Here is a 46,524-nt window from a genome sequence, read left to right on the forward strand (position 1 = left end):
AGTTGGCATCGTCGGCAGCGTCAGGTGTGTAGAAGAGACAGCGTCAGACCCGCGGCGACCCGCCGTCGCTGCGCTCGACGCGGTAGCCCGCGGAGCGCAGGTGCGCGACGAGCTCGTCGCAGTGCTCGGGCCCCTTGGTCTCGACCTGCATGCGCACCCACGCCTCGCCGATCGCGAGGCCCACGTCCGTGCGGTCGTGGTCGATGTGCATGATGTTGCCGCGCTTCGCCGCGATCGCCTCGAGCATGCGCGCGAGCGCGCCGGGACGGTCGTCGAGCAGCACCTGGAGCTGGATGTACCGGCCGGCGGCGGCGAGGCCGTGCCGCACGACCCGCAGCAGCACGAGCGGGTCGACGTTCCCCCCGGACAGCACGACGACGACCGGCCCCTCGACCGGGTCCGCCGCGCCCGCGTCGACCGCGGCCGTCCCCGACAGCAGGGCCGCGACGCCTGTCGCGGCGGCGGGCTCCACGAGCAGCTTGGCGCGCTCGGCGACCATGAGCAGCGACCGGGAGATCTCCTCCTCGGTCACCGTCCGCACCTCGACGCCGTGGTGCGCGACGATCCCGAACGGCACCGCACCGGGGGTGCCGACCGCGATGCCGTCGGCCATCGTCCCGGCGAGCCGGGCCGTCGTCGGCTCCCCCGCGGCGAGCGAGCCCGGGTACGCGGCGGCGCGCTCCGCCTGCACCCCGACGACGCGCACGTGCGGCGCGGCCTGCGCGAACGCCGCGGCGAGGCCGGCGACGAGCCCGCCGCCGCCGAGCGGGGCGACGACGGTCCGGACGTCGGGCACCTGCTCGAGGATCTCGAGCGCGATGGTCGCCTGGCCCGCGACGACGTCGGGGTGGTCGAACGGGTGGATGAACACGGCACCCGTGCGGTCGGCCTCGGCGCGCGCGGCGGCGAGCGTCTCGTCCACGTCGGCGCCGACGAGCCGGACCTCGGCGCCGTACTGGCGCGTCGCCGCGACCTTGGGGAGCGCGGCGTCGACCGGCATGTACACGACGGCCCGGATGCCGAGCAGTCCCGCGGCGAACGCGACGCCCTGCGCGTGGTTGCCCGCGCTCGCCGCGACGACGCCGCGCGCCTTCTCGTCGGCGCTCAGGCGCGCCATGCGCACGTAGGCGCCGCGCACCTTGAACGACCCCGCGCGCTGGAGGTTCTCGCACTTGAGGAGGACCTGGACGCCCGCCGCCTCGCTGATCGCCCGGGTCGTGTGGACCGGCGTGCGGTACGCGACGCCGTCGAGCAGGCGGGCGGCGTCGCGGACGTCGTCGAGCGGGACGGGCACGGGACCCGAGGTCACCGCGCCTCTCCCGGCGTGCCCTCGCCCGGTGCGTCGGCGACGCCCCCGTCCTGCGTCTCGACGACCGCCGAGCCGCCGGCGTCGTGCGCCCGGCGACCGGGCCGACGGCGCACGCCCGCGTCGTCAAGGTCCGACTCGGCGCGCGCGATGACGGGAGGCTGCGGGCTCCCGCGCACGACGACGCGGTCGTCGGTGCCGAGCTCGGGGAACTTGTCGTGGCCGTGCAGGTAGAGCACCACCGTGTTGAGCACCGCGGCGATCGGGACCGCGAACAGCGCGCCGACGATGCCCGCGGCGAAGCTGCCCGCCGCGACGACGAGCAGCACGGCGACGGGGTGCAGCGAGACCGCGTGGCCCATGAGGAACGGCTGGAGGATGTGGCCCTCGATCTGCTGCACGAGCAGCACGATGCCGAGCATGACGAGCGCCTGCACCCAGCCCTGCGCCACGAGCACGACGAGCACCGCGATGGACCCCGTGACGATGGCACCGACGATCGGGATGAACGACCCGACGAAGACGAGGATCCCGAGCGGCAGCGCGAGCGACGGGACGAAGAACGCGGCGCCGACGCCGATGCCGACCGCGTCGACCGCGGCCACGAGGATCTGGGTGCGCGTGTACGCGGCGAGCGTCACGATGCCGCGACGGCCGGCCTGGTGCACGCGGTCGCGGGCGCGCAGCGGGAGCAGCCCCACGACCCACGACCAGATCGAGCGGCCGTCGAGCAGGAAGAAGAACGTGCAGAACAGGGCGATGAGGGCTCCGGCGAGCACGTGGCCGATGGTCGTGGCCGCGCCCAGCGCGCCCGAGACGATCGAGTCCTGGTTCTCGGAGACCGCGGTCCCGGCCTGGTCGAGCCAGTGCGAGAGCGTGGTGGAGTCGAGACCGAGCGGGCCGTCGGCGAGCCAGTTCGTGAACTGCTCGAAGCCCTCGACCGCCTGGTCGCGCAGGTCCTGGAACCCGCTGACGATCTGCTGCCCCGCGATGGCGATGAGCCCCGCGACCACGACGATCAGCGCGATGAGCGCGGCGCCCGACGCGAGGCCCCGCGACATCCGCAGGTGCCGTCGGAAGAACCGCTGGACCGGCGTGAGGAGCACGGTGAGCAGCAGCGCCACCGCGATCGGCACGACGATCACCTTGAGCTGCGTCACGACCCACAGCCCGGCCGCGATCGCCGCGCCGATGAGCAGCAGGCGCCACGACCACGCGGCGGCCGAGCGCACGGCGTCGGGCACGGCCGCGGCGCCGGGACGCGCGGGAGGAAGCGGGTCGGGGGTGCTGTGCTGGTCCGTCTGCGCGCTCACAGCGCAACCCTAGGGGAGCGGCACCCGCCGCGCGCCCCTGCGCACGGCGAGCCCGCGCGGTGTGCGCAGGATCTCCCCGTCAGGCGAGGGCCTGCCCGAGGTCGGCGAGGAGGTCCTCGACGTCCTCGATGCCGACGGACAGGCGGACCAGGTCGTCGGGGACCTCGAGCGCCGTGCCCGCGACGGAGCCGTGCGTCATGCGGCCGGGGTGCTCGACGAGCGACTCGACCCCGCCCAGCGACTCCGCGAGCGTGAAGACCCGCGTGCGCGCGCACACGTCGAGCGCCTTCGCCTCGCTGCCCACGCGGAACGAGACCATGCCGCCGAACCCCGACATCTGACGCGCGGCGAGCTCGTGGCCCGGGTGCGACGCGAGGCCCGGGTAGATCACCTCGGTCACGGCGGGGTGCGCGTCGAGGAACTCCGCGACGGCGGCCGCGTTCGTCTGGTGGCGGTCCATGCGGACCGCGAGGGTCTTGAGCCCGCGCAGCGTGAGCCACGCGTCGAACGGCCCGGCGACGGCGCCCGACGCGTTCTGGTGGAAGCCCACAGCCCCCGCGACGTCCGTGCCGCCCGCGGGCGACGCGAGCCCGCCGGGCAGCTGCGCGCCCGTCGCCACGACGAGCGCTCCCCCGACGACGTCGCTGTGGCCGCCGACGTACTTCGTCGTCGAGTGCACGACGACGTCCGCCCCCAGCGCGAGCGGCTGCTGGAGGTAGGGGGTCGCGAACGTGTTGTCGACGACGAGCAGCGCCCCGGCGTCGCGCGCGACGCCCGCGAGCGCCGCGACGTCGCTCACGCCGAGCAGCGGGTTCGTCGGGGTCTCGACCCAGACGACGCGCGTCTCGGGGCGCACAGCCGCGCGCACGGCCTCGACGTCCGTGAGGTCGACGGGCGTGTGCTCGACGCCCCACGGCCCGAACACCCGGGCGATGAGGCGGTAGGTGCCGCCGTACGCGTCGTCGGGCACGATGACGTGGTCCCCGGGGCGCACGACGGCGCGCAGCAGCGTGTCCTCGGCGGCGAGGCCGGACGCGAAGGCGAACCCGCGCGCGGCGGGCGAGCCGTCCGCCGTCGGGCGCAGGCCGCCGGACTCCGCGGCCGCGAGCGCCTCCTCCAGGGCGGTGCGCGTCGGGTTCGCGGAGCGCGAGTACTCGTAGCCGCCGCGCAGCCCGCCGACGCCGTCCTGCTTGTACGTCGAGACCTGGTGGATCGGCGGCACGACGGCGCCGGTCGTCGCGTCCGGGTCCTGGCCCGCGTGGATCGCGCGCGTGGAGAAGCCGGTGGTGGTCCAGTCGGGGTGCTCGCTCGGGGTGGTCACCCGACCAGCCTAGGCGCACCCCCAGCGCCGAGCAGGTGGTCCTGGTCCGTCCCGCTCACCGGACGAGCCAGGACCGCCTGCTCGACGGCGGCCATGGCGGGGGGCGGCGGGGCGGTGGCGACTGCGGCCGCCGCGGGGCACGGTTGGAGGCGGGCGGCGTCCGTCGTCCGGCGAACCGGAGGGAGCCCTGGATGAGGATCGACCTGGACGGCAGGAGGGCGCTCGTCACCGGCTCGGCGCAGGGCATCGGGCTGGCGATCGCGCGCACGCTGGCGGCGTGCGGTGCGGCGGTCGTCGTCAACGGGCGCTCCGGGGAGACGGCGCAGCGTGCCGCCGCGGACGTGCGCGAGCACGTGCCCGGGTGCGACGTGCTGGGCGTGGCCGCGGACCTCGCGACCGACGAGGGGACGGCGGCCGTGCTCGACGCCGCGCCGCACGTCGACGTGCTCGTGAACAACCTCGGCATCTTCTCGAGCGCGGACCCGCTCGCGATCGACGACGCCACGTGGCGCCGCTACTTCGAGGTGAACGTCCTCGCGGGCGTGCGGCTCACGCGCGCCTACCTGCCGGGGATGACGGAGCGCGGCTGGGGCCGGGTGCAGTTCGTCGGGAGCGACTCGGCGGTCGTGATCCCCGCCGAGATGATCCACTACGGCGTGACGAAGACGGCGCTCCTCGGCGTCTCGCGCGGGTTCGCCAAGGCCGCGGCCGGCACGGGCGTCACGGTGAACAGCGTGCTCGCCGGGCCCACGCACACGGGCGGGGTGGAGGCGTTCGCGCGCGAGCTCGTCGGCGACGACCTGCCGTGGGACGAGGCGCAGCGCGTGTTCATGCGCGAGCACCGTCCGCAGTCGCTGCTCCAGCGCCTCATCGAGCCGGAGGAGATCGCGCACACGGTCGCCTACCTCGCGTCGCCGCTGGCGTCGGCGACGACCGGCGCCGCGGTGCGCGTCGACGGCGGGTACATCGACTCGATCGTCCCGTGAGAGGCTCGGGCCGGACGCGCTCCCGGCCCCCCGGGTCGCGGTGCGTCCGCGGAACACCGACCGCCCCCGCCGCGTTCTACCCCGTGCCAGGACGATGCGTCGTGGGCCAGCGCCCCGGTCGTCCGGGCACCTCAGGAGGTAAGCGATGAACTCGATCTTCGACGCGATCTTCGGCTCGTCCGGCAAGACGACGATGATCGCCCCCGAGGACGCGCTGCCCGGGCGCCAGTCGCCCGTGCTGCAGGCGCCGCGTCCCCACACCGTGCTCGGCACCTCGATCACCGGCCCGTGGCCCGAGGGCACGCGCGTGCTCTACCTGGCGATGGGCTGCTTCTGGGGCGCCGAGGAGATCTTCTGGCAGGTCCCCGGGGTGGTGAGCACCGCCGTCGGCTACATGGGCGGCACGACGCCGAACCCCACCTACGAGGAGGCGTGCACCGCGCGCACCGGCCACACCGAGACGGCGCTCGTCGCGTACGACCCGACGAAGGTCTCCGAGGAGGAGCTGCTCAAGATCTTCTGGGAGCGCCACGACCCGACGCAGGGCTACCGCCAGGGCAACGACGTCGGCACCCAGTACCGGTCCGCCGTGTACTGGACGACGCCCGAGCAGGAGCAGGCCGTCCGCGAGACGGCGGCGCGCTACTCCGCGGTGCTCGAGGCCAAGGGCTACGACCCCGTGACGACCGAGATGCGCCCCGCCGCGGAGGCCGGGCCGTTCTACTACGCCGAGGACTACCACCAGCAGTACCTCGACAAGAACCCGAACGGCTACCGCTGCCACGCGACCACAGGAGTCCCGTTCCCGAGCGCCGCGTAGCACCCGCCGAGAGGTGAGAAGTGGCCCCTGGTCCCGACGGATCAGGGGCCACTTCTCGCATCTCGCCCGCGCGAGACGGCCCGCGGGCCCTGTCGCCGAGGTGCGGGTCCGCCGGGGTCGCCCGCACGATGGGCCCATGACGATCCCCACCCTCACGGCGCAGGACGGCACGACGATCCCCGCGATCGGCTTCGGCACCTACCGGCTCCGCGGCGAGGAGGGCGCGGACACGGTCGCGCGCGCGATCGACGCGGGGTACCGGCTGATCGACTCCGCGTCCAGCTACGAGAACGAGGGCGCCGTGGGCGCGGCGGTGCGCCGCTCGGGCGTCGCGCGCGAGGACGTGCTCGTCACGTCGAAGCTGCCCGGGCGCCACCACGCGCACGACGACGCGGTCCGGACGGTGGAGGAGTCGGTGCTGCGCACGGGCCTGGACCACCTGGACCTCTACCTCGTGCACTGGCCCAACCCGCGCGTGGGCCGGTTCGTCGAGGCGTACGAGGCGCTCGTGGAGTGCCGCGACCGGGGCCTGGTCCGGCACGTCGGGGTCTCGAACTTCCTGCCGGAGCACCTGGACGCGGTGATCGCGGCGACGGGCGTGACGCCGGTCGTGAACCAGGTCGAGCTGCACCCGTACTTCCCGCAGCCGCTCCAGCGCGCGGCCGACGCGGAGCGCGGCGTCGTCACGGAGGCGTGGAGCCCGATCGGCCGCGCGAACGACCTGCTCCGGGACCCGGTCGTCGCGCAGGTCGCGGCCGCGCACGACGTCTCCCCCGTCCAGGCGATCCTGCGCTGGCACGTGCAGCTCGGCGTCGTGCCGCTGCCGAAGGCGTCGTCGCCGGAGCGTCAGCGCGAGAACCTCGACGTCTTCTCGTTCGAGCTGACGACGCACGAGATGAACGCGCTCACGGGGCTCGCCCGGGCGGACGGGCGCACGAACGACCAGGACCCGGCGGTCTACGAGGAGCTCTAGCGCCGCGGTCCGCACGGCACGGTCGCCCCCCGTCCCGGCGCGGCGGCGCGCGCCCCGGACCGCGGGTCGTGGCACCGTGTGCGCGTGACCTCCGCCGCGCTCAGCCCGCTGCCCGACGCCGCCCGCCCGCCCTGGGCGGTCGGCTCGCCCCTGCGGCTGCTCGCCGCCGTGCTCGTGTCCGGCTCCGCGGTGCTGCTCTTCGCGGTCCACGCGCGCCCGCTCGGCTACGTGCCGCTCGTCCTCGGGGTCGCGCTCGGGCTGCTCGTGGACCGACGCCTCGGCCGCGACCTCGCGCTGGTCGGCGTCGGGATGGGGATCATCTCGACGATCTCGCTGAAGGCCGACCTGTCCGACGCCGGCATGGTGCGCTTCGCCGTCGTGCTCTCGCTCGCGGTGCTCGTGCCGTGGGCGCTCTCGCGCTTCGTCTTCCGCGAGGACGCCGTCACGTTCCCCGTCGCGACGGGGCGCCGCTGGACGCGGGGGCAGGTCGTGTACCTCGTCGTGGTGGTCGTGGCGGGCTACCTCATCCTGCCGTTCTACTTCATCGGGTCGGGCGCCTACCTCAACTGGCCGCCGATCACGGGCGGCGCGGAGATCGCGCGCCTGTTCGTCGGCGTCAACGCGGTGGGCATCTGGGACGAGCTGTTCTTCGTGTGCGTCGTCTTCGCGCTGTACCGCGAGCACTTCGGGGTGTGGACGGCGAACCTGCTCCAGGCGACGGTCTTCGTGTCGTTCCTCTGGGAGCTCGGCTACCGCGAGTGGGGCCCGCTGCTCACCGTGCCGTTCGCGCTCGTCCAGGGCTGGATCTTCTCCTGGAGCAAGTCGCTCACCTACGTGGTGGCCGTCCACCTGCTGTTCGACGTCGTGGTGTTCGCCGTGCTCGTGCACGCGCACCACCCGGAGCTGTTCGACGTCTTCGTCACCGCACCGCGCTGACGGCGCCGTCCACGGGCGGGGTCAGGACGGGCGGGCGAGCAGCACGCGGCGCACCCCGTCGACGCGGCACGCGGCCTCGACGGCCGTCGTGGCGGGACCGGTGAGCACCGTCACCGCCGCCACGACCACGGCGACGCCCACGGCCGCGCCGGCCACGACGTCGTGCGGGAAGTGCACGCCCTGCGCGACGCGGGCCGCCGCGACCGCCACCGCCAGCAGGGCCGGCACGACGACCCACACCGCGACGTCGCGCGTGCGGGAGCGGGTCGCGTGCCGCGCCGGCACGGCCCCGGGGACGCGCACGGCCGGTGCGCCGGCGAGGACGACGGCCGTCGCGAGGGCGAACGCGATCGCGGTGTGGTTGCTCGGGAACGACCAGTCGCCCGCGGCGGGGCAGTGCGCGACCTCGACCAGCTCCCAGCAGCCCCGCGGCTGCCGGACGAGCGACTTCACGGCCTCGCTCGCGGCGTAGGCGGCGACGGCGCCCACGCCGGCGACGAGCGTCGTCGCGACCGCGGGCGGGCCGCCCCGCCGCGACCGCCAGGCCACGAGCGCGCACCACGCGACGAGCACGAGCACACCGCCCTCGGCGACGAGCTCCGTCCCGGGGAGCTCGGCCGTGCGCGCCGTGACGGCGAGGTAGAGGGACTCGCTCGGGCCGCGCAGCATCCGGGCGACGAGGACGACGAGCGCCGCCCCGACGAGCCACGACACCGCCACGAGCGCCTGCCCCGCGAGCCCGGACGACGGCTCGGGCGCCGCGGGTCGGACGAGCGCGCCCTCGCTCTCGTCACGCGTCGGGCCGGGGTCGGGCAAGGTCGTGGTGCGGGACGAATCGGGCGAAGTCATCGGACGAGGGTATGCCGGGTGAACCGCGGGTGAACATCCGCCCCACGGCGGACGTCCGCCGCGGGGCGTCCACCCGGGGCGGTACCTCGCGGCCCCCCGTGCGACCGGCGACCTGCCTCGACCGGCGGGCGCGGCGGGCACGGCGGGCAGGCCTACCGGCCGGGACCGTCGGCGGAGCCGTCGCCGGCGGGGACGTCGTCCGCGGGGACGTAGAACGCCGTCGTGGCGGCGACGCGGGCGGCGACGTCGTCCGCGTCGAGCCCGTCGGCCGCGGCGAGCGCCGCTCCCCACGCCTCGCTGCTCGCCACGTTGAACGCGCGCAGCTCGGGGCTCGCGAGCACGGCCTCGGGGTCGAGCGTCGCGCCGCCGTCGAGATGCAGCCCGAGGCCGAGCAGCGCCCCGTCCCACCCGACACCGACGGCCCCGGGCCCGAACTGGTCCCACATCTCCGGCGGCACGACGGCGGTGTGCTCGAGCGTGAGGGTCGTGCCGCCGCCCGGCGCGGGCGCGAGCCGGACCTCGACGACGGACGAGTCCTCCGGCGTCGGCGGGCCCATGACCCAGGTGAGCCGCAGGAGCCGCGGAGCCTCGCACGCGCGGATCTCACCGCCCGCGTTGCCCTCGACCTGGTAGGTGCCGCCGACCCGGAGGTCGCCCGTCACGGGCAGGAACCAGCGCGGGATGCGCTCGGGGTCGGTGACGGCGTCCCACACGTCCTCGACGTCGGCCGGGTAGGTGCGCTCGATCGTGACGACCCGGGCCGCACCGGCGGGGAGGTCTGCCGACCCGACGGTGCGCCGCGCGGCCTCGAGCTCGGCGATGAAGTCCTTCATGCTGTCCTCCTGGTGGTGTCGGTGGGGCGCTCGTCGTCCTCGTCGGTGCCGGGTGCCGTCGCCCGACGGCGCTCCCGGGCACCCCGGGCGAGCTCGGTCCCGAGCGCGTCCAGCCGCTGCTCCCAGAACCGGCGAAGGCCCGCGGTCCAGTCCTCGACCTCGTCGAGGGCCGTCGGGTCGAGCGCGTAGAGGCGCCGGGTCCCGTCCGGACGGACCGACGCGAACCCGCTCGTCCGCAGCACGCGCAGGTGCTGCGACACCGCGGGCTGGCTGATGCCGAACTCCTCCCCCACGCGCGCCGCGATCTCGCCGGCGGGCTGCTCGCCGTGCGCGAGGTGCTCGAGGATCCGGCGACGCACCGGGTCGCCGAGGACGTCGAACGCTTCCATGACCTCCATCTTTCAGACCTTGCTTATATAAGTCAATACCTATCTTACGAGCGTCCGTGCCATGACCCGCTGCGGCCCGGCGCTCCCCCCGTGGTACGCGCCGCGGTCGTCCAGACCCGCGCGGGCGTACGCGCGCCGCCCCGCCGCGTTGCGGTCGTTGACCGTGAGCACGAGCACCGCGTACGGCGCCGTCCGCCCGTGCAGCGCCGCGAGCGCCGCGACCGCGCCGGGAAGCTCGCGCACGACGCGCGATCCCACGCCACCGCCCTGCGCCGCGACGTCGACGAGGAAGCCCCGGAACAGCACGACGTCGGACGGGGCGACGCCGTCGAGCAGCGCCGCCACCTCGGCCGGGGCGCCTCCCGGGTGCAGCACGCCGAGCGCGACGGGGTCGCCGCCCGGCGGCCGGGCGACCAGCAGGTGCCGGCCCGGGTCGGCGTGGGCCGCGGCGACGACGTCGGCCGCGGGCGGCACGAACTCCTCCTGCCCCGGGCCCAGCCGGAGCCGGAGCGCGCCGGCGAGCAGCCGGCCGCGCTCGTCCGGGGGCGCCGCGTCGAGCAGCACGAGCTCGACCGGGTCGCCCGATCCGCCCGAGGCGGAGGGCGGGACCGTCACCGCCGCTTCCCGCCCCGACCGCGAGCGCCCCGGCCCTTCGGGGTGCCGCGGCCCTGCGCGCCGCCGCCGCCACCGCCGCGCCCGCCGCCCGCGCGACCGGCCCCCGTGGCACCGCGTCCCGCGCCCGCTCCCCCGCGGCCCGCACCACCGCGCGCGTCGCGGTCGCGGCGCTCGCGGGCGGGCGGGGCGTCCTCCGGGGGCGTGGCGGCGCGGCGCCCGCGGGAGCTGTTGGCCGTGCGGCCCCGCACGATCCCGACCATCTCCTCGACGAGGTCGTCGTCGCGGTCCGCGACCCACGCGAGCGCGACGGGGGCCGACGGCGCCCCCTCCAGGCGGCGGTAGGTGACGTCCTTGCGGTGGTGCAGGCGCGCGAGCGACTGCGGCACGACCGCCACCCCGACGTTCGCGGCGACCAGCACGACGGCGTCGCCCGTCGTGGCGGGCCGCTCCTCGGCCGGTCGCCCCGGTAGCGGAGGCGCATCGTCCTCGGCCCCGGCCTCGCCCGCCCACGGCACGACGTCGTCGAGCGGCCGCAGCAGCACGTCGTCGGCGAGGTCGTCGAGCGCGACCGGCTCCTCGGGCTCCAGCGCGGCGAGCAGGTGGTCGCGCGACACGAGCACGACCGCCGCCTCCTCGTAGAGGCGGATCGCGCTCAGCACGTCGCGGTCGACGGGCAGGCGCAGGATCGCGGCGTCCGCCTCGTCGTCGCGCAGCGCCCGCTCCGCGTCGGCGGGCTCGACGGCGACGAGGTCCAGCGGCACGTCGGGGAGCCGCTCGCGCCACGTGCGCACCCACCGGGCCGGGGTCGCGCCGGGGACGTACGCGAGCCGGAACCGGCGACCGGCCCCGTCGTCCCCGCCGCCGTCGGTCGTTGCCTCGGGAGCCGTGCCCGCGTCGTCGTCCACCCGGACAGCCTAGGCGCGCGGCCCGGCGCGCTCCCGCCCGGCCTGCGTCGTGCCCCGGCACCAGGTCCGCCGGACGCCCGACCCACGCCCGACCGCGGGCCGCCGGCACCCGACCGGCCGACTACCCTGGAGCCCATGACCCCCAAGCAGTCCGCGCAGACCATGAAGCCCGCCACCGCGGCGAAGAAGCTCGGGGTGTACCTGCCCGCCACGCCGCAGGAGTTCCAGGAGGGCACCATCACCCGGGCGCAGCTCGAGGAGATGGAGAAGAACCCGCCGGAGTGGCTCGCCGAGCTGCGCCGCAACGGCCCCCACCCGCGCCCCGTCGTCGCGGGCCGGCTCGGCGTCTCGATCTCCGGCCTCACGCGCGGCGGCCTCACCGAGCCGCTCACCACCGAGGAGATCGACGCGCTGCGCCAGGACCCGCCGGAGTGGCTGACGGCCGAGCGCGAGGTGCAGAAGAAGGTCCGCGCCGAGGAGGAGCGGCTCGCCGCCGCGCGCACCAAGAAGGGCTGAGCCGTCCCCGGCGGGCAGTCTCCGCCGGACGACCTCCCGCCGGACGACCTCCCGGCTGCGCCGCCCCGCGCGGGGCGGCAGCCCGACAAGCCTCAGTCCGTGCGCGGCGCGTCCGTCGCGGCGGCCGCGCGGTCGGTGTGGCCGAGCGACAGGTCGGGCGCGACGGCGTCGCGCACCCGGCGCTTGAGGTCCGGGATCTCGGGGAACCCGCCGTCGACGCGGCGGTCCCACAGCAGCACCGGCCCGTCCCCGGCGTCGAGCGTGACCCGGAAGGCGCCGTCCGTGCCGGGCACGAGGGCCACCTCGCCCAGGCGCGTGCGGAACGTCTGCAGGAGCTCCTGCGCGACCCACGCCGCGCGCAGGAGCCAGCGGCACTGCGTGCAGTACTCGACCGCCACGCGCGCGGTCCCGCGAGCCTCGGCGGTCGCGTGCGGGCCGGGCTGACCGGCGTCGTCCGTCATGGCGCCCAGCGTACGGGCGGCGGCCCGGCGCGCGGGTGGCCGTCCACCGCCGTCGGGCCGGCTCAGACGCCCCGCTCGGCCGGGAGGCGGCCGCTCGTCACGGCCGCCTCGAGCGCGGCGTGGTCGCCCTCGACGACGTCCGCGTACGCGCGCGACCATCGCGCGAGGGACTCGTCGAACACGTCGGAGCGGCCGAGGTAGCCGTGCGCCACGCGCGCGCCCGGGGACTGGCTGTGCGCGCGGGCGAGCACGCGCCCGCACAGCTCCCCGTACCGCACGAACTGCGAGGCGGAGAGCCGACCGAGCTCGACCGACCCCTTCATGTCGCGGAACTGGCGCCAGTAGAAGTCGACGCGCGGCCGGCCCGTGCGGTCGGGCGCCTCGACGGTCGTCCACCCCAGGAACGGGTCGGACTGCGCCTGGAGGATGCGCTGGGCGGCGACGACCCGGCGGCCCTGCGCGGGCAGGGCCCCGGCGGGCACGAGCCCGGACGGCAGCGCGTCGACCATCCCGCCGTACGTCGCGAGGACCGACGACGTCGCCTCCTTCACCTGCAGCACGAGCGGCTCCCCCGCGGGCCCCTCGAGCAGCACGATGTAGCAGCGCGTCCCGACGCTCCCGACGCCCACGACGCGCAGCACGAAGTCCACGACCGTGAACTGGCTCAGCAGGAGCCGCGCGTCGGCGCGCAGGGGCTCGCGGTACGCCTCGAACAGCGTCGTGATCTCGTCGACGCTCGCCGTGTCCACGTGCTGGGTGACCGGCGGCTGGTCCACGATCCGCGTGCGTCCGTCGGCGGTCCGGCTCGTGATCTTCCGCACGACCTGCTCCGACGTGCGCCGCCGCGCCTTGCGCACGGTCCGCTCGAGCTCCTCGCGCCCGCCGTCGAGCAGCAGGGGCTCGATGACCGCGGTGTCGACGAGGAACGCGTAGCGCTCGAGGGCGTCGCGCGCGAACGCCTCGGCGAGCGTCTCGCGGTAGCCGCGCACGGCGCTGCGCGCGGCGTCCGCGCACTCGTGCTCGGCCAGACCCTTGTCCCGCCCGCCCACGTACATGCTCGCCGCGAGGCGCTTGACGTCCCACTCCCACGGGGCGTCCGACGCCTCGTCGAAGTCGTTGAGGTCGAACAGGACCCGCCGCTCGGGCGAGGCGAACAGCCCGAAGTTCGAGACGTGCGCGTCCCCGCACGCGACGACGTGGACACCGGTCCGCGGACCGTCGCGCAGGTCGTGGGCCATCACCGCGGCGGTGCCGCGGTAGAAGGCGAAGGGCGACTCGAGCATCCGGCCGATGCGCAGCGGGACGAGGTCCTGCAGCCGGTCGCGGTTCTGCTCCTCGACGATCGCGACCGGGTCGCGCTCCGGCAGCGGCAGGGCGCCCTGCGTGCGGCGCGGCACCCGGTCGCGCAGCGCGCGCCCGACGGCACGGGACTCGGTCAGGGTTCGCGGGACGTCCACGGGTGCCTCCTCGCTCTCCGCAGTCGCACAGTAGCGCTCGCTCGGACGCGCGGCGCGGCGGCCGACGCGGCCCGTGGCGCTCCGGCGTCGGGGAGACTGGGGCGGTGACGACCTCCCCCGACCTCGACGCCCTCCTGGGGCGCCTGCGCACCGACGACGCCGGCCCGGCCCGGGAGGACGCACCGGTCGCCGTCGACCCGGCCGACCGCCTGCTGCTCGACGAGGCGGCGCCCCTGCTCGCCGGCGTCGCACCGGGGGCCGTGGCCGTCGTCGACGACCGGTACGGCGCCCTCACCCTGGGTGCGGCGCTGCTCACCGGGGCAGGACCTGCCGGGGAGCCCGGGAGCGCGCCGGCCGCCGGGGGGCGCGTGCGCGTCCACCAGGACGCGTGCACCGCGGAGGCGGCGCTCGACGCGAACGCGCGCGCGGTGGGGAGGGAGGCGGCGTACGACCGCCAGGGTCTGGGCCCAGGGCTGCTGGCCGGGGCGCGGGTCGTGCTGCTGCGGCTCCCCCGCGGCCTCGCGGCGCTGCGCGACGTCGCGGAGCACGTCGCGCGGGAGGCCGGGCCGGACGTCGTGCTCCTCGGGACCGCGCGCGTCAAGCACATGACGCGCGCGATGAACGACGTCCTCGCCGAGTCGTTCGGCGAGGTGCGCGCGAGCCTCGCCCGGGGCAAGTCCCGCGTGCTCGTCGCGTCGGCGCCGAGGCCCGCGCGCCCGCTGACCTACCCGGTCGTCACCGACCTGGCCGACGTCGGCCTGCGGGTCGCGGCGTTCGGCGCCGCCTTCGCGGGAGCGGGCCTGGACCTCGGCACGCGGTCCCTGCTGGACCGGCTCGGCGCCGACGACGGACCGACCCCCGGCGCGCAGGGGGCGCCGCCGCGCGACGTCGTCGACCTCGGGTGCGGGACGGGCCTGCTCGCCGCGTGGGCGGCCCGGCGCTGGCCCGAGGCGCGCGTGGTGGCCGCGGACCGCTCGGACGCCGCCGTCCGCTCGACGGCGCTCACCGCGCGCGAGAACGGCGTCGCCGACCGGGTGCGCACGGTGCGCGACGACGCAGGCGCGACCCTCGCGGACGCGAGCGCCGACGTCGTGCTGCTCAACCCGCCGTTCCACGACGGCGCCGCCGTGCGCACCGACGCGGCGCACCGCATGTTCGTGACCACGGGGCGGGTGCTGCGACCGGGCGGGGAGCTGTGGTGCGTGTGGAACTCGCACCTGCGGTACCGCCCGGCGCTCGAGCGCGCGGTCGGCCCGACGGCGCAGGTCGCACGCGACCCGCGCTTCACCGTGACGCGGTCCGTGCGGCGCTGAACGCCGGGTGCCCGTCGTCGGAGGACGCCGACGACGGGCACCCCGCGCTCACGACGTCACTGGACGTCGACGACGTCCACCACGAAGACGAGCGTGTCCGTGCCGCCGATGCCGGCCTGCGGCACGCCGCGCTGGCCGTAGCCGTGCTCCGGCGGGATCGAGAGCAGCACGCGGGACCCGACGTTCTGGCCGACGAGGCCCTTGTCCCAGCCGCCGATGACGGCGCCGACGCCGATGGGGAAGGCGATCGTGTCGCCGCGGTCGTAGGAGTTGTCGAAGACGTGCCCGCCCCAGGTCTGGCCGAGGTAGTGCACGACGATGTTGCGCCCCGACGTGACGGCCGGGCCGTCGCCCTCGGTGAGCACGACCACCTGCAGACCGCTGGGCGCGTCCGTCTCGGGGAAGGTGAGCGTCGGCTTCTCGCCGAAGGATCCCGAGGCGGTGGGGAGGGTGGGCTGGTCGGTCACGAGGGTGCCTCTCGTCGGGTGCAGGGAGACCCGCGCGGGCGCGGGTCTCCTTACCCTACGCGGCTCGCGCCGACCGGGCCGGGCGCACCGGCCCGGAACTCTTGCCACGGTTGGCTAATAGTATTAGCCTCGAGGCTATGAACACGAGCCAGCACCCGACCGTGCGCCACCTCGCCCGCGCCGAGGGGCGCCTCGCCTACACCGACCAGGGCTCCGGCCCGCTCGTCGTCGCCGCGCCCGGCATGGGCGACCTGCGCGCCACCTACGACGACGTCGTCCCCCACCTCCTCGCCGCGGGCCACCGCGTGGTCGTCATGGACCTGCGCGGCCACGGCGACAGCGACACCACCTTCGCGACGCACGGCGACGAGGCGACCGCGTCCGACTACGTCGCGCTCGTCGAGCACCTCGCCGCCGGCCCGGCCGTCCTGCTGGGCAGCTCCATGGCGGCGTCGGCCGCCGTGGTCGCCGCGGCCTTGCGCCCCGACCTCGTGCGCGGGCTCGTCCTGCTCGACGGGTTCCTGCGCGAGCCGTCGTCCCCCGCGCGGCTCCGGGCGATGCGCGTGCTCTACCGCGTCGCGCTCGCACGACCGTGGGGCGCGGCCCTCTGGGCCTCGTTCTACGGCTCGCTGAACAAGGGCCGCACCCCCGCGCGCCTCGCCGCGCACCAGGCCGCGATCCGCGCCAACCTCTCCGAGCCGGGGCGCCTGCGCTCCTTCCGGGACCTCACCCTCCAGCTCGACCACCGCGTCGTCGAGCCGCGCGTCGCCCAGGTCGAGGCGCCCGTGCTCGCGGTCTACGGCGCGCTCGACCCCGACTACGCCGACCCGGCCGCCGAGGCAGCCTGGGCCGCGCAGGCGCTCGGCGCGACCACGCTCCTGCTGCCCGACGTCGGCCACTACCCCCAGCTCCAGGCGCCCGAGGAGGTCGTGGCCGCGACCCTCGACTTCCTCTCCGGACTGCCCGACGGCGACGCGCGCCCGGGCGCCGAGCGGTCGGAGGACGCTCGTGGCTAGGGCCGGGCTCTCCCACGACGCCGTCGTCCGCATCGCGCTCGACCTCGTCGACGCCGGCGGCCCGACGGGCTTCGCCGACCTCACGCTCGCGAAGGTCGCCGCGCAGGCGGGCGTCGCCACGCCCAGCCTCTACAAGCACGTCGGCTCGCTCGCGGCGCTGCGCCGCGAGGTCGCCGTCGTCGCCGTCGAGGACTGCACACGCGCCCTCACCGACGCGACGATCGGCCTCGCCGGGCCCGACGCCGTCGCCGCCCTCGCGCACGCGACCCGGCGGTACGCCCGGGCGCACCCCGGCCGGTACGCGGCCGTGCAGGTCGCCCCCGACCCGGACGACCCCGCGGACGCCGCGCTGTCGGCGGCCGCGGGGCGCAGCGTCCAGGTCGTCGCCGCGGTGCTGCGCGGGTTCGACCTCCCCGAGGACCGCACGGTCGACGCCGTCCGGTCCGTGCGCGCGAGCCTGCACGGCTTCGTCGCGCTCGAGCTGGGCGGCGGCTACCGCCTGCCCGACGACCTCGACCGCAGCTTCGACCTGCACGTCGGCGCGCTCCTCGCCGGGCTGGCGTCGCTCGCCGGTCCGCCCGCCGGAACCTGAGACGAGCGCCGGCCCGCCGGGGATCAGCGCGCGGCGACGAACCCCAGGAGGTCGTGCCGCGTGAGGACGCCGACCGGGTCGCCGTCCTCGACGACGAGCAGCGCGTCGGCGTCGTGCAGCGCGGCGCGCACCGCCTCGACGCCCTCGCCCGCGCCGATGAGCGGGAAGCGGGGCTCCATGTGCTGGTCCACGCGGTCGGCGAGGGACGCGCGGCCGGAGAAGACGGCGTCGAGCAGCGCACGCTCGCTCACCGACCCGGCCACCTCCCCGCTCTTCACGGGCGGCTCGGCGCCGACGACGGGCATCTGCGACACCCCGTACTCGCGCAGGATCTCGATCGCGTCGCGGACCGTCTCGCTGGGGTGCGTGTGCACGAGGTCGGGCAGGCGGCCGTCCTTCGCGCGCAGCACGTCGCCCGCGGTCACGCCCTCCTCGTCGGGCAGGAACCCGTAGGACCGCATCCACGCGTCGTTGAAGATCTTCGAGAGGTAGCCTCGCCCGCTGTCCGGCAGCAGGACCACGATGACGGCCCGCGCCGCGGCCTCCGGGTCCTCCTCCTCGAGCCGGCGCGCCAGCCGCAGCGTCGCCTCGACCGCCATGCCGCACGACCCGCCGACGAGCAGCCCCTCCTCGCGCGCGAGGCGGCGCGTCATCGCGAACGAGTCCGCGTCGGTGACCGGGATGACCTCGTCCGGGACGGCCGGGTCGTACGCGGCGGGCCAGAAGTCCTCGCCCACGCCCTCGACGAGGTACGGGCGCCCGTCGCCGCCCGAGTAGACGGAGCCCGCCGGGTCGGCTCCGACGACGCGCACGCGCCCGCCGTCGGACTCCGCGCGGTCCGCCGAGACCTCCTTGAGGTACCGGCCGGTGCCCGTGATGGTGCCGCCCGTGCCGACCCCGGCGACGAAGTGCGTCACGCGACCGTCGGTGTCGGCCCAGACCTCGGGGCCCGTGGACTCGTAGTGCGACGCCGGGCCGTTCGGGTTCGCGTACTGGTTCGGCTTCCACGCGCCCGGGATCTCGCGGACCAGCCGGTCGGAGACCGAGTAGTAGGAGTCCGGGTGGTCGGGGGCCACGGCGGTCGGCGTCACGACGACACGCGCGCCGTACGCGCGCAGCACGTCGCGCTTGTCCTGGCTCACCTTGTCCGGGCAGACGAAGACGCAGTCGTACCCCTTGCGCTGCGCCACGAGCGCGAGGCCCACGCCCGTGTTGCCCGACGTGGGCTCCACGATCGTGCCGCCCGGCCGGAGCTCGCCCGACGCCTCCGCGGCCTCGACCATCTTCAGCGCGATGCGGTCCTTGACGGAGCCGCCGGGGTTCACGTACTCGACCTTGGCGAGGATCGTCGCGCTGAGGCCTGCGGTGACACGGGACAGCCGGACGAGCGGGGTACCGCCGACGAGCTCGGACACGTGCTCTGCGTATCTCATGCCCCGATCATCCCCGATCCGGGGCTGCGCGCGTGCCCGACCAGGCTCGGCCCGCACGGGCGCCCGGGCGCCGGTCGCTCGCGGCGGGAATTCCCGTACGGTGTAGAACGTTGAGGACCCCGACATCCCCGACCGAGAGGTGATCCGTGCCCGAGCCCACGACCGCCGCCACCCGCCCCGTGTCCACCGCGGCGGACACCGCGCCGCCCGCGCTCCCCCCGCTGCCCGACGTCGTCGCCCAGGCCGAGCGCCTCGTCGCGCTCGGCGTCCACGACGTCGCGGGTCTCCCGGCGGACGCGTTCCGCGCCGCCGCGGCCGACCTCGCGGCGACCGCGCCCGCGGGCGCGCTGCTCGTCGCCGACGCGGCGCTCGCCCCGCCGTCGGCCCTCGCTCCCCTGCTGCGGCTCCCGGCGAAGGACGGCGAGAAGGAGGGTTTCGTGGTCGTCGACATGACGGACGTCGACCGCTTCACGCCGATCGAGGGGATCGTCGTGCCGCCCGGGCCGCTCTCGCTCGTGACGGGCGTCGACCGCGGCGACGACCTGGCGAGCTGGTCCCCGGACGAGGCGCTGCCGGAGCTCACCGCGCGCGGCCGGACGCCGCTCCTGCTGCACGAGGGCATCCACTGGGCGCTCCAGGCGCCGGACGTCCTCGCGCGCAACCACTGCTACATGACGGTCGGCTCGCGCCTGCGCAAGCCCGACGGCCGCCTCGACGCCCGCACCCCCGCGCTCTGGATCTCGAACGGGACGGGGCGCGACGGCCGCGAGCGCCGCGGCGCCCCGAAGGTCGGCTGGTGCTGGGCCGGGAACCGCCACACGTGGCTCGGCTTCGCCTCGGCCGCGAGCCGCCTCCCCGCCTGACCTCCCCCCGCTGAGTGCGTGGAACAGTCGCGGCACAGACGTCCGGCCGCGACTGTTCCACGCACTCACGGGTGGGGCGGGTGGCCCGTCAGCCGACGAGGCCCAGGATCGCGACGAGCACCACGACGACACCGAGCACGACGACGAGCAGCGGCCGGTCCGAGGCCTCGGGCGCCGCGAGCCGGCCGAGACCCGCGCCGACCGCAGCCGTGACCCCGACGACGGCGGCCGCGCCCGCGACGAGCGCGCCCCCGCCGCCTGCGCCGGCGTCGGCGAGCTGCCGGGCGATCCCGCCGGCGAGCAACGACCCCCAGATCGCGCCGGCCACGAGACCGAGCGCCGCGAACACGAGCGCGGCGCGGCGCTCGGTGGCGCCGCGCGTGATCCGGGTGCCGAGCCAGGCGACGGCGGCGCCCGCCGTCGGGACGCTGAGCAGGATGAGGAGCGCCGCGAACGAGAGCCACGCGGGCGGCGCGCCCGAGACGACCATGTAGAGGACCTGGACGCCGAGCATCGCCGCTGCCGCGACGACCAGCCCGGCCAGAAACACCGGCACCCGCGGCGGGAGGTCCGCCGCGGGTGCCGGGTCACGGGTGCTGCGCGCCACCGTCAGTCGCTGCTCTGCAGGATCGCGAAGAGGCGCAGGAACTCGAGGTAGAGCCAGATCAGCGTGACCATGAGGCCGAACGCGGCCGACCACGCGAACTTGGCGGGGACGCCGGCCTCGACGCCACGCTTGATCGAGTCGAAGTCGACGATGAGCGACGCGGCGGCCAGGCCGACCGCGATGAGCCCGACGACGATGCCGATCGTGCCGCCGCGCATGCCCCAGCCGTCGAGGACGCCGAAGAGCACGAGGACGACGTTGACGAGCGAGAACGCGAGGTACCCGACCATCGCGATGAGCAGCCAGCGCGTGAACTTCGGGGTGACGCGCACCTTGCCCGAGCGGAACAGGAACAGCGCGGCCGCGAACGTCGCGACGGTCGCGAGGACCGCCTGGAAGACGATGTCCGTGAGGTTCCCGCCGTTGCCGACGGTCATGGTGCCGAACGCGAGGCTGATGCCACCGAGGAACAGGCCCTGGGCCACGGTGTAGGCGATGATCAGGGCCGGGCTGGGGTTGCGCTTGAACGCGTTGACCAGACCGAGCACCAGACCGGCGACGGCGCCGAGCAGGTAGAGGAACGGCATCTGCGGCGTGAGGTACCACGACGCCGCCCCGACGACGACGAGCAGCGCGAGCAGACCACCCGTCTTCATGATCACGTCGTCGTACGTGAGGCGCTTGGTGTCCGCCGTGGTCGCCGACGGTGCGCTGTACATCGCGTCGAGCTGCGCCGCGTCCGCGGTCTGGGCGCCGTGGGCACCCCACTGCGCGCCCTGCTGGGGCGTGCCGTACGCGGGGCCCTGGCCCTGCGCGGGCGGGCTCCCGTAGGCGGGTGCGGCCTGCGTGGCCGCCCCACCGCGCCGGTTCTTCGGCTCGCCGAAGACCGCGCTGTTGTTGAAGACGGGGTTGCTCATGAGCTCCTCCTGGTCGCGGCGTCCACTACCTCTCAGCGGGCCTCGTCATCGGCGTCTCGCCTCGAGTCGGGTGTCGCTGGCCTGTGTTCATCCTAGGGAACGTGCGAGTCCCGGCCACTGTTCCCGCGGGTTTTCCGCGCCTCGCGGGCGAAGTCCCGACCAGCGGACCACGTGCCCCGGCGCCACGTACGCCGCACGGCGTACACGTCCCGGGTCACGACGGCGGCAAGATACGTCGCAAGGTGGCTGCCCGACGCCGGGCCCGTCCGTAGGCTCGAGACGTACCTCGCGGTGAGGGCCCCGGCCGGACCGGAGCGACCTTCCCGCGGTGCACCAGGACCATCCCGGACGAACGACCCTCGGAGGGGCGAAGTCATGATCGAAGCACGCGGCCTGACCAAGAGGTACGGGCCCAAGACCGCGGTGGACGGCATCTCGTTCACCGTGCGTCCCGGCACCGTCACCGGCTTCCTGGGCCCCAACGGCGCCGGCAAGTCCACGACCATGCGCATGATCATGGGCCTGGACCGCCCCACCGCCGGGACCGTCACCGTCAACGGACGCCCCTACGCCCAGCACCGCTCCCCGCTGACCGAGGTCGGCGCGCTGCTGGACGCCAAGGCCGTCCACACCGGCCGCTCGGCCTACAACCACCTGCGCGCGATGGCCGCCACGCACGCCATCCCGACGAAGCGCGTGGACGAGGTCATCGAGATGACCGGCCTGCAGCCGGTCGCCAAGAAGCGCGTGGGCGGCTTCTCCCTCGGCATGGGCCAGCGCCTGGGCATCGCGTCCGCGCTGCTGGGCGACCCCAAGACCCTCATCCTGGACGAGCCCGTCAACGGCCTGGACCCCGAGGGCGTGCTGTGGGTGCGCAACCTCGCGCGCTACCTCGCCTCCGAGGGCCGCACCGTCTTCCTGTCGAGCCACCTCATGAGCGAGGTCGCCCTCACCGCCGACCACATCATCGTCATCGGCAAGGGCCGCATCATCGCGGACGCCCCCGTGAGCGACATCGTCAACGGCTCCCAGCAGCGCACCGTGCGCGTGCGCACCCCGCACGCCACGCAGCTCGCCGAGCTCCTCACGAGCGACGGCGCGACCGTCACGAGCGACGAGCCGAGCCTGCTCGTCGTCACGGGCGCGGACGCCCCCGGGATCGGCGAGCTCGCCGCGGCCAAGGGGTTCGTGCTGCACGAGCTCACGCCGGTCACGTCCACGCTCGAGGACGCCTACATGGCCCTCACGGCAGACTCGGTCGAGTACCAGACCGAGTCCGCGCAGAACCACATCGGCCACGGTGCCGCGGGCGCACCGGCCCCCACCGACTCCCTCGAAGGAGCGCAGCGATGAGCGCCACGACCCTCGCCACCGGCGCCGGCCCGACGGCGTCCCGCACCTCCCCCTACCGCCTCTCGTTCGGCCACGTGCTGCGCTCGGAGTGGATCAAGTTCCGCACCCTGCGCTCCACCTGGTGGACGCTCGGCATCACCGTCGTCGTCATGGTGGGCTTCTCGCTCATGTTCGCGGCCGTCATGTCCTCCATGGACTCCGCGGGCGTCTCGGCCGAGGAGGCCGGGATGGGCTCGACCGCCGGGATCGGCGTCACCGTGATCACGGTCGGCTACACGTTCGCCCAGCTGGCCGTGGCCGTGCTCGGGGCGCTCACCGTGACGGGCGAGTACTCGACCGGCATGATCCGCTCCACGCTGTCGGCCGTCCCCCGTCGCCTCCCCGCGCTCGCGGCGAAGATGATCGTCGTCGGCGTGGTGACCGCGGTGACGACCGTCGTGGCCGTCGGGCTGTCCTGGCTCGTGACGTACCCGATCCTGTCCGGCAAGGACATGACGGTGGACTTCTCGTCCGCCGACGACCAGCGCGCGCTGATCGGCGTGGTGCTGTACCTCACGACCGTCGCGCTCTTCTCCGTCGCGGTCGGCGTGCTGCTCCGGAGCTCCGCGGGGGCGATCTTCACGCTCGTCGCCGTGTTCTTCGTCCTCTCGATGGTCCTCGGGATCGTCATGGGCGTGACCGGTGCCGACTGGGTCCAGACGGTCTACAACTCCCTGCCCGCGTCCGCGGGCGAGCAGATCGTGCTCGGCGGCAACATGTCGGGCAGCGACACGATCGCGCCGTGGCCCGGCTACCTCGTCCTCGTCGGCTGGACCGCCGCGCTCGTCGCCGCAGCCGCCGTCGTGCTCAAGCGCCGGGACGCGTGACCACCCGGCCCACCACCCCGCCGACGCCGGACGAGCAGACCGCTCGTCCGGCGTCGGCCGTGGCGCGCCCGGAGCAGGCGGGGCCCGCTGCCCCGGCGAGCCCGGGGGCGTCGTCCCACCCCCTGCGCCCCGCGCCCGCTCCCTTCACCGAGCTCGACGCGCGCCGGCTCGGCCCCGTCCGGCGGTACTTCGCGCGGCACCCGGTCGTCATGGACTGGGTCGTCGTGGCGGTCTTCGTCGTGCCCGGCGTGCTGTACGCGCTCGCGGCGCCCCAGCCCCGGGGGACGACGGCACTGTCGCTCGTGTTCTTCCTCGTCGGCGGCGCGCTCCTGTACTGGCGCCGCCGTCGTCCGGTCACGGTCGCGCTCGCGCTCACCGTGCTCGGCGTCGTGGCGATCGCCGTCACCGGCGACACGGCCGGGTTCGAGGTCGCGGCGATGTTCGCCGTCTACGCCGTCGCGGCGTCACGCCCCTCGCGCATCGCCTGGCCCGTGCTCGCGATCGCCGTCCTCGCACTCTCCGGCGCGACGCTGCTCTGGTACGACGTCGTCACCACCGCGGACGGAGAGGTCCTGCGCCAGAGCGTCGAGCCGGGCCGCGCGACGGTCGACCGCATCGTCGGCATCCTCGTGACCACCATCCTCTGCCTCGTCGCGCTCGCGATCGGGACGAACGTGCGCGCCCGCCGCCAGCACGTGTCCGACCTCGTCGAGCGCGCCAACTCCATCGCGCGCGACCGCGACCAGCAGGCGCAGCTCGCCGCCGCCGCCGAGCGCACGCGCATCGCGCGGGAGATGCACGACGTCGTCGCGCACTCCCTCACCGTCATGGTCGCCCTCGCGGACGGCGCCAAGGCGTCGGGAGCGAAGAACCCCGAGCTCGCGGGCCACGCGCTCGACGAGCTCACCGCGACCGGCCGCGCGGCCCTCGCCGACATGCGGCGCGTGCTCGGCGTCCTGCGCGAGCCCGGCGGCGAGCAGACCGTGCCCCTCGCGCCCGCGCACGAGACGCCCGAGCTCGAGGAGATCGTCGAGCGGTTCCGCACCGCCGGGCTGCCCGTCCGTCTCGTGCGCTCCGGCCCGCAGCCGACGCCCGGCCCCGCCCTGCGCCAGACCGCGCACCGCATCGTCCAGGAGTCCCTGACGAACGTGCTGCGCTACGCGCCCCTGTCCCCCGTGGTCCTCGTCGAGGTGTCGCGCCGCGCCGAGCCGGGCGCCGACTGGCTCGAGCTGCGCGTCGTCAACCAGGCGGGCCGCCGCCCCGGGGAGGGCGCGAGCGCCGACGAGCGCGGGCTCCCGCCGTCCGTCGCGGAGCAGCACCCGCCCGGCGTCCCCGTCGGCACCGGGCGCGGGATCATCGGGATGCGCGAGAGGGCCGCGGTCTACGGCGGTACCGTGTCCGCGGGGCCGAGCGGGACCGGCTGGGAGGTGCGGGCGAGCCTGCGCCTCGACCTCGACCCCGGCCGCGAGGCCGGCGCACGCGACGACGGACGGGAACGCACATGACGGGAACGGGGGCGCCGGTCCGGGTGCTGCTCGTCGACGACCAGGCCCTGCTGCGCATGGGCTTCCGCATGATCCTCGCCGCCGAGGACGACATCGAGGTCGTCGGCGAGGCCGGGGACGGCGAGACGGGCGTCGCGCAGGCGTCCGCGCTCGCGCCGGACGTCGTGCTCATGGACGTCCGCATGCCCGGCACGAACGGCATCGAGGCGACGGAGCGGATCGTCGCCGCCCAGCCCGGGTCGCGCGTCATCATCCTCACGACGTTCGACCTCGACGAGTACGCGTTCGCCGCGCTGCGCGCCGGAGCGAGCGGCTTCCTGCTCAAGGACGCCAAGCCGGGCGAGCTCGTCGGGGCGATCCGCGCCGTCGCGAGCGGCGACGCCGCCGTCTCCCCGCGCATCACACGCCGCATGCTCGAGATGTTCTCCGGCCAGCTCCCGCAGGACGGCGCCGCCGGCCCCGCCCAGGCGCCGACCGGCCGGGACGACCCGCGTCTCGCCGACCTCACCGCGCGCGAGCTCGAGGTCTTCGAGGCGCTCGGCGAGGGGCTGACGAACGCCGAGATCGCCGAGCGCTTCGTGCTCTCGGAGGCGACGGTCAAGACCCACGTCGGCCGCGTCCTCGGCAAGCTCGGCCTGCGCGACCGCGTCCAGGCCGTCGTCCTCGCCTACGAGACGGGCGTCGCCCGCCCCTCCTGACCCGCCCCTGGTGCCGAGCAGGTGGTTCCGGCACGTCCTGAACTCCCGACGCGCCGGAACCACCTGCTCGGCCCGCCGGGATCGCCTGGTCGGCGGGGGCCCGGCGGTCCGGGGATGGTCGGGCGGTTCAGGCGTCCGCCGTCGTCTCCTCGGCGGCGGCCTTGTCGGCCTCGGCCTGGGCTGCCGCCTGCTCCTTGGCCGCGCGGCGGGCGGCGCGCTTCTCGCCACGGCGCTCGGCGAGCGTGTAGAGCACCGGCACGACGACGAGCGTGAGCAGCGTCGAGCTCAGCAGGCCGCCGATGACGACGAGCGCGAGCGGCTGGGAGATGAACGCGCCGCCGCCCGTGATCCCGATGGCCATGGGCGTGAGCGCGAAGATCGTCGCGGCGGCGGTCATGACGATGGGGCGCAGGCGCTTGCGCGACCCCTCCATGACGGCGTCGTCGAGCGCCCGGCCGCGCTCGCGGTACTGGTTGATGAGGTCGATCAGCACGATCGCGTTCGACACCACGATGCCGACGAGCATGAGCAGGCCGATGAGGGCCGGCACGCCCAGCGGCGTCCCCGTGGCGAGCAGCAGGAGCAGCGCGCCCGTCGCGGCGAACGGGACCGACACGAGCAGGATGAACGGCTGCAGGAGGCTGCGGAACGTCGCAACCATCACGAGGTAGACGATGAGGATCGCGACGAGCAGCGCGAGGCCGAGGTCCGCGAAGGCGTCGGCCTGGTCGGCGGCGACGCCCCCGACCTCGACGGTCGCGCCGCCCTCGAGCTCGAGCCCGTCGATCGCGCTCGTGAGCTCGGTGGTCAGCGCACCCAGGTCCTGTCCCGCGGGCGTGACGGCGACCGTGGCGCTGCGCTCGCCGTCGACGCGCGTGATCGAGGTGGGGACCTCGACCTCCGCGACCTCGGCGACCTGCGTGAGCGGCACGGGCCCGGCGGCGGTGGGCAGGACGACCTGCTCGAGCTCCGCGACGGTCGCCGGGGCCTCGCCCGCGACCACGCGCACCTGGACCGGGCCGTCGCCGAGGTTCACCGTGCCGACCGGGGCCGGGGACATGGCCCCGGCGACCGTGCCGGCCACCTGCGTCTCCGTGAGCCCGACGGCGGCCGCAGCCTCGCGGTCGACGGTCACCTGGACCGTGGCCTGCGCGGCGGCGAGGTTGTTCGTCACCTGCGCGGCGCCGTCGGTCCCCTCCGCGAGCTCCTGCACCTCGGCGGCCGCCGCGGCGAGGGTGTCGGTGTCGGGGGCGCGAACCACGAGGTCGACCGTGGAGCTGCCGAACGCGGCGTCGGCGCCCGCGACCTCGATGCCCTCGCTCGCGTCCCCGCCCAGCCCGGAGACGGCGTCGCGCACTGCCTCCTGGGCCGCGACGGCGTCGGCGTCCCCGTCGAGCGTGACGGCGAACGTCGCCGTCGGGGACCCGCCGCCGCCGAAGAACGCGGCCTCCGGGCCGCCCGCCGTGCCGACGGTCGTCTGGACCGTGGCGACGCCGTCGACGTCGAGGAGCGCCTGCTCGACGTCGCGCGCGGCGGCGTCCTGCGCGTCGAGCGACGTGCCCGGCGCGAACGACTCGGTGACGGTGACCGTGTCCTGGCCGGTGTCGCCGAGGAAGTTCGTCTCGAGCCGCGGCACGAGCGCGAGCGTCCCGGCGAGGATCGCGACCGACACGCCGAGCGTGATCGCGGGGTGGCGCAGTGCCGCGCGCAGCGTCGGGAGGTACGCGCGCTGCCACAGCCCACGACGCTCCTTGGCCTCCGCGGCGGCGCGGGCGCGCTCGCCCGCGAGGCGCGCGGCCTCCGGGTCGGCCGGGACGGGCGGGGACGTGATGAACCAGTACGCGAGGACCGGGACGATCGTCAGCGCGACGAAGAGCGAGGCGAGCATCGCGATGGCGACGGTGAGCGCGAACGGCCGGAAGAGCTCGCCGACCATGCCGCCCACGAGGGCGATGGGGAGGAACACGGCGACGGTCGCCACGGTCGAGGCGGTGATCGCGCCCGCGACCTCCTTGACCGCGCCGATGATGGCGCCGACCTTCTCCTCGCCGTAGGAGAGGTGCCGCTTGATGTTCTCGATGACGACGATCGAGTCGTCGACCACGCGGCCGATCGCGACCGTCATCGCGCCGAGCGTGAGGATGTTGAGCGTGTAGCCCGTCGCGTTCATGACGATGAAGGTCACGAGCAGCGACAGCGGGATCGACACGGCGGAGACGAGCGTCGAGCGCAGCGACGCGAGGAACAGCAGGATCACGACGACCGCGAAGAGGAGCCCGAGCAGGCCCTCCGTGGCGAGGCCCTCGATGGACTCCTCGATGAACGGGGCCTGGTCGAACACGACCTCGACGCGCACGTCCTGGGCGTCGAGCACGCCGGACAGGTCGTCGACCGCGTCCTGGACCGCGTGCGAGACCTCGACCGTGTTGCCGGCGGGCGTCTTGGTGATGGCGACGGCGAGCGCGGGCTCGCCGTCGAGGCGGGAGAACGACGTCGCGGGCTCGGGGCCCGCGGTGACGGTCGCGACGTCGCCGAGCGCGACGGGCGGGGTACCGGGCGCCGCGGTCGGGGACACGAGGGGCAGCGCGGCGAGCTCGTCGACGGTCGTGACCGCGGTGCCGACCTGCACGCTGAGGGTGCGGTCGCCCTCCGCGACGGTGCCCGCGGGCACGACGACGCCGTTGTCCTGGAGGATCGTGGAGACCTGCTGCGGGCTGAGCCCGGCGGCGGCGAGCGCGGCGGGGTCGAGGGCGACCGTCACCTGCTGGTCGGCGACGCCGCTCACGGCGACGCTGCGGACCCCCTCGACGTCCTCGAGCGCGGGGACGAGGCTCGACGTCACGGTGTCCGCGAGCGCGGCCTCGTCCGCGCCGCCCGACACGGCGAGCTGGATGACCGGGAGGTCGTCCACGGAGCCCGTCACGACCTGCGGCTCGACGTCCTCGGGGAGCTGGGACTGCAGCCGGGTGACGGCCGTCTGGAGCTGCGAGGACGCGGCGTCCATGTCGGTGCCGTACGCGAACTGGACGGTGGTCACGGAGAGCCCGGTCGACGACGTCGACGTGACGTCCTCGACCCCCTTGACCCCGCGCGCGGCCGTCTCGACAGGGACGGTGACCTGCTGCTCGACGATCGCCGGGGCCGAGCCCGGGTACGCGCCGACGACCGCGGCCGTCGGGATCTGGAGGCTCGGGATGAGCTCCTGCTTGAGCGATCCCATGCTGATGACGCCGAAGATCGCGATCGCGACGGTGGCGAGCGCGACGAGCGCACGGTTGGCCAGCGACAGCCGGGCGAGACGGGACACGGAGCCTCCAGGGGTTCCAGGTCGGGCGGGAGACGACGTCGGCGTCGCGATTTCGTTAGCGTAACGCGAAGCATCTCGGGATGGTTCCCGCGTCCACCGATAGAGTCTGCGCCGTGACCCACCCCGCCGACGACGAGCGCGCGGCGCTCGCCCGGCGCCTCGAGGACGCCCAGCGCCGGCTCGCCGACGTGCTGCTCGCGCAGCGCCTCGAGCCGCTGCTCCGCACGACGCTGACGGTCCCCCAGCTCCGCGCGCTCGCCGTGCTGCAGCTCGACGGCGAGACGAGCTCGCACCGGCTCGCGGACGTGCTCGGCATCTCCCCCGCGACGCTCTCGGGGATCGTGGACCGGCTCGAGGCGGCAGGGATGGCGTCGCGCCGCCCCGACCCGCAGGACGGTCGCGTGCGCCTCGTCGCCGCGACCCCGGGCGGCGCCGCGGCGGTGCGCCGGCTCGTCGCGCAGGAGGACGAGCCCCTCACGGACCTCCTCGACCGGCTCGACGTCGCGGACCTGCGCGCGCTCACGGTCGGGATCGAGGCCCTCACCCGGGTCGCGGAGGCGGCCGGGACGACCTCGCAGGACTGAGGGTCCCGGGCCGCGCGGCCCGGGACCCTCCTGGCGTGGACGACGTCGGCGGCTCAGACCTCGCCGAGCGCCTCCTCGGGCGTCCCCTCGACCGTCCGGGCCCGGCGGTCCCACCGGGACCACAGGACCCGCTCGCCGAGCTCGCCCGCCATGCGGTGCCCGAACGCCACGAACACGACGACGCCGAGCACGAGGATCCCCGCCCCGAGCCAGAAGGGGGCCGTCGCGGAGACCGGGTGCAGCAGGCCCGCGATCACCGGGGCGGGGGCGGCGAAGCCCCAGCGCACGAGGTTGAACGCGCCGGTCGTCACGCGGCGGTCGGGGTCGCCGAGCGCGAGCGAGAGGTCCGTGAGGTTGGCGTTCGCGATGCCCATGAACACGCCGGCACCGACGAGCACGACGACGGACCAGGCGGTCCCGAGGTCCAGCGCGAGGAGCACGAGCGCGACGAGGACGCCCACGACGGCCACCCCCAGCGTCTGGACGGCGCCGACGCGGTGCGCGAGCCGGTGCCCGACGACGAGGATCCCGACCGCGAGCCCCACGCCCCACGCGGTGAAGACGAGCCCGAGCGGCACGACGCCGAGACCGAGGAACACCGGGGTGTACCCGAGCACGACGAAGAAGCAGAAGTTGTACGCGGCGGTGACCGCGGCGAGCGCGAGGAAGCCGGGCTTGCGGAACAGACGGAAGACCTGGCCGACGCGCAGCGGCGCCGGCTTCTCGGCGGGGTCCTTGAGCCGCGTCACGGACACGAGCAGCGCGACGAGCATGAACACGCCGCACACGAAGAACGGCACGCGCCACGAGATGCCGCCGAGCAGACCGCCGAGGAGCGGCCCCACGGCGAAGCCGAGGCCGACGCACGTCTCGAAGAGCTCGACGACCCACTCGCGGTCGTTCGCGAGGGAGACGAGGAGCACCATCGCCGTCGCGAAGAACATCGCGTTGCCGAGACCCCACAGGCCGCGGAGCGCGGCGAGCTGGCCGATGCTCGTGCTCAGCGCCGCGAGCACGGCCGCGACGGCCACCAGGCTGACGCCCGTGGCGAGGATCTTCTTGTACCCGAAGCGCCCGGTCGCCATGACGGCCGGGATCATGCCGAGCGCCATGACGGCGATGTAGGCGGTGAAGAGGAGCTCGATCTGCCAGGTCGACGCCCCGATCTCCTTGCCGATCACGGGGAGGATCGGGTCGACGACGGCGATGCCGGCGATCGCGAAGAACGCGGTGAGGGCCGTCGCGTAGATGGCGGTGCGGTTCGGTTCGTTGCGTGTGGAGGCCACTCGGTCGCACTTCCTGGTGAGGGGAGACCGCCGCGCGCGGGGCGGCGACAGAGAAGTGCCTGTATCTAACAGGCAACTCTCTGTAGAATACACCTATGACGGTTGCCGAGGGAAACGATCTGCCGCAGCCCGACGCGCGCGGCGACGCGACCGCCCAGGACGTGCTGGGCACGATCGAGCTCGAGGTCGCCCAGCTCCTGCGCCGCGCGGAGCGCACGCGCGCCTCGGGGAGCCCCGGCACGTCGCGCCGCGGCGGCACGCTCGACCGGTCGGGCTACCTCCTGCTCCACACGCTCGGCACGCACGGCCCGCTCCACGTCAACGCGCTCGCCGAGCGTCTCGGCCTCGACGCCTCCACCGTGACCCGCCAGGTGGTCGCGCTCGAGCGGGCCGAGCACGTGCGCCGGGTCCGCGACCCGCACGACGGGCGCGCCGTCGTCGTCGAGCCCACGAGCGCGGGCCTCGACGAGCTCGCCGCCCACCGCGTGGCGCGCACCGAGCTCTACGCGGACGTGCTCGGGGACTGGTCCCGCCTCGACCGGGCGCTCCTCGCCGAGCTCCTCGGCCGCCTCAACGACGACCTCGACGCCTACCGTCGCCGCCGCGACGACACCTGACGGCCCGGCCGCGCGTCGCCGTCAGGCGCCGGGGAGCGCCCACCGCAGCAGGCGCGTGACCGCCTCCCCCGCCGGGTGCGCCCACCGCTGCGGCAGACCCCGCACGCGCGGCATGCCCGCGCGCGCCCAGTCCGGCAGGGACGCCCTCGCGGCCACCGCGAGCCCCGCGTACACCCGACGCACGGCCCACGGCAGCGGCGGCTCGACGAGGAGGAACCGCGCGGCGTCGAGCGCGGCCGGGGTGAGGCCGAGCACCGGCCGGTAGCCGGCCACGGCGTCGTCCAGCTCGCGCACGGTGACGGGCACGCCCTCGACGCCCAGGGCGCGGCCGACCACGGCGGCCTGCGCGACGTACTCGTCGCACCCGGCGGCGTCGAGCGGGCAGCGCCCGAACGACTGGTGCGCCACGAGGAAGCTCTGCGTCTCGGCGACGTGGACCCAGCGCAGCAGGTCAGGGTCGCTCGCGCGGTAGGGACGGCCGTCGGTCGCGACGCCGCGGACCCGCTCGTGGACCGCTCGGACGGCCGCCACGGCTCGGGCGGCGTCGTCGGCCGTCCCGAAGGTCGTCGTGGCGATGAAGGTCGAGGTCCGCTGGAGGCGCCCCCAGGGGTCCCCCCGGTAGCCCGAGTGCGCGGCGACCCCGGCCATCGCGAGCGGGTGCAGGCTCTGCAGGAGGAGCGCACGCAGGCCGCCGACGAACATCGACGCGTCGCCGTGCACGCGCTGCACCGCCGACCCCGCCGGGAACCAGCGCGGGCCGGGCGTCTCGTGGATGCGCGCCCGCGTCGCGGTGGCGTCCGGGCCCGCGACCCGCAGGAAGATGGCGCGCTCCGCCGCGCCGCGCACCCGCTCCGCCACCTGCGTCATGCGCTCGATGCTCGCACCTCGCGCGCTCCCCCGCTTCCTGCACGGGCCCTCCCACGAACATGCCAACATCTCGTTGCAAAGAAACTCTTGCAAATACTCCTTTGCATCGCTACGGTCGTCACATGCCCACCGACGCCGTCCCGACGCCCCACCCGGCCGAGCGCCACCCCGCGCTCGGTCCCGCGCAGCTCAAGGCGCTCGCGCACCCCCTGCGGGTGCAGATCCTCGACCTGCTCTCGACGCACGGCGCGCTCACCGCGAGCCGCCTCGCGGACCTCGTGGGCGAGTCCAGCGGGTCCACGAGCTACCACCTGCGCCAGCTCGCGCGGCACGGCTTCGTGCGCGAGGTCGCCGGCCGCGGGACGGCGCGCGAGCGCTGGTGGGAGCGCCCGCCGGGCGGGTTCACGGTCGACGTCCCGAACGACGAGGAGGATGCCGCCGCGACGCTCGCGGGCGCGATGGTGAGCCGCGAGTTCGAGTCCGCACGGGCCCGCAAGATCCAGGCGTTCCTCGAGCGCTCACCCGAGCTGCCGACGCGGTGGCTCGACGGCAGCCGCCTGACGACGGCGAGCATGTGGCTCACCGCCGAGCAGATGCTCGAGGTCGCGGAGGCGTGGGACGCGTTCGACGCGACGCTCCAGCGCTTCCAGGGCCAGGAGCAGACGCCGGGCGCACGCCCCGTGCAGATCCACTTCAACGTCTTCCCGACGATCGACGGCAAGGAGAACCCCTCATGAGCGCGTACTCCCCCACCCTGCCCCGCACGGTCGAGCCCCGCGGCACGGACCGTCTGCTCGTCCTCGTGGGCTCGGCCCTGGCCGACCTCGGCCGCCGCCGGGCGGCCGCCCGGTCGCGCGTGGCGACCACCCCGCGCGCCGCGGAGGCCGCCGTCCGCCCGGACGACGCGGCGCTCCGCAGGGCCGAGGACCGCACGCGCGACCGGGCCGCCGTGTCCCGTGCGTCCCTTCTGCCCTGATCGGCGGAATTTTCCACCCCCCATGGGGACTGCTCCCCATGCCCTGAGCCACCCCGCCTCGGTTACCCTCGTCGGGGCGTTCTGCGGGCAGTCTGCGGGCACCGGAGCACCCGTCTCCCCACGCCCCCGCCGCCCGGCGGGGCCAGGAGACGGCGTGCCCGCCCAGGCACAGAGGAGCACAGGTGGGTCTTCTCACGACCATCCGCGAGCATCGTCGTACCGTCGCGTCGGTGAGCACCGTGTCGGTGTTCTCCACCGCGCTGGTCGGGCTCGCGCTGTTCTACGAGGGCGAGGCCACGGCGGACGTGGACCTCAACGACTCGGGCGTGTGGGTGACGAAGACGTCGGCCGGCCTGGTGGGGCGGTTCAACTACGAGTCCCAGGCGATGGACGGCACGCTCAACGCGGGCAGCGCGTCGTTCGACGTGCAGCAGGACGCGGGCCGCGTGCTCCTCGACGACCAGGGGACGAGCACGTCGTCCCCGGTCGACGTCGCCCACCTCAAGCTCACCGGGCAGATCCGTCTGCCGGCGGGGGCGCAGGTCGCGTCCGGGGGCGCGACGACCGCGATCCTCGACGGCGAGGAGGGCCTGCTGTGGGTCCTCCCGTTCGACGGCGCCACCTCGTTCGACGCCGAGAAGCTCGACCCGACCGCCGAGGTCGGCGGCGACGGCGCGCTGACCGTGTCCGAGGACGGGACGGTCTTCGTCGCGGTCCCCTCGACCGGAGCGCTGTGGACCGTCGAGACCACGAGCAAGGGCGCCGTCTTCGGCGACCCGGCCTCGACGTCCCTGCCGGTGGGCAAGGGCGCCGAGGTCGAGGTGACGGCCGTCGGTGACGAGCCCGTCGTGCTCGACCGCTCCGCCTCGCAGCTCGTGCTGCCCGGCGGCAAGACGGTCGCGATCGAGGGCGCTGAGCAGGCGCGGCTCCAGCAGCCGTCCGCCGGGTCGGGCGACGTCGTCGTCGCCACGCCGGAGGCGCTCGTGACCCAGCCCCTGAAGGGCGGCGACGCCCAGCGCCGCGCCGCCCAGGGTGTCCCGGCCGCCCCGGTGCGCCTCGGGTCGTGCACGTACGGGGCGTGGGCCTCGACCGGCCAGGTGATCCGCGACTGCGAGGGCACCGACCGCGACGTCGACGAGCGGCTCGAAGGCCTGGACCCCCAGACCCGCCTGGAGTACCGGGTGAACCGGCAGGTGATCGTGCTGAACGACCTGTCGGCGGGGACGCTGTGGATGGCGGCGGACGAGTACCAGAAGGTCGACGACTGGGACGTGCAGATGCCGGAGGAGGCCGAGGGTGAGGAGGCCGACGCGGAGCTGACGAACCCGGAGCAGGTGGACCAGTTCATCGCGGACCGGTCCCAGCCGAACCGGCCGCCGCAGCCGAAGGACGACACGTTCGGGGTGCGTCCGGGGCGGACGACGATCCTGCCGGTGCTGGGCAACGACGTGGACCCGGACGGGGACGTGATGACGGCGTCGCTGGCCGGGGACTCGCCGTCGAACGCGACGGTGCAGGCCATCATGGGTGGCGCCGCGCTGCAGGCCGTCGTGCCCGAGGACGCCGAGGGCACCGGGTCCTTCCGGTACTCCGTGGCCGACGGCCGCGGCGGCGTCGCCGAGGCGGGCGTCACCCTCAAGGTGTCCCCCTGGGGCGAGAACGCTCCCCCCGAGCAGACCGGTGACCCGGTCCTGCGCGTCGCCCAGGGCGGCGTCGCGTCGATCAAGGTGCTGCCCTTCTTCAAGGACCCGGACGGCGACGACCTCTACCTCGCCTCGGCGGCCGCGACGGTCGCGGGCGACGACGTGCGCTCGCGTCCCGACGGCACCGTCGAGGTGCGCGACGGCGGCGGCTCGACCGGCCGCAAGATCGTGACCCTGCTCGTCTCCGACGGCGAGCTGTCCTTCGAGGGCAAGCTGCTCGTGGACGTGGTGCCCGGTCCGCAGCCGCCGGTCGCGGTGAGCGACCACGTGGTCGTGCCAGCGGGGCAGCCGGTGACGGTGGAGCCGTTGCGCAACGACACCGACCCGAACGGGGACGAGCTGCGGCTGGCGTCGGTGTCGGAGTCCGCCCCGGCGCAGATCACGCCGAACTACGACGCGGGCACGTTCACGTTCCTCTCGATGGAGCCGCGCTCGTACGACCTGACGTACCAGGTGACCGACGGCCCGAACGCGACCACGGGCCTGGTGCGGGTCGACGTCCTGCCGCCGTCGGCGGCCGAGGGCGCCCCGATCGTCGTCACCGACACCGCGCTCCTCCCGGCGGGAGGGTCCACGCTCGTGGACGTGCTGGCGAACGACACCGACCCCGCGGGCGGCGTGCTCGTCGTGCAGTCCGTGCGCGTGCCCGCCGACGCCGGGGTGTCGGTCGCGATCCTCGCCCACCAGATGCTGCGGGTGACCGAGATCCGGCGCCTCGACGCGCCGGTGACGGTGGAGTACACCGCCTCCAACGGCACCGAGACCGCGACCGGCCAGGTGCGGGTCGTGCCGGTGCCGGCGCCGACGCGGCTGCAGCCGCCGAACGCGGTGGCGGACGAGGTAACGGTGCACGCGGGGGACGTGGTGACGGTCCCGGTGCTGAAGAACGACACGCACCCGGACGGGTTGGAGCTGTTCCTGCAGCCCGAGCTGGAGCAGGACGTGGACCCGGCGCTGGGCGAGGCGTTCGTCTCGGAGGACACGCTGCGGTTCAAGGCGGGCCCCGAGGCCGGCACGGCGTACGCGATCTACCGGGTGCGCGACGCGAACGGGCAGGAGGACTCGGCCCAGGTCACGATCCGGATCCGCGACGGTGAGGACAACGCGCCGCCGCAGCCGCGCGAGATCGAGGCCCGGGTGCTGTCCGGGTCCAGCGTGCGCATCGCCGTCCCCCTGGACGGCATCGACCCCGACGGCGACTCCGTCCAGGTCACCGGCATCGCGACGCCCGCGGGCAAGGGCACCGCGAGGGTCGTGGACGGGATGATCGAGTACGCCGCGTCGAAGAACGCGACCGGGGCGGACACGTTCACCTACTCCGTGCTCGACGCCCGCGGCGCCACCGCCACGGGCACGGTCCACGTCGGCATCGCCCGCCCCGCGGAGACCAACCAGGCCCCCGTCGCCGTGGACGACGAGGTGACGGTGCGCCCCGGGCGCACGGTCTCGGTCGCGGCGCTGGCCAACGACACCGACCCCGACGGGGACCAGGTCGGTCTGGTCCCGGGCGGGATCGAGGACACCCACGACCTGGACGCCGAGGTCGTGGCCGACCGGATCGTGCTGACCTCGCCCGACCAGGACGGCTCCTACACGTTCTACTACCAGATCCAGGACACCTACGGCGCCCGCGCGACCGGCGCGGTCACCGTGAACGTCTCGGCGAACGCGCCCCTGCTGCCCCCGGTCGCGCGCGACGACACCGTGCCCGTGGAGGACATCCTGGGCAAGACCGAGGTCACCGTCCCCGTCCTGGACAACGACGAGGACCCCGACGGCGCCGCGAGCGAGCTCACCGTGACCACCGACGCGACCACCGCGAGCGTCACCCCCGACGGCGAGCTCACCGTCACCCTCACCGAGGGCCGCCAGGTCATCACCTACACCGCGATCGACATCGACGGCCTGACCGCCAAGGCCTTCGTCAAGGTCCCCGGCCTCACCGACCAGGCCCCGACCCTCCGTCCCGGCATCACGCCCCTGGAGGTCGTGAGCGGCGAGCCGCTGCCCATCGACATCACGGACTACGTCCTGGTCGTCGAGGGCAAGACGCCCCGGCTCACCACGGAGGACAAGGTCACCGCGCTCGAGGGCACGCGCGAGGTCCTCTCGACCACGGAGATCACCTACACGTCAGCGGCGGACTACGTGGGTCCCGCCGCCGTGACCTTCGAGGTCACCGACGGCTCCGGCCCCGACGACCCCGACGGCCACACCGCGCTGCTCACGCTGCCGATCAGCGTCGTGCCGCCGGAGAACCTGCCGCCGGAGCTGTCGACCCCGACGCTCGACGTCGCGGCGGGCGAGGAGGCCTCGATCGACCTCGCGCGCTTCGCGACCGACCCCGACGGCGACCCCCTGACGTTCAAGGCCACCGGCCAGGCCCAGGGCGTGACCGTGACCATCGAGGGCACCTCCACCCTGCGGGCCCAGGCGACCCCGGACGTGCCCAAGGGCTCGGTCGTGCAGGTCCCGATCACCGTCACCGACGGCGAGCACCCCCCGGTCGAGGGCACCGCGACCCTGACCGTCGTGGCCTCGACCCGGCCCCTGGCCCGCGCCAACCCCGACACCGTCGACGACGCCCACCAGGGCAAGGCGACCACCGTGCCCGTGCTGGCCAACGACTCCAACCCCTTCCCCGACACACCGCTGGAGATCGTCGGCGCGAGCGTCGAGACGGGCAGCGGCGACGTGTCGTACAGCGGCGGCGACGTCGTCGTGACGCCCGCCGACTCGTTCGTGGGCGTCATGGTGGTCGTCTACCGGATCCAGGACGCGACGAAGGACCCCGACCGCATGGTCGAGGGCCGCGTGCAGCTCAAGGTCCTGGGCAAGCCCGAGGCGCCCGCGACCCCGCAGGTCGTGGAGGTCCGCTCCAAGACGGTCGTGCTCACCTGGGACCCGCCGAACAACAACGGCGCCGACATCACCGGCTACACCGTGCGCTCCCAGAACGGCTACACCAAGGAGTGCGGCACCACCACCTGCACCCTGGACGGCCTGACCAACAACGTCGAGTACACCTTCACGGTCTACGCGACCAACGCCGTCGGCGACGGACCCGCCTCCCCGGCCTCCGCCGTCGCCCGACCGGACGAGAAGCCCGACCCGCCCGCCGCACCCACCCTCGAGTTCGGCGACAAGTCGCTCACGGTCACCTGGACCAACAAGACGTACACCGACCGCTCGCCGATCGAGACGGTCGACCTCGAGATCTCCCCCGCGCCGAAGGGCGGCGCCGTTCAGGTCACGGCGCTCTCGGGCACCCAGTACGTGTGGAACGGGCTCGAGAACGGCACCGCGTACAGCGTCCGCGTCCGGGCGAACAACCTCGCCCCCGACCCCTCGGACTGGGGCGAGTACTCGGCCGAGGAGATCCCGGCGGGCCTGCCGGACGTCCCGGAGACGCCGAGCGCGGTCCGCGCCGCGGACTCGCCGCTCAACGGCGGCTCGATCGACGTGTCGTGGAAGCCTCCGTTCGAGAACGGCGACGCGATCAGCGGGTACACCCTGCAGCGCTACAAGAACGGGGCCCGCGACGGCGCCGCGCTCAGCCTCACGGGGACGAGCCACAAGGCGACGGGTCTCGACAACGAGTCGTCGTACACGTTCACGGTGACGGCCGCGAACAAGGCGGGCCGGACGGCGGAGAGCGCGGCGTCCGCTGCGGTGGTCCCCTACGGGCGCCCCGAGGCTCCGCCCCGGCCGAACGTGCAGAACGTGGGCGGCGGCGGGCAGGACAGCGGCATCCCGCGCGTGTCCTGGGGCGCCGCCGACGCGAACGGCAGCCCCATCACGGGGTACACCGTCACCGCGTCGCCCGGGGGCGCGAAGAAGGACGTCACCGGCACGTCCGTCGACTTCACCGGCCTCCCCGCCGGGAACTACACGTTCACCGTCACCGCGACGAACAAGGGCGGCACGTCCACGTCGAGCCCGGCGTCCGGGTCCATCAGCGCGTACGGCAAGCCCAGCGAACCGGGCGTGTCCGTGTCCCGACTGAGCGCGACCTCGGGTCGCTTCTCGATCTCCGCGCCCTCGTCGAACGGCGGCAACGGCGTCTCGCGCTACAACTGGCAGATCGAGGGCGGGTCCAGCGGCTCGGGGCAGACGGTCGACGTCGGGAGCGACTACGACCAGACGTTCCGCCTCCGGGCGCAGGCGTGCAACGCCGCCGGCTGCGGGGCGTGGAGCGGCTGGGCGACGCACCGCACCGACCCGCGCCCGGTCCCGCCGACCATCTGGGTGACGCGTGGGCCGGGGAAGGCCACCGGCTCGTGGGGCGACTGCCAGAACACCAGCGTCTGCACGGTCTTCCGCGTCAACGCGAACGCGACGTTCCCCTCCGGCACCTACACCTTCGCGTGCTACTACGACGGGAACCGCATCGGCAGCTTCACGTGGACCGAGCACCTCAGCGCGGGCGGCTACGTCGACCTCGGGTGCATCCTGGGCAACCCGTACGGGACCCAGCGCACGGCCAAGGCCTACGTGACGATCAGCCCTGCACCGAGCGGCATCGTGGTCGAGCACCGGGACTGGCCCATCAGATAGCCCGGCGACGGCCGATCTGCCGTCGGCGAATGAGCCGACGGCAGATCGGCCTCCTCACGGGACCCGGCACGGCGCAGGGTGGTCGCATGACCACGCACCTGACCGGCCGACCCGCCGTCGGCGACCACCACCCGACCTCGCGCGCGGAGGCCGCCGCCCCGGCGGCCTCGTCGTTCGACGACCAGCTCACGACGCGTCTCCTCCACCAGCGCATCGTCGTCCTCGGCACGGCCGTGGACGACGCCGTCGCGAACCGCCTGTGCGCCCAGCTCCTCCTGCTCTCGGCGGAGGACCCGCGCGCGGACGTCGCGCTCTACGTCAACTCCCCCGGCGGCTCGGTGAGCGCCGGGCTCGCCATCTACGACACGATGCGGCTCATCCCCAACGACGTGTCGACCGTGGCGATGGGCTTCGCCGCGAGCATGGGCCAGTTCCTCCTGTGCGCGGGGACGCCGGGCAAGCGGTTCGCGCTGCCGCACGCGCGGATCATGATGCACCAGCCGTCGGCCGGGATCGGGGGCACCGCCGTCGACATCGCGATCCAGGCGGAGAACCTCGTGTACACCAAGGGGCTCATGCACCGGCTGCTCGCGGAGAGCACCGGGCAGTCCGTCGAGACCATCGCCGACGACTCCGACCGCGACCGCTGGTTCACCGCGCAGCAGGCGCTCGAGTACGGCATGGTCGACCGGATCGTCGAGAGCGTCGACGACGTCCGCCCCGCCCGCGCGGCCCGGAAGGTGGGGCTGTGATGGCGAGCTACACGATCCCGACCGTGGTCGAGCGCACGTCGCTGGGCGAGCGCGCGTTCGACGTCTTCTCCCGCCTGCTGTCGGAGCGCATCGTCGTCCTCGGCACGGAGATCGACGACGGCGTCGCGAACGTCGTCATGGCGCAGCTCCTGCACCTGGAGTCGGACGCCCCGGACCAGGAGATCGGGCTGTACATCAACTCCCCGGGCGGTTCGGCGACGGCGCTCATGGCGATCTACGACACGATGCAGTTCGTCCGGTGCGACGTCTCGACCATCTGCATGGGCCAGGCGGCCTCGGCCGCGGCCGTCCTGCTCGCGGCAGGGACGCCGGGCAAGCGGTTCGTGCTGGAGCACTCGCGCGTCCTGCTGCACCAGCCGTCGGGCGGCGGGGAGGGCACGATCTCGGACCTGTCGATCCAGGCCGAGGAGATCCTCCGGATCCGGTCCGAGACGGAGGAGGTGCTGGCGCGGCACACGGGCCAGACCGTCGAGCGCCTGCGTGCCGACACGGACCGCGACCTCGTGCTCACCGCGCGCCAGGCCGTGGAGTACGGCGTCGCGGACGCCGTCGTCACCTCGCGCAAGCTCGCCGCGGCGGCGTGACGCCCGCCCGCGGAGGCGACCCCGTGCGTCGTCAGCCGCGTCGCCGGAACCACGACCGGCGGCGCGGCTCGGGAGCCGTCTCCACGGGCGGCGGCTCGGGCGCGGCCGGTTCCGGCGCCGCGGGCTCGGGCTCGGGCACGGGCACGGGCACGGCCGGATCGTCCGCCGGCGGCTCCGAGACGGTGGGCCCGGGCGCCGTCGGTGCCGAGACCGCAGGGTCTGTCGCGGCGGGATCCGGCACCACGGGCTCCGCCGCTGCGGCCTCGGGCGCGGTGGGCCGTCGGGACGACGCGGAGATGCCCGCGATCCGGCCACGCCCGTCGAACCGCACGGTCACGGTGCCGTCGGGCACGTCGAGCACGACGGCGCCGGTCCCGTCCTCGACGGACGGCAGGCCGCGCGCGCTCGCGTAGGACGCGACGGCGCGCCGGTGATCGACGACCGTGACGGACAGCAGCCCCTCGCTCAGCGTGCGCACGACGCGCGGCACGGTCGGCGCGGGCAGGGCGAGGTCGGCGTCGTCCAGGAGGAACCACGCGCGCGTGCCGCCGCCGACGGGCGCGCTGTAGTGGGTGAACGACCCGGTCACGGCCTTGGCCGCGAGCGCGAGCCGGTGGGCGAGGTCCTCGGCGAGGGGGAGCTCCGGCTCGGCGGCCTCGCGCAGCCCGGTCCGCCGCGCGCTCTCGGCGGCGGTGAGCACGCGGTCGGGGAAGCCGTTGACGTTCTGCCACGCCCACATCCACGTGCCCGGACCGGGCGCGGCCGTACCGAGGAACTGGAGGCGGCACGTCGCGGTCCCGCCGTCGGGCGCGGTGAAGGTGAAGACGCCCGTGGTCATGTCGGCGGCCCAGGCGTCGTCGCCATGGAGGTCCGACAGGTGGAGCTGGTGCTCGTGGGAGAGGAACGCGGCGTCGTCGACGAGGTCCTGGAGGGCCGGGGCGTCCTGGGCTGCCGTGCCGTGCGCGGTCTGCGGCTCCGTCATGGACCGACGGTAGCGGCGCGCACGGTGCCCGGCCTCCGCACGACACGCGGTGCGGTGCGGTGGGACCCCGCTCAGGCCGCGAGGAGCAGGACGTCGCCGGCGCGCGCGGTCGGACGGCCCAGGGTCTCGGCGACGGGGAGGTCGCGCACGGGCTCGCCCACCGGCGCGACGTGCCGCGGCGCGGAGAGGGCACCCCGCTCCCGCGCGGAGGACAGCACGCGGACGGGTGCGAGCGGCCGCAGCTCCTCGCCCGTGCGGGCGACGAGGTCGACGAGCCGCAGGCCGAGGGCGCCGCAGACGGCGGCGAGGACCTCGGACGACGCCTCCTTGCGCCCGCGCTCCACCTCGGACAGGTAGGCGGTGGAGACGCGCGCGGCGACCGCGACGTCGACGAGCGTGCGCCCCTGCGCGAGCCGCGCCCGCCGCAGGATCCCACCGATGACGTGGCGCAGGAGGGGTTCCGCCCGCCCGCCCGCCCGGGAGCGGGGGCGCGGCGTCACCACGTCCGGCACCGCGTCCCGCACCCCGTCCGGCACCGCGCTCGTCGCGTCCATGCGATCACGCTACCCGCGGCCCACCCGGGTGCCGAGGCACCCGGGTGGGGATCTGCTGCTGGCGTAAGGCCGGGCGCACGGCGCGGCGGCCGGCCGCGCGCCCGGCCGGGCGGGTCACCAGCGCTCGAGCGACCAGGCCATCTGCCAGAAGCGGATCTCGTGGCGGCAGCTCAGCTCGAACGCGCGCTCCATGCGCGCGCGCTCCGCCTCGCCCGCGTCCGCGGCGAGCGCGTCGAGGCGCGCGCGCAGGTCCGTGAGGACGTCCTCGGTGCGCTCGGCCGCGTAGAACTGCCACCAGCCCGCGAGCGGGTGGTCGTCGGCGAGGGCGCCGGGCGTCGTCTCGCGCTCGCCGAGCCAGAAGCGCCGCGCGGACCAGATGTAGGTCCACGGGCACGGCAGCAGCGCGGCGAGCAGCACGCCGAGCGAGTCGCGGCCGGCCGCCGTCATGTGGTCGACGTAGGCCTGCGCGCTCGGCGCGAGGCGGTGCGTCTGCGCCTCCTCGTACGTCAGGCCGAGGAAGTCGCACATGGCGTGGTGCGCGTGCGACTCGTCGTCGAGGAGGAAGCCGGCCTTGTCGTGGAAGTAGGCCGCCCACGACCGGTCGGGCGCGAGGGCCATGCCGAGGCCGTAGCAGCGCAGGTAGGCCGTGAGGTACTGGTGGTCCTGGCCCACGTAGTGGCGCACCGCGGCGGGCTCGACGGAGCCGTCGCGCAGCCCGGCCAGGAAGGGGTGGTCGTAGAACGTCTCGAAGAGGTCCGCGTACCGGCGGGCGAGGTCGGCGGTGAAGCCGGTCTCCTCCTGCCGGACGAGCGCGGTCGGGTCGTCCGCGAGGACAGGGTTCAGGGTGATGGCAGCAGGCGTCGTCATGCCCACGTTCCTCCGCTCGTGCTAGCGAGATCAGGTTCGACGGGTCCGGGCGGCCGTACCGCTCGTCTCAGTCCCTCGGCCCGGGCCGTGGCCCGGGCGGGACGCCCCGCGTGGTTCGCGCCGACCCTAGCAAGGACGGCGCCGGTGCGGGAGCCCTCGCCGCGGTGTGGGAATATAGTTGTAGCGACAACAAGTTGGAGGAGACATGACCACGAGCACCCCGGGCGCGCCGACCGACCGCCTCCTGTCCCCGTCCACGAGCATGGACGCCGTCACGCTGCGCGTGGGCGACCTCGAGCTCATGACCTCGTACTACACGGGGGCGTTCGCGCTCGCCCCGCTCGAGGAGCGGTCGCGCGGCGCCGAGGTGCACCGCGTGCTGGGCCGCGGGCGCACGCCCATGCTGCGCCTCGTCCACACCCCCGGGCTCCCGCCCGTCGACCCGCGCCAGGCCGGCCTCTTCCACACGGCCTTCCTGTTCGACGACGGCCCGAGCCTCGCCGCGACCGTCTACCGCGCCGCGCAGGACCGCCGCGGCACGTTCGTCGGGTCGAGCGACCACCTCGTCAGCGAGGCGTTCTACTTCACCGACCCCGAGGGCAACGGCGTCGAGCTCTACACCGACCGCCCCCGCGAGACGTGGGTGCGCGAGCACGGCCAGATCCTCATGACGACGACGTTCCTCGACCCGAACGACTACCTGCGCACGCACCTCGACCAGGAGACGTTCGACGCCGGGCCCTCGCTCGCGGGCCGCGTCGGCCACGTGCACCTCCAGGTCGGCGACGTCGCGACCGCCCACGCCTTCTACGTCGACGCCGTCGGCTTCGAGGCGACGCTCACCGGGTACAGCGGGGCGCTCTTCGCGTCCGCCGGCGGGTACCACCACCACGTCGCGATGAACGTGTGGAACAGCGCGGGTGCCGGGCCCCGCGCCGCGAGCCTCGGGCTCGGCGACGTCGCCGTCACGGTGCCGGGCCGCGAGGACCTCGACGCGCTCGTCGCACGGCTCCGCGCGCGCGGGCTGGAGCACGCGGACGACGGCCGCTCCGTCGTCGTGCACGACCCGTGGGGCACGCGCGTGACGCTGTCCGTGCCGGGCACGACGACCGAGGAGCTGCTCGCGCGCTGAGGCCCGCCGGCCCGGGCACGGAGAGCGCGCCCGGGACGCGAGGCGCACGATGGGAGGACCCGCCGAGCGCACCGAGGAGCGACCGTGTTCCGCAGCCTCTTCCCCGTCCTCACCGTGGCCGATCTCGACCGGTCGCTGGGCTTCTACCGCGACCTGCTGCGCGGGACGGTCGAGTACGCCTTCCCCGACGACGGTCCGCCCGTCTACGTGAGCGTGCGCGTGGGCGGGTCACCGCTCGGGCTCGGGCAGGGCGACCCGCCTCCGGCGGACACCCGCGTCGTGCTGTGGGTGTACGTCGACGACTGCGACCGCGCCGTCGAGCACCTGGCGGCCGCGGGCGTGCCCGTCCTGGAGCCGCCCGCGGACCAACCGTGGGGCGAGCGCGTCGCGCGCGTGCAGGACCCGGACGGCACCGTCGTGATCCTCGGCCAGGAGGCCGCTCCCCCGGCCGAGCCGGAGGGCCCGACGGGGCTGTCCTAGCCCGGGGAGCCCTGGCGCCGCGGAGCCGACCGCCCGTCGGCGTGGTGCCCCCACCGGGACTCGAACCCGGAACACGCCGGGTTTAAGCCGGCCGCCTCTGCCAGTTGGGCCATGGGGGCGCGGGCCGAATCTACCGCGCGCGCGGGGCTCCCCGGGCCCGTCGGCACGACGGCCGCCCGCTCGGGACCCGGACGCGACGAGGGGCGAGCCGCACGCGCGGCTCGCCCCTCGTCGTCGGGCACGACAGCCGGGCCAGTGCCCGGCCGCGGCCTCAGGAGGCCTTCGCCGCCGGCGTCCGGTCGTCGGCGTCGACGGTGCCCGCACCGGACTCCGCCGCGGCCGCCGAGCCCTGCGCGGTCTGCTTGACCGGGTCGCCGTCCTTCTTGGGCGGGACGGACGCGGCGCGGAACTCCGCGCGCGGGTCGTGCAGCGAGCCGAGCGACACGAGCTCGCGGCCCATGAGGAACTGGCCGATCCAGCCGATGAAGATGCGGATCTTGCGGTTGCCCGTCGGCATCGCCATGACGTGGTAGCTGCGGTGCATGAGCCACGCGAGCGTCCCGCGGAGCTTGAACACGCCGAACAGCTCCGCGACGCCCTTGTACAGACCGAGCGACGCGACCGTACCGACGCTCTTGTGGCGGTACTCGACCGGCGGCTCGCTGTGCAGCTCGAGCGCGAGGTTGTCGGCGAGGCGCGTGGCCTCACGGATGGCGTGCTGCGCGTTCGGCGGGCAGAACTTGCCCGGGTTCAGCACGTCCGGGACGGCGGCGCAGTCGCCCGCGGCCCACGCGTTCGGCACGACGTTGCCGTCGGCGTCCGCGACCTGGAGCGTCGGCAGCACGGTGATGCGGCCCAGCTTGTCGACCGGGAGGTCGGACGACTCCTTGAGGACCGGGTTCGCCTTGACGCCCGCGGTCCACACGATCGTGTCGGAGTCGAACTCGACCCCGGTCGAGGTGACGACGTGGCCGTCCACGCACGACGACAGGAACGTGCTGAGGTGGAACTCGATGCCGCGCTTCTTCAGCTCGTCGAGCGCGTACTGCGCCATGGGCTCGCTGAGCTCGGGCAGGATGCGGCCCGCGCCCTCGATCATGACGAAGCGGAGGTCCTTCTCCTCGATCGTCGCGTAGTTGCGCGTCGCGTAGCGGGCCATGTCCTCGATCTCGGCCAGCGCCTCGATGCCCGCGAACCCGCCGCCGACGAACGTGAACGTGAGCATGCGGCGACGCAGCTTCTCGTCCCACGTGGACGACGCGACGTCCATGCGGTTGAGCACGTGGTTGCGGACCGCGATGGCCTCCTCCACGTTCTTGAAGCCGATCGCGTTCTCCGCCAGGCCCGGGATGGGCAGCGTGCGCGACACGGAGCCGAGGCCGACGATCAGGTGGTCGTACGTGACCGAGTAGTCGTCGCCCTCCTCCGGGTGGATCGTCACGCGGCGGTCGGTGTGGTCGATCGCGACGACCTTGCCCTGGAGCACGTCGACGCCCTTGAGCGCACGGCGGTGCGGCGCGACGACGTCGCGGCCGTCGATCGAGCCCGCGGCCGCCTCGGGGAGGAAGGGCGCGTACGTCATGTACGGGCGCGGGTCGACGACGACGATCGCCGCCTCGCGGCGACCGAGCTTCTTGCGCAGTCGGCGCGCGGCGTACAGACCCACCGAGCCGCCGCCGAGGACGACGACGCGGGGCACCTTGCGGGGCCGCGGCGAAGCGGTCTGGGCACGGCTGACCGAGGTCAGGTCATTCTGAGGCATGGTTCCAGAGTATTACCGGTTGCGGCACAGGCGAGCCGGAGCGTCCGCCAGACGGGCGTGACGCGCCCCACGCTGCGCGGACGGACGGGGGCAGAGGCGGGCACACGCGGGCACAGGCGACATTCCGCGTGGCCCGGGACCGGGGGGGGGGGGGGGGGGGGGGGGGGGAGGGGAAGGGGAGAG

At 74.9% G+C, this 46,524-nt stretch carries 43 protein-coding genes, 1 tRNA gene and 1 riboswitch; of the genes, 22 read left to right on the forward strand and 22 right to left on the reverse strand.

Annotated features, from left to right (window positions below):
* Positions 1 to 43 precede the first annotated feature (43 nt).
* The 3 genes from ilvA to AC3WT4_RS11500 form a co-directional block, all read right to left on the reverse strand.
* Complete coding sequence (gene ilvA / locus AC3WT4_RS11490) at positions 44 to 1,309, reverse strand: threonine ammonia-lyase (protein ID WP_074807832.1); 1,266 nt, start codon at positions 1,307 to 1,309, stop codon at positions 44 to 46.
* Positions 1,306 to 2,619 (reverse strand): AI-2E family transporter, encoded by a 1,314-nt coding sequence (locus AC3WT4_RS11495; RefSeq protein ID WP_083385159.1) that lies wholly within the window; start codon positions 2,617 to 2,619, stop codon positions 1,306 to 1,308. The genes ilvA and AC3WT4_RS11495 overlap by 4 nt, the downstream gene beginning before the upstream one ends.
* A 79-nt stretch (positions 2,620 to 2,698) precedes the next feature.
* The gene (locus AC3WT4_RS11500; protein ID WP_108051483.1) at positions 2,699 to 3,940 is read right to left on the reverse strand and encodes a cystathionine gamma-synthase; all 1,242 of its coding nucleotides are present in this window, start codon (positions 3,938 to 3,940) and stop codon (positions 2,699 to 2,701) included.
* Between the two features lie 191 nt (positions 3,941 to 4,131).
* Between AC3WT4_RS11500 and AC3WT4_RS11505 the strand changes: the two genes are divergently transcribed.
* The 4 genes from AC3WT4_RS11505 (at position 4,132) to AC3WT4_RS11520 (ending at position 7,655) form a co-directional block, all read left to right on the forward strand.
* Positions 4,132 to 4,926, forward strand: coding sequence for an SDR family NAD(P)-dependent oxidoreductase (locus tag AC3WT4_RS11505; protein ID WP_492315483.1), 795 nt, complete (start codon positions 4,132 to 4,134; stop codon positions 4,924 to 4,926).
* Positions 4,927 to 5,071: 145 nt separating this feature from the next.
* Positions 5,072 to 5,746 (forward strand): peptide-methionine (S)-S-oxide reductase MsrA, encoded by a 675-nt coding sequence (msrA, locus tag AC3WT4_RS11510; RefSeq protein WP_021479764.1) that lies wholly within the window; start codon positions 5,072 to 5,074, stop codon positions 5,744 to 5,746.
* Positions 5,747 to 5,882: 136 nt separating this feature from the next.
* Entirely contained in the window at positions 5,883 to 6,719 is an 837-nt protein-coding gene (locus AC3WT4_RS11515; protein ID WP_108051487.1) for an aldo/keto reductase, read from the forward strand.
* Between the two features lie 108 nt (positions 6,720 to 6,827).
* Complete coding sequence (locus AC3WT4_RS11520; protein WP_034653394.1) at positions 6,828 to 7,655, forward strand: CPBP family intramembrane glutamic endopeptidase; 828 nt, start codon at positions 6,828 to 6,830, stop codon at positions 7,653 to 7,655.
* 21 nt (positions 7,656 to 7,676) lie between these two features.
* On the opposite strand, the gene AC3WT4_RS11525 is transcribed toward AC3WT4_RS11520, so the two are convergent.
* The 5 genes from AC3WT4_RS11525 to AC3WT4_RS11545 all read right to left on the reverse strand — a co-directional run bounded on the left by AC3WT4_RS11525 (position 7,677) and on the right by AC3WT4_RS11545 (position 11,246).
* Complete coding sequence (locus AC3WT4_RS11525; protein ID WP_492315484.1) at positions 7,677 to 8,504, reverse strand: phosphatase PAP2 family protein; 828 nt, start codon at positions 8,502 to 8,504, stop codon at positions 7,677 to 7,679.
* A 152-nt stretch (positions 8,505 to 8,656) separates the two neighbouring features.
* On the reverse strand, positions 8,657 to 9,337 hold the full coding sequence (locus AC3WT4_RS11530) for an SRPBCC family protein (RefSeq protein WP_108051491.1): 681 nt from the start codon (positions 9,335 to 9,337) through the stop codon (positions 8,657 to 8,659).
* Entirely contained in the window at positions 9,334 to 9,726 is a 393-nt protein-coding gene (locus tag AC3WT4_RS11535) for an ArsR/SmtB family transcription factor (protein ID WP_186810444.1), read from the reverse strand. The genes AC3WT4_RS11530 and AC3WT4_RS11535 overlap by 4 nt, the downstream gene beginning before the upstream one ends.
* Before the next feature lie 39 nt (positions 9,727 to 9,765).
* Positions 9,766 to 10,341 carry a hypothetical protein gene (locus AC3WT4_RS11540; RefSeq protein ID WP_492315485.1) on the reverse strand — a complete coding sequence of 192 codons (576 nt, stop codon included), beginning with the start codon at positions 10,339 to 10,341 and terminating at the stop codon, positions 9,766 to 9,768.
* Positions 10,338 to 11,246, reverse strand: coding sequence for a LysR substrate-binding domain-containing protein (locus AC3WT4_RS11545; RefSeq protein WP_492315486.1), 909 nt, complete (start codon positions 11,244 to 11,246; stop codon positions 10,338 to 10,340). Before AC3WT4_RS11545 ends, AC3WT4_RS11540 begins: the two co-directional genes overlap by 4 nt.
* Positions 11,247 to 11,381: 135 nt before the next feature.
* On the opposite strand from AC3WT4_RS11545, the gene AC3WT4_RS11550 reads away from it, so the two are divergent.
* On the forward strand, positions 11,382 to 11,762 hold the full coding sequence (locus tag AC3WT4_RS11550; protein WP_108047820.1) for a DUF5997 family protein: 381 nt from the start codon (positions 11,382 to 11,384) through the stop codon (positions 11,760 to 11,762).
* A 92-nt stretch (positions 11,763 to 11,854) separates the two neighbouring features.
* Here the strand turns inward: AC3WT4_RS11550 and AC3WT4_RS11555 are convergent, their stop codons facing one another.
* A complete protein-coding gene (locus AC3WT4_RS11555) occupies positions 11,855 to 12,223 on the reverse strand; it encodes an Rdx family protein (RefSeq protein WP_492315487.1) in 369 nt (122 codons plus the stop codon).
* A gap of 62 nt (positions 12,224 to 12,285) precedes the next feature.
* A complete protein-coding gene (locus AC3WT4_RS11560) occupies positions 12,286 to 13,680 on the reverse strand; it encodes a DUF2252 domain-containing protein (protein ID WP_492315488.1) in 1,395 nt (464 codons plus the stop codon).
* Between the two features lie 104 nt (positions 13,681 to 13,784).
* Between AC3WT4_RS11560 and AC3WT4_RS11565 the strand changes: the two genes are divergently transcribed.
* Positions 13,785 to 14,993, forward strand: coding sequence for a class I SAM-dependent methyltransferase (locus tag AC3WT4_RS11565; RefSeq protein WP_492315489.1), 1,209 nt, complete (start codon positions 13,785 to 13,787; stop codon positions 14,991 to 14,993).
* 56 nt (positions 14,994 to 15,049) lie between these two features.
* On the opposite strand, the gene AC3WT4_RS11570 is transcribed toward AC3WT4_RS11565, so the two are convergent.
* Positions 15,050 to 15,460, reverse strand: a complete 411-nt coding sequence (locus AC3WT4_RS11570) for an FKBP-type peptidyl-prolyl cis-trans isomerase (protein WP_009864026.1) — start codon at positions 15,458 to 15,460, stop codon at positions 15,050 to 15,052.
* Between the two features lie 137 nt (positions 15,461 to 15,597).
* On the opposite strand from AC3WT4_RS11570, the gene AC3WT4_RS11575 reads away from it, so the two are divergent.
* Positions 15,598 to 16,476, forward strand: a complete 879-nt coding sequence (locus AC3WT4_RS11575) for an alpha/beta fold hydrolase (RefSeq protein WP_257417956.1) — start codon at positions 15,598 to 15,600, stop codon at positions 16,474 to 16,476.
* Positions 16,469 to 17,068, forward strand: a complete 600-nt coding sequence (locus AC3WT4_RS11580) for a TetR/AcrR family transcriptional regulator (protein WP_492315490.1) — start codon at positions 16,469 to 16,471, stop codon at positions 17,066 to 17,068. Before AC3WT4_RS11575 ends, AC3WT4_RS11580 begins: the two co-directional genes overlap by 8 nt.
* Before the next feature lie 23 nt (positions 17,069 to 17,091).
* Here AC3WT4_RS11580 and AC3WT4_RS11585 read toward each other — a convergent pair whose 3' ends face one another.
* Positions 17,092 to 18,501, reverse strand: a complete 1,410-nt coding sequence (locus tag AC3WT4_RS11585; RefSeq protein ID WP_255179447.1) for a cystathionine beta-synthase — start codon at positions 18,499 to 18,501, stop codon at positions 17,092 to 17,094.
* 146 nt (positions 18,502 to 18,647) lie between these two features.
* Between AC3WT4_RS11585 and AC3WT4_RS11590 the strand changes: the two genes are divergently transcribed.
* The gene (locus AC3WT4_RS11590) at positions 18,648 to 19,364 is read left to right on the forward strand and encodes a DUF5701 family protein (RefSeq protein WP_492315491.1); all 717 of its coding nucleotides are present in this window, start codon (positions 18,648 to 18,650) and stop codon (positions 19,362 to 19,364) included.
* 88 nt (positions 19,365 to 19,452) lie between these two features.
* Here the strand turns inward: AC3WT4_RS11590 and AC3WT4_RS11595 are convergent, their stop codons facing one another.
* Entirely contained in the window at positions 19,453 to 19,971 is a 519-nt protein-coding gene (locus tag AC3WT4_RS11595; protein ID WP_108047833.1) for a hypothetical protein, read from the reverse strand.
* 2 nt (positions 19,972 to 19,973) lie between these two features.
* Positions 19,974 to 20,888 (reverse strand): Bax inhibitor-1/YccA family protein, encoded by a 915-nt coding sequence (locus tag AC3WT4_RS11600; RefSeq protein ID WP_492315492.1) that lies wholly within the window; start codon positions 20,886 to 20,888, stop codon positions 19,974 to 19,976.
* 375 nt (positions 20,889 to 21,263) lie between these two features.
* Here AC3WT4_RS11600 and AC3WT4_RS11605 point away from each other — a divergent pair, with 375 nt between their 5' ends.
* From AC3WT4_RS11605 to AC3WT4_RS11620, 4 genes are read left to right on the forward strand one after another with little or no spacing between them, the layout of a single operon-like run.
* Positions 21,264 to 22,241, forward strand: coding sequence for an ABC transporter ATP-binding protein (locus tag AC3WT4_RS11605; protein WP_074807875.1), 978 nt, complete (start codon positions 21,264 to 21,266; stop codon positions 22,239 to 22,241).
* Positions 22,238 to 23,107 (forward strand): ABC transporter permease subunit, encoded by an 870-nt coding sequence (locus AC3WT4_RS11610; RefSeq protein WP_074807878.1) that lies wholly within the window; start codon positions 22,238 to 22,240, stop codon positions 23,105 to 23,107. Before AC3WT4_RS11605 ends, AC3WT4_RS11610 begins: the two co-directional genes overlap by 4 nt.
* Positions 23,104 to 24,612: a sensor histidine kinase gene (locus AC3WT4_RS11615; protein WP_108047836.1), complete on the forward strand. Its 1,509-nt coding sequence runs from the start codon at positions 23,104 to 23,106 to the stop codon at positions 24,610 to 24,612. The genes AC3WT4_RS11610 and AC3WT4_RS11615 overlap by 4 nt, the downstream gene beginning before the upstream one ends.
* A complete protein-coding gene (locus AC3WT4_RS11620) occupies positions 24,609 to 25,310 on the forward strand; it encodes a response regulator (RefSeq protein ID WP_074807882.1) in 702 nt (233 codons plus the stop codon). The genes AC3WT4_RS11615 and AC3WT4_RS11620 overlap by 4 nt, the downstream gene beginning before the upstream one ends.
* A gap of 127 nt (positions 25,311 to 25,437) precedes the next feature.
* Here the strand turns inward: AC3WT4_RS11620 and AC3WT4_RS11625 are convergent, their stop codons facing one another.
* Complete coding sequence (locus AC3WT4_RS11625) at positions 25,438 to 28,617, reverse strand: efflux RND transporter permease subunit (protein ID WP_492315493.1); 3,180 nt, start codon at positions 28,615 to 28,617, stop codon at positions 25,438 to 25,440.
* A gap of 113 nt (positions 28,618 to 28,730) precedes the next feature.
* Between AC3WT4_RS11625 and AC3WT4_RS11630 the strand changes: the two genes are divergently transcribed.
* Complete coding sequence (locus AC3WT4_RS11630; protein WP_167405685.1) at positions 28,731 to 29,201, forward strand: MarR family winged helix-turn-helix transcriptional regulator; 471 nt, start codon at positions 28,731 to 28,733, stop codon at positions 29,199 to 29,201.
* 53 nt (positions 29,202 to 29,254) lie between these two features.
* On the opposite strand, the gene AC3WT4_RS11635 is transcribed toward AC3WT4_RS11630, so the two are convergent.
* The gene (locus tag AC3WT4_RS11635; RefSeq protein ID WP_492315494.1) at positions 29,255 to 30,487 is read right to left on the reverse strand and encodes an MFS transporter; all 1,233 of its coding nucleotides are present in this window, start codon (positions 30,485 to 30,487) and stop codon (positions 29,255 to 29,257) included.
* A gap of 95 nt (positions 30,488 to 30,582) precedes the next feature.
* On the opposite strand from AC3WT4_RS11635, the gene AC3WT4_RS11640 reads away from it, so the two are divergent.
* On the forward strand, positions 30,583 to 31,104 hold the full coding sequence (locus AC3WT4_RS11640) for a MarR family winged helix-turn-helix transcriptional regulator (RefSeq protein WP_074807893.1): 522 nt from the start codon (positions 30,583 to 30,585) through the stop codon (positions 31,102 to 31,104).
* A gap of 21 nt (positions 31,105 to 31,125) precedes the next feature.
* Here the strand turns inward: AC3WT4_RS11640 and AC3WT4_RS11645 are convergent, their stop codons facing one another.
* A complete protein-coding gene (locus tag AC3WT4_RS11645) occupies positions 31,126 to 31,971 on the reverse strand; it encodes an oxygenase MpaB family protein (protein ID WP_074807896.1) in 846 nt (281 codons plus the stop codon).
* Between the two features lie 122 nt (positions 31,972 to 32,093).
* Here AC3WT4_RS11645 and AC3WT4_RS11650 point away from each other — a divergent pair, with 122 nt between their 5' ends.
* The 5 genes from AC3WT4_RS11650 (at position 32,094) to AC3WT4_RS11670 (ending at position 40,564) form a co-directional block, all read left to right on the forward strand.
* On the forward strand, positions 32,094 to 32,708 hold the full coding sequence (locus tag AC3WT4_RS11650) for an ArsR/SmtB family transcription factor (RefSeq protein WP_074807899.1): 615 nt from the start codon (positions 32,094 to 32,096) through the stop codon (positions 32,706 to 32,708).
* The gene (locus AC3WT4_RS11655; protein WP_492315495.1) at positions 32,705 to 32,947 is read left to right on the forward strand and encodes a hypothetical protein; all 243 of its coding nucleotides are present in this window, start codon (positions 32,705 to 32,707) and stop codon (positions 32,945 to 32,947) included. The genes AC3WT4_RS11650 and AC3WT4_RS11655 overlap by 4 nt, the downstream gene beginning before the upstream one ends.
* A 230-nt stretch (positions 32,948 to 33,177) precedes the next feature.
* On the forward strand, positions 33,178 to 39,207 hold the full coding sequence (locus tag AC3WT4_RS11660) for an Ig-like domain-containing protein (RefSeq protein ID WP_492315496.1): 6,030 nt from the start codon (positions 33,178 to 33,180) through the stop codon (positions 39,205 to 39,207).
* A gap of 86 nt (positions 39,208 to 39,293) precedes the next feature.
* Positions 39,294 to 39,959, forward strand: coding sequence for a ClpP family protease (locus AC3WT4_RS11665; protein ID WP_492315497.1), 666 nt, complete (start codon positions 39,294 to 39,296; stop codon positions 39,957 to 39,959).
* Positions 39,959 to 40,564 carry an ATP-dependent Clp protease proteolytic subunit gene (locus tag AC3WT4_RS11670; protein WP_492315498.1) on the forward strand — a complete coding sequence of 202 codons (606 nt, stop codon included), beginning with the start codon at positions 39,959 to 39,961 and terminating at the stop codon, positions 40,562 to 40,564. The genes AC3WT4_RS11665 and AC3WT4_RS11670 overlap by 1 nt, the downstream gene beginning before the upstream one ends.
* Positions 40,565 to 40,595: 31 nt before the next feature.
* Here the strand turns inward: AC3WT4_RS11670 and AC3WT4_RS11675 are convergent, their stop codons facing one another.
* From AC3WT4_RS11675 to AC3WT4_RS11685, 3 genes are all read right to left on the reverse strand, one after another.
* Positions 40,596 to 41,546, reverse strand: a complete 951-nt coding sequence (locus tag AC3WT4_RS11675; RefSeq protein ID WP_492315499.1) for a DUF6882 domain-containing protein — start codon at positions 41,544 to 41,546, stop codon at positions 40,596 to 40,598.
* A gap of 71 nt (positions 41,547 to 41,617) precedes the next feature.
* Complete coding sequence (locus tag AC3WT4_RS11680; RefSeq protein ID WP_492315500.1) at positions 41,618 to 42,100, reverse strand: helix-turn-helix domain-containing protein; 483 nt, start codon at positions 42,098 to 42,100, stop codon at positions 41,618 to 41,620.
* Positions 42,101 to 42,214: 114 nt separating this feature from the next.
* Positions 42,215 to 42,967: a TenA family protein gene (locus AC3WT4_RS11685; protein WP_492315501.1), complete on the reverse strand. Its 753-nt coding sequence runs from the start codon at positions 42,965 to 42,967 to the stop codon at positions 42,215 to 42,217.
* A riboswitch (TPP riboswitch) is annotated at positions 42,958 to 43,086 on the reverse strand. It overlaps the preceding gene by 10 nt.
* Positions 43,087 to 43,172: 86 nt before the next feature.
* Here AC3WT4_RS11685 and AC3WT4_RS11690 point away from each other — a divergent pair.
* Positions 43,173 to 44,099, forward strand: a complete 927-nt coding sequence (locus tag AC3WT4_RS11690) for a VOC family protein (protein WP_108047857.1) — start codon at positions 43,173 to 43,175, stop codon at positions 44,097 to 44,099.
* Between the two features lie 84 nt (positions 44,100 to 44,183).
* A complete protein-coding gene (locus AC3WT4_RS11695) occupies positions 44,184 to 44,579 on the forward strand; it encodes a VOC family protein (RefSeq protein WP_076406322.1) in 396 nt (131 codons plus the stop codon).
* A 42-nt stretch (positions 44,580 to 44,621) separates the two neighbouring features.
* Here AC3WT4_RS11695 and AC3WT4_RS11700 read toward each other — a convergent pair.
* Positions 44,622 to 44,698, reverse strand: a tRNA-Leu gene (locus tag AC3WT4_RS11700).
* A 152-nt stretch (positions 44,699 to 44,850) separates the two neighbouring features.
* On the reverse strand, positions 44,851 to 46,341 hold the full coding sequence (locus AC3WT4_RS11705) for an NAD(P)/FAD-dependent oxidoreductase (protein ID WP_034651900.1): 1,491 nt from the start codon (positions 46,339 to 46,341) through the stop codon (positions 44,851 to 44,853).
* Between the last annotated feature and the right edge of the window lie 183 nt (positions 46,342 to 46,524).

The sequence above is a fragment of the Cellulosimicrobium sp. EB106-03-01-XG111 genome, from assembly GCF_058792115.1.

Bases quoted from the DNA above. Each gene is read 5' to 3' on its own strand.
- AC3WT4_RS11585 (WP_255179447.1), bottom strand. From the start codon at position 18,501: ATGAGATACGCAGAGCACGTGTCCGAGCTCGTCGGCGGTACCCCGCTC.
- AC3WT4_RS11605 (WP_074807875.1), top strand. From the start codon at position 21,264: ATGATCGAAGCACGCGGCCTGACCAAGAGGTACGGGCCCAAGACCGCG.
- AC3WT4_RS11575 (WP_257417956.1), top strand. From the start codon at position 15,598: ATGAACACGAGCCAGCACCCGACCGTGCGCCACCTCGCCCGCGCCGAG.
- AC3WT4_RS11680 (WP_492315500.1), bottom strand. From the start codon at position 42,100: ATGGACGCGACGAGCGCGGTGCCGGACGGGGTGCGGGACGCGGTGCCG.
- AC3WT4_RS11645 (WP_074807896.1), bottom strand. From the start codon at position 31,971: ATGACGCAGGTGGCGGAGCGGGTGCGCGGCGCGGCGGAGCGCGCCATC.
- AC3WT4_RS11685 (WP_492315501.1), bottom strand. From the start codon at position 42,967: ATGACGACGCCTGCTGCCATCACCCTGAACCCTGTCCTCGCGGACGAC.
- AC3WT4_RS11600 (WP_492315492.1), bottom strand. From the start codon at position 20,888: ATGAGCAACCCCGTCTTCAACAACAGCGCGGTCTTCGGCGAGCCGAAG.
- AC3WT4_RS11610 (WP_074807878.1), top strand. From the start codon at position 22,238: ATGAGCGCCACGACCCTCGCCACCGGCGCCGGCCCGACGGCGTCCCGC.
- AC3WT4_RS11525 (WP_492315484.1), bottom strand. From the start codon at position 8,504: ATGACTTCGCCCGATTCGTCCCGCACCACGACCTTGCCCGACCCCGGC.
- AC3WT4_RS11670 (WP_492315498.1), top strand. From the start codon at position 39,959: ATGGCGAGCTACACGATCCCGACCGTGGTCGAGCGCACGTCGCTGGGC.
- AC3WT4_RS11550 (WP_108047820.1), top strand. From the start codon at position 11,382: ATGACCCCCAAGCAGTCCGCGCAGACCATGAAGCCCGCCACCGCGGCG.
- AC3WT4_RS11640 (WP_074807893.1), top strand. From the start codon at position 30,583: ATGACGGTTGCCGAGGGAAACGATCTGCCGCAGCCCGACGCGCGCGGC.
- AC3WT4_RS11555 (WP_492315487.1), bottom strand. From the start codon at position 12,223: ATGACGGACGACGCCGGTCAGCCCGGCCCGCACGCGACCGCCGAGGCT.
- AC3WT4_RS11535 (WP_186810444.1), bottom strand. From the start codon at position 9,726: ATGGAAGCGTTCGACGTCCTCGGCGACCCGGTGCGTCGCCGGATCCTC.
- AC3WT4_RS11675 (WP_492315499.1), bottom strand. From the start codon at position 41,546: ATGACGGAGCCGCAGACCGCGCACGGCACGGCAGCCCAGGACGCCCCG.
- AC3WT4_RS11690 (WP_108047857.1), top strand. From the start codon at position 43,173: ATGACCACGAGCACCCCGGGCGCGCCGACCGACCGCCTCCTGTCCCCG.
- msrA (WP_021479764.1), top strand. From the start codon at position 5,072: ATGAACTCGATCTTCGACGCGATCTTCGGCTCGTCCGGCAAGACGACG.
- AC3WT4_RS11650 (WP_074807899.1), top strand. From the start codon at position 32,094: ATGCCCACCGACGCCGTCCCGACGCCCCACCCGGCCGAGCGCCACCCC.
- AC3WT4_RS11655 (WP_492315495.1), top strand. From the start codon at position 32,705: ATGAGCGCGTACTCCCCCACCCTGCCCCGCACGGTCGAGCCCCGCGGC.
- AC3WT4_RS11620 (WP_074807882.1), top strand. From the start codon at position 24,609: ATGACGGGAACGGGGGCGCCGGTCCGGGTGCTGCTCGTCGACGACCAG.
- AC3WT4_RS11530 (WP_108051491.1), bottom strand. From the start codon at position 9,337: ATGAAGGACTTCATCGCCGAGCTCGAGGCCGCGCGGCGCACCGTCGGG.
- AC3WT4_RS11665 (WP_492315497.1), top strand. From the start codon at position 39,294: ATGACCACGCACCTGACCGGCCGACCCGCCGTCGGCGACCACCACCCG.
- AC3WT4_RS11705 (WP_034651900.1), bottom strand. From the start codon at position 46,341: ATGCCTCAGAATGACCTGACCTCGGTCAGCCGTGCCCAGACCGCTTCG.
- AC3WT4_RS11515 (WP_108051487.1), top strand. From the start codon at position 5,883: ATGACGATCCCCACCCTCACGGCGCAGGACGGCACGACGATCCCCGCG.
- AC3WT4_RS11505 (WP_492315483.1), top strand. From the start codon at position 4,132: ATGAGGATCGACCTGGACGGCAGGAGGGCGCTCGTCACCGGCTCGGCG.